Here is a 57,671-nt window from a genome sequence, read left to right as displayed (position 1 = left end):
CGGAATTGAATATATGAACGGTACGCCAGAGTGTGATAAAGTGAAAAACTTTTTGATCAGTGAAATGGGTGTGAAAAATATCCGTTTCCCCAAAACTACTTCTCTTGGTGTTAAGCCTGTTTCTGTAGAAGGAACAGAAAGACTGGTGAAAGGTGCGATTGAATATGCACTTTTCCATAAGCTGCCCTCTGTTACGCTGGTACATAAAGGTAACATCATGAAGTTTACCGAAGGTGCCTTCAAGCAATGGGGATACGACTTGGCTAAAAAAGAATATGGCGCTAAAGACTACGAAGGTGGACCCTGGCAGATTATTGAAAAAGACGGTCATAAAGTGATAATCAAAGATGTGATTGCTGATGCCTTCTTACAGCAAATCCTGTTGCGCCCTGCTGAGTATTCAGTAGTAGCTACTTTGAATCTGAACGGAGACTATATCTCTGATGCCTTGGCTGCTATCGTAGGAGGTATTGGTATTGCCCCTGGTGCAAATATCAACTACAATGAAGGCAGTGCAATCTTCGAGGCTACGCATGGTACAGCACCTAAATATGCTGGTCAGGATAAAGTAAACCCCGGTTCAGTGATTCTTTCCGGTGCTATGATGCTTGATTACATGGGCTGGACTGAAGCTGCTGACTTGATCAGAAAAGGACTGGAAGGTTCTATTGCAAATAAGAAAGTAACTTATGATTTTGAGCGCCTGATGGATGGAGCTACTTTACTTAAGTGTTCTGAGTTTGGCGACAGCATTATCAGCTATATGTAATGCGAAGAAAATAAAAAAGCAGGTGGCTCAAGCCACCTGCTCATATTAGTAAGTTTTCTTCATACCTTATCTTGACCAGATTCTTTGTACTTCCGCAACCATCGTTTCTACTAAGGACTTTTCAAGCCCCAATCTTTCCGCGATATTCAAACAGAGTTGATATTCGGTTTCCGCAATCTCACCGTCAATAATTGACATAAAAACAGCGTCATTCAGCTGTTCTTCACGCTCAATCTGGTTTAAAGGAACTATATACTGCAATTGATGAGCATCAATTAGTAGCCGATCAATTTCTTCAGCTTCCAGGCCAAATTCTTCTCCACGCTCCGACAGAAACTCTCGTTCCCTAAAATTCAGGTATCCGTCAGCGGCAGCTACGGCTACTAAGTTTTTAAAATGCTCTAATTTTATTTTTCTTTCCAGCATAAGAATATGGAATAATGAATAATCAAGTGTACAAGTATAATTAAGGGGGCTCAGATTGCCAATTTTGGCAGTTTTTGAGAATGTAATGTCAACTATTTGCCTAAGTATTTTTCTGCTTTTCGGCAAGTATTTGCTATTATGTTACGCTAAAAAGTTGTAAAGATTTGTTGACCATAAAAGGAATATTAATAGGCTTTAGGGCTGAAGTTTAACAGAAAGCTATATTTGAAGCGTTCCGAAAGTGAACAATCTTGTTCATTCACTGGATTATCACACTATCCACTACATATACAATGAAAATAATTTTCTCTCTTATGCTGCTTTCTTTGCTGATTGGTTTTGGGGCTTGCTCACCTAATACAGAGGCATTATTATTAAAAGGTAAAGCACTGCTTGAGGAGGAAAAATATGTCCAAGCGGTTACTTACCTAGATAGTGTGATCAAACAACAGCCCGGGTGGGGTTCGGCTTATCATATGAGGGCAGTAGCCTATTTTGAGCAGCAATCTTACGAACAGGCTATTGCGGACTTCAGCCGGGCTATACAGTTAGACAGTACTTCATACAAAAACTACTACTATCGGGGCAATGCTTATCAGGAAGTGGAAGCCTACCAAAATGCGCTGGCTGATTATGACATTGCCACCCGCTTAAATCCTCAACTCAAAGGGCCGTATATCAATCGTGGTGTGGTTTTTTATATGTTGGGCGCATACCAAGAGGCTTTGCAATCTTTAAATCAAGCCTATCAGTTAGATAGCAGCGATGAGCAGATATTGTTGAACCGGGCCAAGACAAATATTGCTTTGCAGAACGGACAGGCTGCATTAGAAGATCTACAGCTACTGGCAGCTACAAAACCGGAAAGTGCTGAAATATTTTATCTCCTGGGAATAGCTTATTTGCAAAATCAACAAAAAGACGAAGGCTGTAGCGTATGGCTGAAAGCTGAAAACCTGGGCAGTAAGCGAGCGCTGGAAGCTATGGAAAAATATTGTAAAGGCTAACTCAGCGGGCTCCAAGTACCAAGCCGTAGGCGATCACCATAATCCAGAATTTGTACTGCATCAGTCCGGGAATAATGACAACCCCAAATTGCATAAATACTGCGAGTAGGGCGAGGATTACTGAAATCAGCAAAATGAGATTACGAGATTTTTTGGTAGCCATCTACTATATTATTTTCAGGTGTATTGGGTTTTTACTTTTCTCCAGACAAAAGCCTTGCCATCATTGGGCAGTAAAAAAAACTAACATCTGAATCACAAAGAGCATAAATAAGATCACAATAAGGCCAATTTTATTGTCAGAAGTTTTAGGCCAGCGGAAATAGAGTGCTCCCAGAATGATGACCGCAGGAATCAGAAAAAAGAAAAAATTATACACACTGAAAATAGGCTCCAGTTTTATAGGGTGGGAGTTTAATACAATATTGGCACTTATCACTGTGCCAAAGATTGGAGTGGCATAGATGGTGGCATTGGGGCTTACTTCTTTCCATTCATCGGTAACTTCCCGATCCACCAGCATGGCGTAATGTTCAAAATGAATCACACTGTGGCGGTAGATAAGGTTTTGTCCGTATTGGTTGGCACTTTCGTATGAGCGGGTGACCCTGATTATTTTTTCTGCCCGTTGTACCGAAGGCAAAAGGTAATCTACCAAAAATAGTATATTTACAAATAAAAGTGCTCCTACCAAGTAGTCAGAATATTTGTAAAGCACAGATAGGGTACGTGACTTCTCCTCAGCCGCCTGCCTTTGTTTTTCTTTGGCATAAGCTCTGGCCTTCCTTCTGCGCTCCGCATATTCCCGAACGTAGGGGTCATAAGCATAATTTACCTGCTCTTCATTAGGCTTTGCACCTACCGCCAGTAGAAAATTATAGGCCTCAGTTATTTCTACAAACCTGCGTTGTGCATCCGGATCATCATTGATATCAGGATGGTAAAGCTTGGCAAGTCTACGGTATGCCCTTTTGATGTCGGCCTCCGTCACGCCAGGTTGCAGTCCCAAAGTGTCCAGGTACTGATTCATTACTGCAAATCTATCAATTACTTAACACATAATGTGGAATTCTTATTTTCAGTGATGAGTGCGTTGTAGATTGCTAAATTTAGAATTATTAACGTAAATTGGGAGTTATATTTCATCAAATGGCGCAAATAGGTAAAGATATAGTACAAGCCATCCATTATCTGCAGGACGATGGACTTGTGGCTATCCCCACAGAGACAGTGTATGGGCTGGCAGCGAATGCATTTAGTGCTAATGCGGTAAGCAAAATTTTTGCTGCCAAAAACCGTCCGTCATTTAACCCACTGATTACCCATACACATGATATTGAGCGGGTAGAAAGGTATGTGAAGCAGATACCTCGTATGGCTTTTCAGTTAGCTCATGCTTTCTGGCCAGGCCCTCTTACTTTGTTGTTGCCCAAAAAAGATATTATCCCCGATTTGGTTACTGCTGGCTCAGAACATGTGGCAGTCAGAATTCCCAATCATCCATTGACTTTAGCATTATTAGAAAAGCTGGATTTTCCACTTGCAGCTCCCAGTGCTAATCCTTTTGGCTACATTAGCCCTACCCGTCCTGCTCATGTGGAGGAACAATTAGGGGATAAAATTGACTACATTCTGGACGGTGGCGAATGTGCAGTGGGGATAGAATCTACCATCGTAGGCTTTGAGAATGAGCAACTTGTGATTTATCGTTTGGGAGGCACAAGCCAGGAGGCCATTGAAGAAATCGTAGGAAAGGCTAATGTGAGAATACATGCCAAATTAGAAGGCAACTTAGACCCCAAAGCTCCCGGCATGCTCAAGAGTCATTATGCACCAGGCAAAAAAGTGGTGGTAGGAAACCTTGGTGATCTTTTGGGTAAGTATAACAAGGAAGAAGTAGCTATCATCTCCCTGAAAGATTATTACCCCCAGGTTGCTAATGAACGTCAGGTAGCACTATCGGTAGTTGGTGACCTGAATGAGGCGGCACAGGGTCTTTTTTCAGCATTGCGGGAGTTGGATAAGCTGCCCGTCAAATACATATTGGCTGAGTATATGCCAGAATACGGCCTCGGCAAAGCCATCAACGACCGCCTCCAAAGAGCCGCCGCAGAGAAGGAGTAGAAGGTAGTGTTCATCTTAGAAAATAATGATAATGGATTTTATTGATTCTTAAATAATTTTTAATCTCATATCTTATAAAGACAATACCTTCCATAACACCATAACACCATAACACTCAGAACAATAACTTTTCTACCGCATATTAGGCGACTGCCTCGGAATGAGCATGAACTCCTTTTGTCGACCGTCAATGTAGCGCACTTCTCCATCTTTAAAGACAGCCGTTTCTTCCAGCATCATACGAATTTCTTTGTTGTTCCACTCCGGAATTTTTACTCGGGTGTTTAGCTCAATCGCATAGCAGGTATTATTGTATAATGGATGTTCTCCCGAAGGTACACCCTCCTGATTATCCCACATACCTACCGCCGGTCCGGCCGCATGCCCGTGATATCCTATAGGGTGACTGTAAATGCTGGGTACTAAACCCTCGTCTATCGCCTGCTGACGCGTAAGGCGTAGGGCTTCATTACCACTACGGCCTTCTTTGAAATGAGAAGTCAGTATATCCTGTAGCCGGTTTCCTTTTGCCAGGGCTTCTACCAGCCCCTGTGGAGGGGCAGTTTCTCCAGGCTTAAGTACATAAGCATTTTGCTGCATATCGGTATTCAGACGCAGATAGGTAATCCCGAAATCAATATGGATAAGGTCACCGGGCATGATTACTCCTTCATTGGGAGTAGTTTGGGCGGCAAATGAACGACTGGCCTCATCAGTTTCCGGATCAGCACGAATAATGTCTACCGAGGGGTGAAACCAGGCCTGGAGCTTAAGTTCAGCGATGCGTTCTCTATACCACCATTTTACATCTTCATTGGTAGTAACTCCCGGCTGAATCACTTTTTCAGACAATCCTTCTGCGATGATGGTATGAGCAATGCGGCAAATCTGCTCGTAAATAGCCAACTCGGTATCAGTACGGGTTTCCAGCCAGCGTACAGCCAACTGCTCGGCAGAAACTACCCTGTTTTGAAATTTTTTGGGCAAACTGTTCAAAAAAGCCTGATGTTCTGTACTGGTCAGCCCATCAGCATGATTGAAAACTTCGGAAGTGTTGATACCGATTTTTTGAGGATTTTTCTCAGCTATAATAGCTGCCAGCCTTTTCCACTGGTCAGGTTCTTCCTCAGGGTTCCATGCGCTGGCAAAGATGTTTCCTACATTGTAACGAGCTACTGCCTGCCCTTCTACAGTTTCGTTTCCGGGCTCATGATAAATAGCCAAAATAGTACGGCGGCGGGCAGACAACCAGGTAGAAGGTAGCATGGTCCTGATCACCGGGTCTTCATTGTACTCACGCGCAATGATAAGCCACATGTCAATACCTTCCTCTTCCATGATTTTGGGTAGAAGTGTATGAAAACGCTCCTCCAGTATTTGATCCATGGTACTTGCCCTTTCCTTCAAAGGAAGAATATACGGCAAATCAGCGGTTTGGGCATAGCCTAAGTAACCCGACAAACAAAGAAGGAAACTTAAAGTAAATCTGTACATATTTAGGAAGGTTGGTAAGTGCAAACCGCAAATATAATATTTACCCTGAATTTAGGGTAAAAGTCAGGGCAAGATAAATTGACAGTTTATACCAACTTTTTTGCATCAGAGTGCGTTATGTGGATGATTTTGTACACCATAGAATTTGAGTACATATATTCATCGTAATACCAATTTATTAGATATATTTGCAGTCCAACTTTTAATGTATAAATCTAACACGCTAGTCAAATGACGCAGGTTGTTATAACATCTATTATTGCTTTTACACTGATCATCCTGCTGTTGGTAATGTTGCTGCTCTATGCCCAGTCCAAACTGGTGCAGCAGGGCGATGTAAAGATCATTGTCAACGGAGATGAGAAAAACCCTATTGTCACTCAAGCAGGTAGTACCTTGCTCTCCACGCTTTCCGGTGAGAAAATTTTCTTGCCATCCGCCTGTGGCGGCGGTGGTACTTGTGCCATGTGCAAGTGTGCAATTGACGAAGGTGGTGGAGATGTGCTGCCCACAGAAGAAGGTCACCTTAGCCGTAAGGAAAAGCAGGAGAATGTACGCCTTTCTTGCCAGGTAAAGGTAAAAAATGATATGCGCATCCGCATTCCTGAAGAAATCTTCGGTATTAAGAAGTGGGAGTGTGAAGTGGTTTCTAACTATAACGTTTCTACCTTCATTAAAGAATTTGTAGTGAAACTGCCTGAGGGCGAAACGCTGGACTTTGAATCAGGAGGTTATATTCAAATTGATGTGCCTGAGATTGAGGTGGATTATAAAACAATGGATATTACACCCAAGCCGGAGCTTGAGCACCCTGAGGATGTATACCAGAGTGACTGGGATAAATTTAAGCTGTGGGATCTGAAGATGAAGAATCCAGAGGCGATCTTCCGTGCTTACTCCATGGCCAACCACCCCGCCGAAGGTAATATTATTATGTTGACGATCCGTATCGCGACGCCACCTTGGGACAGAGCCGCTGGCAAGTGGATGGATGTGAATCCAGGAATCTGCTCTTCGTATGTATTCTCCAGAAAGCCAGGTGATAAAGTAACGATTTCCGGACCTTATGGTGAGTTCTTCATTAACCCTACTGATCGCGAGATGGTCTACATCGGTGGTGGTGCAGGTATGGCTCCTTTGAGATCACATATTTTCCACCTGTTCCATACCGAGAAGACAGACCGCAAAGTATCTTATTGGTACGGTGGACGTTCTAAGCGTGAGCTTTTTTATACCAACCACTTCCGTAAGATTGAGGAAGAGTTTCCTAACTTTACCTACAATATTGCGCTTTCTGAGCCATTACCGGAAGATAACTGGAAAGGCTATACCGGATTTATTCACCAGGCACTGTATGACAATTATTTGAAAGATCACCCTGAGCCGGACGAAGTTGAGTTCTATCTCTGTGGTCCTCCTTTGATGAACGCTGCTGTTCTTAAAATGCTGGACGACATGGGTGTTCCCCCTGAGAATATCAGGTTTGACGACTTTGGAGGTTAATCCAAGCAGAATATTAGGTGACAGAAAAGGAGTGAGAGATCACTCCTTTTTTTGTATACGTTGCTTTGGAGAAAGACTTTATTTCCAACGGAGCAATTTGTAATTTGCCTCTTCCCAATGATTTAAGTGTATTATGAACCTAAGTATTTTCTTTAAGCCTCTTGAAGCAGATGTGTATAAAGAAGCTAGTGCTACCAATAGTTTTTTTCGTGCCATACAGATTTATACCGACATATTTCCAGATTATGAAGGTGCAGATATTGCCATTATCGGAATAACAGAGAATAGGGGAAATCATGAGAATGGTGGAACTGAGCGGGCTGCCAATAGTGTGAGAAAAGCATTATACCAACTCAAGAAAGGTAGTGGTGCTTATAAAATTGTGGACCTGGGCAATCTGAATAACGCTCATAGTTTGGAGGAGACATATCTCAGGATCAAAGAGGTATGCGAAACGCTGATTAACCATAATACTTTTCCGATACTGATAGGAGGCACACATGACCTGGATTATGGGCAGTACCAGGCTTATGAAAGTATGGAAAAACTGATTAACGTACTGAGCGTAGATGCTTTTATAGATATTGACCCTAACAATACTGAGGGAATAGAAGGGAATGAACATAGAAATCATCTGCACAAGATGTTGGTACATGACCCCAACTATCTGCTCAACTACAGCCATATTGGCTACCAAAGCTATCTGGTAGATAATTCTGTTCCTCTTCTTCTTGATAAATTTTACTTTGATACGTATCGTCTGGGGCTAGTCAACCAAAACCTCAATGCGATGGAGCCGGTTATTCGTGCGGCAGATATGCTGAGCTTTGACATTACTGCTATCAAAATGGATGATGCCCCCGGCAATCGTCATGCGCAGGCTTTTGGCCTTAGCGGACAGGAAGCCTGTCAATTGTGCTGGTATGCTGGACATAGCGAAAAGCTAACCTCAGCGGGTTTTTATGAGTATAACCCCGATTGGGACAATGAGCGCAAAAAGACAGCTTCGGTAGTAGCTACGATGGTCTGGTATGTAATAGAAGGCTATTATCACCGTACTTACGAAAGTAATTTTGAGAGTAATGATTTTATCAAATACATCGTGCCCATGCCTTCCAAACCCTCCGTACTTACTTTCTATAAAGCCAAAAGGAGTGAAAAATGGTGGATGGAAGTGCCCAATCCACAGGTAGAAGCTGTGAAGGAACGACAAAGTATCGTACCCTGCGATCCTTCAGACTACGAAATGGCTACCAAAGGCGAACTCCCCGATCGCTGGATACAAAACCACGCTAAGTATCTGTAAGATTAATCTTTTTAGTTTCTGGTAAATTTTTAAAACCTAATTATGGAATGATCGTTCTAGTATCTATGTATTAAAAAGGAACGATCGTTCCAAATAATTTCTATCCAACAAATTAATATTATGAGTAATCTAAACGGAAAGATAGCAGTAGTAACTGGAGGCAATAGTGGTATCGGTTATGCCACAGCACAGGAGTTAAAAGAAAAAGGAGCTAGGGTAATTATTACCGGCAGGTCTGAAGAGAAAGTTAGAAAGGCCGCACAAGAACTTGGCGTAAAAGGCTTGGTAGCAGATGTAAGTAACTTACCTGCTGTAGAGCAAGTGGTAGCACAGATCAAAGAAGAATTTCAAAAAGTAGATATCTTATTTGTGAATGCAGGTGTTTTCTTACCAGCTCCTGTCGGGCAAATTACAGAAGAAATGTTTGATCACCAGATGGGGATCAATTTTAAAGGAGCAGTTTTCACTATTGAGAAGTTTTTACCTATTCTGAATGAAGGTGCTTCCATCATTAATTTATCCTCAATCAATGCTTATACCGGAATGCCTAATACAGCGGTCTATGCAGCTTCAAAAGCAGCACTCAATTCTTATACCCGGACGGCTGCTAGCGAACTGGCTGCCAGAAAAATACGGATCAATGCGGTCAATCCGGGACCAATTTCTACCCCTATTTTCGGAAAATCGGGATTGCCCGAAGAACAGCTTAACGGTTTTGCCGCAGCCATGCAAGATCGTGTGCCTATGAAGCGTTTTGGTGAGACTAGTGAAGTAGCTAAGCTGGTTGCTTTCCTCGCTTCTGATGATGCTTCCTTCATCACGGGAAGCGAGTATAATGTTGATGGTGGAATCAATATCAATCCTGTATTGGCATAAAAAATTTTATCATTTTTTGGAACGGTCGTTCCATATGTGTTTGTTTTAAGGCTAAGCTATTTATCTTAGCCTTTTCTTATGCCCAGAGTAAAACTGTTTAAAGAAGAAGAAGTCCTTCAGAAAGCCATACAGCTTTTTTCAATGAAAGGCTATCATGCTACCTCAATGCAGGATCTGGTAGATGCACTAGGTATCAACCGGGCTAGCCTCTATGATACTTTCGGTAGTAAAGAAGCATTATTTGATAGGGCCTTTGCTCTTTACAAAAGAGAAAACAGGCAGCGGGTGTTACATTTTTTAGCACAGCAGTCTTCTATCAAAGAAGGCATATTCAGGCTTTTTGATTATGCTGTAGATGAATCAGTAGCTGATAAAGAGGCAAAAGGCTGCCTCGCAGTCAATACTACTACCGAACTGATACCAGGTGACCAGAAAATATGTTCACAGTTGTCAGAAAATAAAGCTGATTTTGAGAAGATTTTTTATGATTACCTTATGTCTGGTATAAAGAAGGGCGAAATCTCTCCTGATAAAGATGCCAAAGCACTGGCAGCTTTTCTGTTTACCTTATACAATGGTATCAAGGTAGTAGGTAAGATCAATCCTAATAAAGAAGAGTTAATGGCATCAGTCAAGGCAGGGTTGGCGGTATTGGATTAGCTTGTTGCTTAATCACTGGCTTTTTATGCTGAAAAAATTTATGCTTACGTGCATTGATTTATCCCCATACCTCATAGAAGTGCATTGATGAAACAAGAAACTCTATCTTCCAGTAAAATCAGCGTGATTTCAGCATGGCAGCAAGCTTAAAAGAATACAGTAAAGCACAACTGGCACTCCGAAACGGGCAGGATAAGGAAGAAATCTGGGTGGCTTATCAGGGAGTAATTTATGATGTAAGTACCTCCAGATTATGGCATAGAGGTAAACATTATGAACACTGGGCCGGGCAGGATCTCACCGATGAACTTCCGGATGCACCCCATACCGCTAAAGTTTTTGAAAGATTTAAGGCAGTTGGAAAGTTAAAAGTTACAGGTTAAAAATTTATGTTGTGTTCTTTAAACTTACAACCCTTAACCTATAACTTTAAATTTTTTCCGTTATGGACAGAAAATTTATTAAATGCATGATAATCATAAACTTATCAATCTTCAGTCTGAAATTGTTAATTTGAAATTAGTATTACTCAACAGCAATCATGGAGATTTCCAGATGTGCTCCTTTCGGCAAAGATGCCACGCCAACAGTAACCCTTGAAGGAGCCATATCACCAAAATAGCTTCCGTAGATTTCATTTACCTTTCCAAAATCGTTCAGGTCAGTCATGTAAATGGTAGTCTGGACAACATTATTCATATCCATGCCACCTTCTTTAAGCACTGCCTGAAGATTATTCATTACCTGCGTAGCTTCTTCTTCTATGCTGGATGTAACCATTTCTCCACTTTCAGGGTTAATACCGATCTGCCCTGCCAGGTATAGGGTATTTCCAGCCATGATGGCCTGATTATAAGGTCCTACCGGATTGGGAGCCATGTCTGTTTTGATGATCTTCTTGCTAGTAGCTTCAGTCTTTTCTGGCGCCACTTCTGTCGCTTCTTCTTCCTCTGCAGCAGGTTTACTTTGACTATTACAGGAGACAAGAAATACTGTTAAAGTAAATGTTAGGTAGTAAAGTGATTTGTACATGGTTTAGGTTTGGTTAAATAGTGTTATGGTATATTGGCTCAAACTATAAAACCATTACACCAAGAACTATAATATTAAATGGTTTAGATATTCTGATAGTATTGGTTTAGCTTATCTGTCAACTGACTATAGATAGGCTTGGTAAATTCTACAAAAAGGTCCTGAGGTAATGGAGGGCTCATTTCCAGGCTATTACATACTTTTGTTTGCTCTTCGCTCAGTGCTCTTTCATCACCTTTAAAAGTTCCCCATTCAGCGAACCACAAAAATTCGCCTGGCATCTCATCCCGATAAATTCGGGTCTTGTTGAAACCATCGTTAACCGTCATGCTCAAAATGCCTCCTGAGAGTACTTCCAAGCGTCGGGTGATCAATTTTGCTGAAACTGTACCCAAAACCGGCTTCTTAGTACCGTCTTCCAATTCTACTTCGCCCACTTTTACACTATCGCGCGTGATAGTTTCTTCTTTCTGAAAAGCTTTACTTTGCCCGACAGAAAAGTCTTCAAACTGTAGCTTAAGTACCTGGTCAGGAACAGTGATACCTGCTCTTTTGGCATCTTTCTCAGTATAAAAAGCGAGAAATTGATTCCGGCTCATAAGTGATCTTAAATGCTTATCCACCTGATCGTAAAAGAAATCTGCACTTACCTTAAAGTAACGGGAAGGTACTGGTACCGCCTCTACTACTACTACAAGGGTAGCTGCTTCCCGCGCCACTCTCAATTTACGGTCTACATCTTTGTAACTCGGCTGAAAGTCATTGGCATTCAGAAAATAATAGTAAGCTTCTTTAGCATCTTCGCGAGTACCTCTTTTGAGTGCTTTTTCGCCCTCAACGTATTGTTCTTCCGCCGCTTTTTCCTTTACCTGAGCATATTGCTTGTAATACTCCTGGGGGTTACGAATAATTTGTCTTGCTTTAGGCGAAGCATTAATAGCTTCGTACATATTATTCAGTGCCTGATACGAATCTGCAATATTAGTCCAGGGCATATGCATCGCATTACTTTTTGCTTTCTTGATCTCATTCAAGAACTTCTGCGTAGCTAAAGGGTAAGCTTTAAGCAGCGCCCTCTGAGATTTTTTGTTGTTGGGGCTTTTCTGCAATTTATCGACTGCTGCCATTACTGACTGATAGTATGCTCCTTTTTCCAGTAGTTTTTTACTGGAATTGCAGGAGGCCAGTACTGTAAATGCAAATAAAATAATGTATATATAACGAAGCTTTAGCATGATACTAAGATATTGTTGTACCTAAATATCATGCTAAAAGTGAGCCAAAATGCCTAAGCTTGTACCATATCAGTTCATTTTTAAGGACTGTTTGGATTGCTCATCAGCAAAAGTAAGTAATGCTTTTTCTAATCTGTCAAGATCACTGAGTTTGGTATAGACATGCGGTGTAATGCGTACACCATTGATCGCTTCCCATTTTACCGGCGTAGCATGTATCTTATATTCATTGAAAAGCCTATTGTTGATTTCCGGCGCATCTATGCCTTCTATACCAACATTACAGAGGGCACAAGAGAAATCTGCTGACAGTGGAGTGTTGATTTTTACCATAGGGTGATCTTTTACCTTATCTGCCCAATAGCGCTTGAGGTAGTGCAACCGAGCTCTTTTGCGCTCAGCGCCAATGGCATTATGAAAATCAATCGCCTGGCCAACTGCCTGCTCAGGAGCAAAGGAGCGGGTACCCAGACTCTCAAATTTACGAATATCATCACGCTCAGGCTCATGATCAGGAATGAGCGGCCATAAATCGGCTATATTTTTCTTTTTAACGTGTATCATGCCGGTGCCGAAAGGGGCACACAGCCACTTATGCAGACTAGTGCCAAAGTAGTCGCAATCCATAGCCGTGAGGTCAGAATCTATGTGAGCAAAAGCATGTGCCCCGTCTACAATGGTTTTAATCCCTCTTTTTTTCATCTCCGCACAAATTTTCCCGGCAGGTACGATCTGTCCGGACCAGTTGATCAACTGGGTGATGTGAGCCACTTTGGTTTTGGGCGTAAGGCCCTCCAGATAGCGCTGTACTATGGCATCTTCATCTTCCATTGCCAGGTCCAGCGTAATCCAGTTGAGCTTGATGCCTGTCCGTTTAGCACGGGTTTTCCAGGCATTGAACATGTTAGGGTAATCATATTTGCAGAGCAGCACTTCATCTCCTTTTTGCAGGTCCATGCCAAAGATAATGGTATCCAGGGCTTCAGTAGCATTTCGGTTGATGGCTACCTCTTCGGGAGAGCAGTGCGCTACATCGGCCAGCTTCATACGCAGAGATTCTCTTCCCTGATCTAATATGCGCCACATATAATAAGATGGGGCCTCATTAGAATAATGGTAATAACGATCTACAGCATCCTGCACGATTTTAGGCTGGGGACTTACACCCCCATTGTTAAGATTGATGATATTAGGAGAGACGGTGTAAGCCTGCTGGATACGGTGCCACAGTTCTTCATCCTGTGCCGCATCTTCAGGATTTAGTCGGTTGAGATGCACCAGAGCATCTTTGACATCTTCGGCCAGCACTTTGGTCATAAAAGGGCTTAGCGATAAGGCCCCGGATGCTCCGGCCAGTTTTTTGAGAAAGCTTCGTCTTAAGGTCATGATAGCGTTAAAGGTTTACCCCAAAGTAGTTGCCTATGAGCTTGTTTCAGGGACTAGTGTATAATATGAAATATAGACCCTGAAAAAATTCAGGGTGAACTTTTAACTAGGTGTACATCTGATCGGCTACATTCTTAATAGCCATTACCATCTTTTCGGTATCTTCTTTACTGGGGTTGGTATCCCAACTTCCCATATTATGCGTGCCGCCTACGATCATCCCATCTTTACGATTGATAGTATAAGCACCACGGGTATTGATGCGGTAGTCCACATAATTTTGTGGAATCAAAAAAGCCAGTTGGCCGGAGATAGGCGTCAAACATTCATCATTGGTAATTTGCTTAGCCCCGATACCAGTACAGTTGACCACACATTTTTCAGCTAAAGCATCAAAATCTTCCAGTGACTTAAATTCCTGAATTTTTACTTTTCCTCCAAATCTCAGAAAGTCATCTGTGTAGAGTTTCAGCAGTGAAGGAATGTTAAACACCATAGAAGTACTGCGGTAAACATAATCAGCTTTAAAAGGATGTTCGCCTTTTTTAAGGGCTACTGTCTGAGGTAATACATTCATGAAGGCATATTTTTCATCACTCTCATCCATATCATGATCACGTTCCAGACGAGGTTCATCACGCACGGAGTAGCTGTCTGTCCAGACAACATAGTCTCCCAGACCAAGAAGATTCTGGTAAGTACGGAAAGAGGTAGTATGCGCCCTTTTAAATTTTTCGTAAAACTCAGGCGTAATATTTTCCTTTTCAATCAGACGATGGGAAGGCGACCAGGTTCCGGTGGCTTTACTGGAAGTAATGTTAGGCGCCATTTCTTTGGTATAGATGGTAACATCGTAGCCCCTGAACTGTAGCATACGGGCGGTAGTAAGGCCAATGACTCCACAGCCTACCACTGCGATTTTCTTCTCTCCACTACTCGCCACCAGGTCGGCAGCAAGCTCAGCCGAACCCCAGGAAAGCGACCAGCCACTGCCCCCATGACCGTAATTGTGTACCAGAGTTTTACTGCCCAACTCCTCCTTTTCAATTCTTGGGCCGAGAGTCCGGTAAGGGCGTAAGCCTACGGTCTCCTTAATCACTCTGTCCATGGATATGCGCAACTTGGGCAGGTACTGCGATGAGTGAATGATATTGACCTGTTTTTTGGCAATGCGCATGGCACTTGGTGTACAGGCTGCAGCACCGGCAGCAAGGGTAGCCATTCCGGTATTTTTCAGAAACAGGCGTCGGTTCATGAGGAATATTATTTAGATTAGGTATATAATTTTGTAAATCTATTAAATATCAAAATAAATATTAAGTTATATGCAGAAAAATAAGTTGAATATTTGATTGATTTGTATTTTCACCGTAGGCTGGATAAACAGTTTGATTCTGTGTAAACTTGTACTTTTGAACCAACTCCTGAAGCGTGGCGAAAAAACAAGCTCTTTTTTCATTTGGCGTGATAGCTGATGCCCAGTACTGCGATTGTGATCCTGCCATCGGGCGTCATTACCGAAAATCTACCCAAAAACTTGCCGATTGCCTGCATACTCTTAATCAGCACGAACTAAGTTTTATCCTGGATGTAGGAGACTTGATTGACCGTGACTTCAGCAGTTTTGATAAGATTCTGGAAGTGTATGCTCAGTCCAAATTTCCGGTATACCGCACTTTAGGAAATCATGACTATGCGGTAGAAGAAGATAAAAAAGAAGAAGTAGCAGCTCGTTTGGGTATGCATGAATCTGCTTATTACGATTTTTCCTACCTGAGCTGGCGTTTTATCATTTTGAATGGTAATGAAATTTCTACTTTCGCTCACCCACAAGGAAGTGAGGCAACCAAAGAAGCGGAAGCAATGCTTAAGCAAATGGAGGAAAACAATGCCATCAATGCCAAAGCATGGAATGGAGGGATAAGCCGTAAGCAATTAGGATGGCTGCAAACGAAGCTGGAAGAAGCCGCTTCTCAGGGAGAAAAGATAATAGTCATGGGACATTATCCACTCTATCCCAAAGATGCTCATAACCTTTGGAATGATGAAGCAGTAGTAAAGCTGCTGACAAAATATCCGCAGGTGGTAGCATATTTTAATGGACATAACCACAAAGGTAATTATGGGCAGAAAGCGCAGGTGCATTTTCTCAACTTTAAAGGTATGGTAGAAACTGAGCAGGAGAATAGCTTTGCCATCGTAGAAGTTTTTCAGGATCGTCTGGTGGTCAAAGGTTTTGGCAGAGAAGAGAATCGTGAGCTGATGATAGGTTAAATGCCGTAGCTGATGCAAACCCTATTACAACAGGCACTGTCCGATTGGGAAGGTAAAAAGGTGGATAAGCTGAAAAGAATTTATCAGCAACAGCAGGATCAGCCTTCTTTTGTAGAAGAAATACTCTCATTACTTAAGTCAGAAGCAAACCAGAAAGCCGCGAGCTGGCTGCTCAAATATCATCTGGAGCAGGGTAACCTATTGACCGATGGGCAAATTATTACCATGACCAATAGTCTGGAAAAGGTATACAATTGGGAAAGCCGCCTGCACTTGCTACAAATTTTACCTTTAGTTGACATTCCCAAAGAGGCTCAACTTGCTGTTGAGGATTTTGTAAGAGAAAGCCTCTCCAGCGATAATAAATTCGTAAGAACCTGGGCACTACAGGGTATGTATGAGCTTTCACGCCAGCGGCCTGAACTGCAAAGAGAAGTCTATTTTCTGTGTGAAAAAGCCATGCAGACCGAAGCTGCATCCGTAAAAGCAAGAGTACGGAAAATCCTTGCTCAGCTAGAAAAGAAAGACAAGTAATAACAAATTCTGAGCAAAAAATAGAATATGAAAGGAAGCCAGTATTCTATATGCCTCCGGTCTAATGCTATATATTATATATTTAAGAAGCTGGAATGGAATAGTATTAGAGCAGTATGTCGAGAATATTAGATTGACTAGGCGGAGAAATATAAAAATTAATGAAACACATACTTATATATTTAATTTTATCATTTTTCTGGAGCTGTAATGGCTCTTGGTCAAATGAAATAGAAGTTTTTTTTGCTTCCAGAGATATGCATGTTTCAAATCCTCTTTCTTGTATGGCTTTAGAGGTAGAGTTTGGTGATGTTTTACAACATAAAACACTGGACAATGACACTTTACAAAGTGAGCTTTTTAAACGAGTTAAAATGCTTAAAAAGGCTGAAAAAGAGAGCATTTTTGATGCTAGAGCAATAATTCTTTTTCCAAATAATAATAAAATTGACACCTTATGTATAGGAGGACACTTTGGTATAATCTTAAATGGACAAGAAATGGAAGATGACCCTGAATTAGTGAAATTAATTTGGGCTGAAATAGAGTCCGTATCAAACTAATCCAGCTATTTTTCAAATTGAATTATCAATATTTTTTACATTCAAAAAGCCAGACAGGTCTTGACATTTTGAAAGGCTTGATCTATGGATAGAATAGATGTTCCATGCGGGGCTGGTAACTTAACTCACTGCTAGTCAAACATATACTCTTAGAGAGCTGTGATCCGGAAAATTGCTGATTGGGAAAATCGTTACCTTTATAAAAAATACCATCATGAGCAATACAGCAAAACTCAAAGATGATTTGCACCATATCATAGATCAAATAGACGATGAAGCGACTCTGGAGGCCGTACGTACGTTATTGACTCCTAAAGTTGAAGCAATATACAATGTAAAAGGTCAACAGCATGATCAGGATCAAATAGAAAATTTCTTGGAAGAAAGTGAAAAAGATATTGAAGCTGGACATACTGTTTCACACCAAGAACTTAAAGAACAAATCCAATCGTGGCGAAACGTGAAGTAGTCTGGACCAGATCAGCGCTAGCTGACTTAAAGGCCATCTATGAGTTCAACATTTCATTGCAAGGAGAAGAAAAAGACTATGAGCTCGTAGAGCTTATCTGACAGAAAGCAGATGTACTCCACCAACCCATCATCGGTAGTACACGTTTTGTGAGTCGTCGTCATCCGGAACGAAATTATCAAAAGTTAATTATTTAGCTCTATATCCTTATTTTCCGGCAGATCGGTCAGTTAGTTTTTGTCAATCTTATTTTTGATAGCCAACAAAACTCAGATAAGTTAAACTTGTAGAGCTTTGTTCCTTATCCTTGCTCAACTGGAAAAGAAATAAAACTAGTTGCTAGTAAGTTGCTCTGCCTCCCGAAATATCATACAAAAAGCCGGTAGAAAAACTGTTTTCTTCAGAGACGATAAAGCTTACCATAGCAGCCACCTCTTCCGGTTCTCCGAGCCGACTCATAGGAATTTTAGCAGTAAGATAAGCCAGTTGGTCGGGTGAAGTGTCGGCATTCATGGCAGTTCTGATCACCGCTGGAGCCAGTGCGTTGATGGTGATTCCGGCTGTTGCATACTCCTTACCTACCGATTTCACCAATCCGATAACGCCCGCTTTGGTTGTAGAATAGCCGATCATGCCGGGGTTCCCTTCCTTTCCGGCCATAGAGGCGATCAGCAGTATTCTGCCATATTTGCGGGCTTCCATTTTTTTGATCACATGCTTGGTCATCAGAAAGCTGCCCTTCAGGTTGATGGCGTAGATATTGTCAAAATCCTGGGTAGAGTAGTCGGTTATCTTGGTGCTGGTGGGGCCAACAATTCCGGCAGAGTGTACCAGTACATCAATTTTACCACACTCTTTTTCTACCTGCGCTATGCTCTTAATGACCTGTTCTTCATCCGAAACATCTACGGTATACGCTTGGGTAGGAAGATTCAGGTTGAGAAATTCTTCTTTGGTTTTTTGCAGCAATGCTTCATTGCGGTCAAAGAGCGCCAGAGAGGCTCCTTCCTCGCCTAGTCTTTGGGCAATGGCTTTGCCTAGTCCGCTGGCACCTCCGGTAATAAGTGCGACCTGGCCTTTGAACCTATCGGGAAAAAACGACATCATGTAAGTTTAGGTTGTTGGTTGTGTGATCTCCGAATATAAGGAGTTTTCTCAATTTAGTCTCTATTGATCAGAGAAGGCTGTTGATAGGGGATATAATTGGCTAACCAAAGGGCGGATAGTAAGTGTAGAATGAGATAAATCTTACCTTATGGATACGATTTAAAGCCTAAATCATTATTTTAAAGTTTTGAAAGAGAAAAAAGACGCTCTTAAACTGACAACTAACCAACGACCTAAAACTACATTATGCTGACATTACTATTCGTCTTGCTGGCTTTTGCCTTCATCATTGTTGCCATCATTAAGTTTGAGATACACCCTTTCCTGGCTCTTTTTGTAGGAGCCATTTTTTATGGGTTGATAGCAGGTATGCCAGCCGAACTGATCATTCAATCCATCTCTGAGGGTTTTGGGGGCGTATTGGGCAGTATAGGCTTGCTAATATTATTTGGAGTGATTATCGGTACTTTTTTGGAGAAAACCGGTGGCGCTTTTGTGATTGCTCAGAAAATACTCGCCTGGATTGGAGAAAAATCGGTTATGCTGGCGATGATGGTCACTGGCTATATACTGTCAATTCCGGTATTTGGAGACAGTACCTTTATCATGCTTAATCCAATCAGTAAATCTTTGTCTTTCAAAGGCAAAATACCCTACGCAGCCACGACAATTGCCATAACTTTAGGCGTGACAGCCAGCCATTCGTTGGTGCCGCCTACCCCCGGGCCTATTGCCGCGGCAGGTATCCTGGAAGCTGATCTTGGTATGGTGATCATGTGGGGCTTTATTGTAAGTTCATTGGCACTCGTGCCCTGTTTCTTTTTTGCCAAATACTATGCCTCTCGTATTGACCTGGTTCCAGAATTTGCTGAAGAAGAAAGGACTACAGAAGTCAAAAAATATCCTTCCCTGGTAAAATGTTTTTTGCCTATTGCAGTGCCTCTGCTCTTAATCGTACTGGCTTCTATTGCTAATTATCCTACCAGGCCTTTTGGCGAAAATACATTTACGTATGTCCTGTCATTTCTGGGAAGTCCGGTAATCGCCTTACTGTTGGGTACATTTTTATCTTTCGTCCTGCCAGCCAAATTTGACAAAAAGCTGCTATCATCTTCAGGCTGGTTTGGTGAGGCGCTACTCATTGCCGCTCCGGTCATCCTGATTACAGGTGCAGGCGGTGTGTTTGGCAAAATGCTGCAGAATTCAGGTTTAGGAGACATGGTCAGTGGCATAATTGAGCCCGGAAACTTAAGTCTTTTGTTGCCCTTCCTCTTGGCTTTTGCCCTAAAGAGTGCGCAAGGTTCTTCTACGGTGGCTTTGGTAACCACTGCCTCTATTGTAGCTCCTTTATTAGGTACACTGGGACTGGATTCTGAAATGTCTAAAGTATTTACTGTACTGGCGATTGGAGCCGGTGCTACAGCTATCTCTCATGCCAACGATAGCTTTTTCTGGGCGATGACACAGTTAACGGGCATGAATGTAAAGCAGGGCTATATGACGCACAGTATCGGTACTCTGATCATGGCCTCTACTGCGATTACATTGATTTTTATCATCAGCTCATTTTTCTAAATAACTTTCTAAAAAAACTCCGGGACAGCTATTATTTGCTATCCCGGAGATATGAGTGCTATTTTGGGATCTGAGTTTTTTGCATGAACATCATTTTGCTGTCCAGCCACCATCTACAGTGAGCATAGAACCCACCATGTAGGTAGCAGCGTCGCTGGATAGGTAAATGGCAGCGCCCTGAATTTCTTTCAGTTTTCCCCAGCGTCCGAGGGCGGTAGCGCCTACAATAAATTTCTTAGCCTCTTCGGTTTCAGCAATGGGGATATTCATTTCTGTCAGGAAAGGGCCGGGACAAATCGCATTCACATTGATATTGAAAGGTGCAAGTTCCAAAGCGAGTGCCCTGGTCATCTGCACTACTGCGCCTTTGCTAGCGGTATATGGGGTACGGTTGGCTAATCCTACCAGCCCGAGTGTACTTGCCAGGTTGATGATACTGCCTCTTTTCTTTTGCTTCATATAGGGTACAACTGCTTTGCTGCACAGCCAGGTGCCGTTCACATTAACATCCATCACCTGTTTAAAATCTTTGGAAGTCAATTCATCAATCGCTCCCCGGATGTTGATGCCAGCACTGTTGATCAGGATATCTATCTGCCCAAAAGCTTCCATCGCGGCCTTAGCCATAGCTTCCGTCTGCTGCTCATCGGTAATATCGGCGCTGAATGAGATGGCTCTGGTGCCATATTCTTCGCTGATAGCTTTGGCAGCATTCGCACCCTGTTCAGCATTCCGGTTGACCAACATCACGCTGGCCCCAGCAGAGGCCAGACCAGCGGCCATAGCTAAGCCTAATCCTTTAGAGCCTCCGGTAATGATGGCAGCTTTGCCGCTTAAGTCAAATAGTTTGATGCCTGGTAGTTTTTCTTCGCTCATAGAGAGTTAATGGTTAGTAGTTATTGTATTGGTTTAATAATTTCAAGATCAGCGTTCACAGTTGAAGGTGTGCAGCTAAAGTCAGGCAAAATATCCACTTCAAACTGTAAACCCTGAATTCTTAGCTTTTAGGCTCGTTCAAGATGATTTTTACTGTAGGCAAGGGAAGTAACTACGTTTTTTTCTTCCACTGCCAGTCGTTCTTCCGGCAGGAGTTGTGTTACTCTGGGGAGATCACCAGGGTATTTTTTATGCCTTACCATCCGGAGAGTACGAGCCAGCTCGCTGCCGGATACTCCCTCAAAAGTAGCCCAGTACGCATCCGTAAGACAGGGTACTTCCAGCGGATCACGGGTGATCATTTCCAGGTTGAAAGTGACCTGCGGGTTATGCTGCCGACAAAGCGAAACAATTTGCTGTAAATCCAGTATGCCTTCCCCCAGGGGCACTTCTGAAAGCAGGAAGCCATCCTCATATTCTTCTACGCCCATATCTTTCACATGCGTCGTAAAGACATAGGGTACCAGTGTTTGTACTACTTCCATGGGATCTTCCATCAGGGAGATGCTGTTGCCAAAGTCCAATGTGGCGCCTATCCATTCACTGTCTATCTGCTTGAGTAGACTAACCAGCTCATCGGCGCGCCAGTCTTTGTGGTTTTCTACTGCCAGTCTGATTTTATGTTTGCGAACTACTGGCTCAGCCCATTGCAGGGATTGTACAGATTGCTTTTTGAAATTCTTAAAATCTTCCAGCGTATGGAAGTTCTCATAACGACGGCCGCTCAGGCAAACAGTTCTCAATACCTGCACACCAGCTTCTTTGGCAGTTTTGACTTCCTGCTCAAATCCAGATACTTCATTCTCGGTTTTAGGTAAGCCAATAGAGCCTTCCAGATACAAGCCCATCTGCTCTCGTTTGTCGCGGATTTTTTTGGAAAAGTCGCTGCTCCAGTCGTGTACGCCTACTTGTACACCGCTTCCACCAAGTTCCTGACAATGCTCTAAAAGTTGAATAGCATCGTAAAAGCCAGGGTATTTCTGACTTTCATGTTTGGAATGCCATCGGCTGGCGTAGGAATGTACTACTATGCCCATAGGCACATCTTTCAGGAAGGAAGGAATGCTGAAGGATGGCAAGCTTAAAGTCATAGCTCCCAAACCAGCTTTTTGCAGGAAACTACGCCTATCTGCTGAATGATAGCTTTGCTCTTTTTTGATTAATTTCATCCGTTAGGTTGTTTAAATAGTAACTAGGAACAGGTTATAGGACTGAAGTTTCCTTTAAACTTGTAGCCTTTAACTTTCAACTTATTTCTCATTGCCCCGTCTGTTCCTCAGTATCTTTAATGTATTGATTGAGTTCTTCTACTTTCCAGGGCATTACTCTTCCCTGAGAAGTCAGTCTTGTTTTACCTACCAAGCCCCGGCTGACTGCTCCGGCATTATTGCCCCACTCATTGCGGATATAAGTCAGGATAGAAGCAATGGTGGCATCGTCCAGGGTAGAATGGGCGGGCATCACCGGCAGTATTTCCGGAGCATCGTAGATTTTACCGCCAACCTCAAGGGTGCCTTCCATGCCGTGCAATACGATGAGTGCAAGGCGTTTTTCATCGCCAATTACCCACTCAGAATCTACCAAGGGAGGGGCAAAGCGATTTAAGCCAGCTCCATCGGTACCGTGGCAACCGGCGCAGGTGGTAAGGTAATGTTGTCTACCCAGCGCAAACAGTTGCTGCTCTTCTTCGTTGAGCAGGCTTTGTTCTTCAACTGTACTCGTATCAGCCACATGGCCAGGCCATTCAAAAAGAGAAGCCAGCACTGCAAAGTTTGATGCTCCTGACTGTGCTTCCCGTTCTAAAACATGAGGAGCGGAAGCCAGCATGATCGGTTTCATTTTACCCTGCTTGCCCTGTATGGAGATACTGGTGAGTAGTGCTTTTTCCCGCCAGCTAAAAGCGTCTTCATTGACATCCAGCATACTTAGCAAGGCAGTTAGCTCGGCAGGTTCCCTTTTACGTATCACTGAAGTCGCCAGCATTTCCAGAAAAATAGCTTTGGAAGGCTCCTGTTCTTTCCACTGGGGAGATTGCCAGAGGGTTTGTAAAAAGCGAAATTCCTGATCTTCCAGGCTGCTGATTACGGCATCCCTGATCAGGGGGGAACTTCCGCTTCGCTCCGCAATGCCTGCCAGTAGTGGATAGGCTGCCTGGGTATTGAGCACTTCGGCGGATAAGGCCATTTGTAAAGTAAGTTCTTCAGGAGCGTCTTCAGCTATCTGAAGTAGTTTTTCACCAAGCTTTTTTTGTAACTGCTGATCATCCGCAGCCATAGGCTCCAGTAGTCGCAAGGCATTGGCGCTGATGAGGGGGCTGGCGTCAGTGAGCAGGTCAAGAAGCAGTTCTGGCTGGAGCATATCCATGCCTTCCAGCGTCCATAAAGCATGGAAACGGGCAAGGGTATTTTCTTCATTTTTAACCAATTCGTTTAGCGGAGCCTTAGTGTCTGGGTCATGACGCTCAATGAGCAGGCGCTGCGCTATGTCTCTGTGCCATCCGTTAGGGCTTGACAGTTGTGCAATCAACTCCTGAGAGGAAGCCTTGGATAGCTGCTGTGGCTTTTGGGGTTCCCAGTCTTCGGGTACCACTCGCCAGATACGTCCCCGGTTGATGGGAAGCACCAGTTTACGTTCTAATGTTTTTTCTTTCAGATAGGGCGTAATGTATTTGCCATGCTGCACCAGACCGCGGTACATATCAGCGATGTACAATGCCCCATCCGGTCCGGAAGCGATAGCTACCGGGCGAAAACGCTCATCGGTTGAGGCCAGAAATTCAGTGCCAGGATTGGGGTCATGGGCATTCAGTTGGAGGCCTCTTTCTACTACCACATTGCGTTTGACCAGATTGCCGGAAGGTTCGCAGACGAATACATTACCGTAGAAAGGGTCTGGCAGGGCGGTTCCCCGGTAGTAAAAAGGGGAACAGGCAGAGGTAAATTCCAGCAGTTTGCCTTCTTCATCCAGCGTACCGGGTATATAGCCGCGATTGATTGCCGGGTTAGATCGTATGGGGTAGATTCTTCTGTCTACGGTAAGGCCGTGGTCAATACCGGTGGTAGGCGTGTGATGCGCGTTTCTGGAAAGGTAATTGGGCGGTACCAGATCGGCATGCAGCTGCGACCAGTTGTAGTTGTAGTAGAGCCTGCCCTCATCATCCTGACTGATGCCCCACTGCCCTCTGAATTCGGTGCTGTCCCGCTGCCATTCGCCATCTACCAGACGATAGCGGAAGCGAGATTTGGCATTATAGTACCAGTTGTCTACCGCGCGTAATAAGCCATTACCAGAATGCTCCGGCAAAGGGCTGCCGGCATAGTCAGGGTCAATAAGCGTTTTAATATCGGCGATGAGGTCGCCATCAAGGTCCTTGGTAAGCCATAGGGCCTCGTTCTCAGCTACCAGCGCACCGCTGTCAATCAGGGCGAGAGCTCGGGGCATGATGAGACTATCCAGATAGATAGTGCTTTTGTCCATTTTTCCGTCAAAGTCGGTGTCTTCCAGCACAGAAATACGGCCTACCGGTTCGTTCTCTCCTTCGCCTTCAATGGTGGGCATGAAGCCCCGCATCTCCACTACCCACAGCCTTCCGTCGGCATCAAAGCGCATCACTACTGGCTCCTGCACCATAGGTTCAGCGGCCACCAGTTGTATTTTGAGTCCGGGTTCCAGTTGAAAGGTGCTGAGTTCTTCTTCAGGAGTTTTGGCCGGGGAAGGACCTTCGTCTGTTTTATTTTCAAAATTACCAGTACAGCTTGCTATACTTAAGAGAAGAGTGCCAATCAGGTAGGCGTAGGAGTTAGATCTGACCATAAGTCATGCTACAGCTTTTGCGTAATAGGTTGTTGTAAAGGAATAATATACTACAAATTAGGAAATTGGCAAAGTGCGCGTGTAGCATATAAGCTCAGTTCAATTATCTGAGCTAAGGTAGTTTGTTTCTCTCCTGAGAAACAGAAAGCATGCAGGCGCATATAAAGACAAGATAAGTTTTTATCCTAAAAGCAGAAGGCCGTCAGCATACATTAGTCTGTCATATCCAAAGCTTTGGTAAGGCATAAGATGAATAGGGGTAAATAGTACTTTTCCTATAAATTGCCTATATGCTGCTTTCGTTATGCCTCCATTGATCCTTCGTTTTTTCTCCAGTACAGCTCCATTTTTTGTTTTTGCACTTTTTAGGGATGGTAGGCCTGGTGGCCGCCTAAAAAAGGAGCATCTTCCTTTCCGATAAATATGTGAGTTGGCAGGAGAACGTTTATCTTGCTCCTCAAACATGATTGAACTCAAATATATGATGCCTGGATCAGTAAGACTTCTGTTCCTACTTGCCCTCACGGTGCTTGTAGCCTGTAGTAAAAGCCCGGAAGCACAGTTTAAAAGTATGGAATGTGCTCAGACGCCCATGCCCGAGTATGATGGTCAGTATGTTTCCCTGTTGGATGATGAAACCGGAGAAGTATTGAGAGATACTTTGGTAAAGAAAATTGAAAACACCAGAAATGTATTTAAGCCCTGCAGGCAGTACATCTACAGTGCTATTTATAAGGATAAAAACGGAGCGCTGATTTCGGACAGCAGGGTTTGGATGATGGCTACCGGAAATCGGTGGGAGTATCAGCCGAAAATGCAGGATGAGGTAGTGTTTCAGTATGCGTTCTCCGAAGAGCAGTTTGCAGAGATAAAGGAGTTTGCGGTGAACAAAGCGCTTTCACAGCATCAGCAATTTGTTCCTGAAAGTACAACAGGAATCATTGAAAATGTAGACGTGGTTTGGATGCACCCCTTCAGGAGCAATCAGTATCATTTTACGGAAGTAGCTGCTTTTCCCTACGTGAGACTTCCTCTGGAAATAGGTAAGTCGTGGACCGATAGGCTGCAAATAGGGGAAGGCTGGGGCGATTGGGAAAATACAAACGTTTACAGTGAGTATGAAATTGCCGATCGGGCAACTGTGAGTACGCCCTATCGGGAGTTTGCAAACTGCTGGTACATAGAAACCACAAGCTCCGCCTCTTTTGGAAATTCGCAGCATAACTTCTGGTTTGATGAAAATTATGGATTCGTAAAGATGGAATACGTAAATTATGAAGGACAAAGCCTCGTTTTTGAACTGATTGAGGTGATAGAATCCTGAGAGGCTTACAGGCTTGAATTTTTATTCCAAATAGTATGAACATTGAACCGGCTACCGAAGCCTGCCTTAAAGTGCTGACTGAACTGGCGCTAGCCCTGTGGCCGGACTGTGTTTTTGAGGAAGAGTATGAGTACTACAAAAAGCTGCCTGGCTCGGAGACGGAAATCTGCTTTCTGGCAAAGGAGAAAGAAGCGTATATTGCTTTTATCCACCTGTCATTGCGTAGCGATCATGTAGAAGGGACTTCCAGTTCGCCGGTTGGCTATGTGGAAGGCATCTATGTGAAGCCTGAATACCGCAAGCTTGGGATCGGCAGGCAACTCATTGCAGCAGGAGAAGGCTGGGCCAGGCAAAAAGGCTGTGTAGAGTTTGCTTCTGATACGGAATTGTCCAACGAGGAGAGCATAGACTTTCATAAGAAAGCAGGTTTTACTGAAGTAAACCGCATTGTCTGTTTTGCGAAAAGGTTGGAATAAAGATTTTGCCGTAAATTGGCAGCATCTTTTTATATGAAGCTTTATTGATGGAACCTGTATTTTTTGCAACGCCCGATGAATTCAGAGCATGGCTGGAAGATAATCATGAGCAGGCCACTGAGTTGCTAGTGGGTTACTACAAAGTGAGTTGCGAGAAGCCCAGCATGAGTTGGTCGGAGTCAGTAGATCAGGCGCTTTGTTTCGGCTGGATTGATGGTATTCGTAAGTCCATTGATAGTGAAAGTTATTGTATTCGTTTTACACCGCGCAAACCTAAGAGCAACTGGAGTGCGGTGAATATCGGGAAAGTAGAAGAACTGAAGGCCAAAGGCCTGATGCATAGCGCAGGTTTGGAGAAGTACAGCCAGCGCGAAGAGGGCAAATCACGAGTGTATGCCTATGAGAAAGAGCCTGAGAAGCTGGATAAAGCTTTGGAAACTCAGTTTAAGAATGATGAAAAAGCCTGGGTGTTTTTTCAAGCGCAGCCCCCTTATTACCGAAGGCAGATGATATATTGGGTGATGAGCGCCAAGCAGGAAGTTACCCGTGTAAGAAGGCTTGAAAAGCTAATGGAAGCATGTAAAAGAGAAGAAAGAATTTAACCAATATACTGTCAGATGAGTGTTTCTTTTGTACTTGCCCAGGCGGAAGACCTGAAAGATGTACTCCATATGATGGAGGACTTCTACACCATAGATGATTATCCTTTTGACAAGATACTGACCGCTGATAACCTGAAAAAGTTTGAGGCAAATCCTGAATTAGGAAGACTTTGGGTGATCATCTCAGAAGGAGAAATCATAGGTTATATTGTACTGACATTTGGCTTTAGCTTTGAGTTCAAAGGCAGGGATGCCTTTCTGGATGAGTTTTACCTGAAAGAAGCTTACCGGAGCCGGGGTATAGGAAGCCAGGCGGTGGATTTTGTGCTGAAGCAGGCTGAGGAATTGGGTATCAAAGCCGTACATCTGGAAGTGGAGCGACACAATGAAAAAGGAACAAAGCTGTATAGGAGTAAAGGCTTTGAAGAACACAAACGAGCGTTGATGACGAAGTGGTTGATATAGTTTATCTTTAATAAGCCTGATTGACAGAAATAAAGCGTAGAATTTAGTATTTTGAAAAGAGGCTTGGCTCCTGATTTTTTCATTATACGCTAACGATATGATACGGCTCTTTTTCTTTTTGCTTTTTTTGTCAGCTTATACGCTTCACGATGCTAATGCACAGGCTGAAAAGCGGAAAGTGTGGGGGCAGATCAGCGATGCACAACGTTACGAGGCTATCCCCATTGCTAATATCAGTACTTCCGGGCAAGGGACTTTTACCGATCTGGACGGTCATTTTTCATTGACAATTGGTATGGATGATACCCTGCGTATATCGCATATCAGCTACTATCCTTATGAAGTAGTGATGCAGGAAATGGAACAGGATACACTAAAAGTGCTTCTGATCCCGCGCGTCAATACCATGCAGGAAGTTGTGATACAGGGCTTGCCTTCGGAAGAGAAATTTAAACAGGATATGATAAGGCTGGAGGCAAAGCCCAGTATAGAAGAACAGCAGGCGCAGTCAAACGTAAATTTTGCCCGCTATTATTTTCTTTCCGGCTATGTACCCCAGATGAACAGCGACGACAATCACGACTGGTATGTGGCCGGTCCTCAGGATGTTACTTTTTTCTCCAGCGGCCCCTCCGGCGGACTGATCAGAGCGTTCAGAAATGTAAACCGTAGTCAAGGTTTGTTTAGGCCGGTGAGGACGAACTCTTCCATGCCTGACTCTCTCTGGCAAAATGTACAGCGACAGGTTAAGGTAGCCAGCGATTCTGTAACTCAGGATAGTTTGCTTAGTAAGGAGAAGGAGTAGGAAGCGGGGAGTCAGGAGACGGAAGATGGAAGAAGGAAGTGGGAAGTGGGAAGTTAGGAGTTGGAAGGTTGAAGAATCAAGTTGTGAGCTTAGTAATAAAAAAAAACTTCCTGCTTCGTGCTTCCAACTTCCCACACATTAATAATCATCACAAAATAACCCCCAACACATTTAACCTACACTATCTATGAAAAAGTCTGCTAAGAAAGTAAGCGGTATCGGAGGCATATTTTTCAAAACCAAAGACCCCGCCAAGATGAAAGATTGGTACAGTCAGCATCTGGGATTAGTGACCAATGAATACGGTTCTGTCTTTGAGTTTATTCAATCTGACAAACCTGATCAGAAAGGCTATCTGCAATGGAGTCCTTTTGACGAAAAAACCGAATACTTCAAGCCTTCGGAAAAAGAGTTTATGATCAACTACCGGGTAGAAAATATTGAGGAACTGGTGGAAGAACTCAAAGCCAGCGGCGTAACTGTACTGGATGAAATAGAAAGCTATGAGTATGGAAAGTTTGTGCATATCCTTGATCCTGAAAACAATAAAATAGAGCTTTGGGAACCGGTGGACAGAGTTTTTACCAAACTTTATGAAGGCAAGACTACCAAATAAAGGCTTATTTTTTTATCATTCTATTATTTCAATCTCATATACATTTTTTATGCGAACATTGAACTTCTTTTGTGGTCTGATATTTATTTTTGGCATAATAGCATGCAGTAGTACAGAAACTCAGGAACAAGATTCCTCAGCGGTTTCTGAAACGAATACCGTAACAGAAGTAACACGTGATGGAGTAGACATCGCTTATGAGCGTTGTGGTACTCAGGATACTACTTTACTTTTTGTACATGGCTGGTGCATTGATCAGACTTACTGGACTTCTCAGGTAGATGCTTTTTGTGGAGACTATACCGTGGTGACTATGGACCTCCCTGGTTTTGGGATGTCAGGAAAAAACCGGGAGAGTTGGAGAGTAGAAGATTTCGGGCGGGACGTTGCTGCTGTGATCGGTCAGCTGGATTTGCAAAACGTGGTGCTGATCGGGCATTCTATGGGAGGTGATGTGATTCTGGAAGCTGCCCTGGCTGAGCCTGAAGCGGTGATCGCGCTGATTGGTATAGATAATTTTAAAGAGGTAGGCGTGGAAATTACCGGAGAGGTGCAGACTGAAATAGATTCTTTTATGACGATGATAGAGCAGGATTTTGATAGTACCGCTACCGCTTATGCGTATCAAGCGCTGTTTCATCCTACTACTGATAGTGCGGTAGTCAAAAGAGTAACTGAGGATATTGGTACTGCTGATTCGGTAGTAGCCACTGCCAGTCTGAAATCACTCATGGATTACGGCCCTAAGGAGAAAGAGCAGCTTTCTAACTGGGATAAAAAGTTATACCTGATCAACAGTGACGCTACACCTACTGCCATAGAGGGACTGGAAGAAACTGGTGTGGATTACGATCTGATAGACATCCATGATAGCGGACATTATCCGATGATAGAGCAATCAGAGGAACTCAACCGCTTACTTCGTCAGGTTTTGGATAAGGTTTAAAAAGGTATTCTACTTAACAGGCTCATTTAAATATATGGCTATCATCACTTCTGAACAGGTAAGTTTTTTTGAAGAAGAGGGTTACTTAAAGATTCCTCAATTACTTACCGCTGACCAGCTCACTTATTACCGTGAGCTATATGAAGACTTCCTGGAGAATAAAATTGATGCTTCCCGCTATCGCTCCGATCTGGGAGGACATGTGGAAGAGGAAAAAACAGTAGGTGTTAAAGAACGGATTACCCAAATTATGGTGCCCAGCAGACTGGTCCCTGATTTGCTGAATAAGCCTTTGCATCAGCAAAGTTTAGCAATAGCACAAGCCCTGTTGGGAGATGACATGGCGCTGGATTTTGATATGCTGATTGACAAAGCCCCTTTTTCCAATACTCCTACCCCCTGGCATCAGGACTGTGCCTACTGGATTGACATGCCCGATCTGCGGGCAGTGAGTTGCTGGGTGGCGTTGGATAATGCTACCGTTGATAATGGCTGTATGTGGTATGTGCCTCAATCTCATCAGTTTCCTATGCGCCCTCATCGTCCGGCAGGTAAAGGAGGGGGAGCTTTAGAATGTGACGCTTCTGAAGAAGAGGGGGTAGCCGTTGAGCTTCAGGCGGGAGATGGTGTGCTGCATCAGGGAGGCACATTGCACTACAGTAGGGGCAATACCACCGCCCATAGGCGCAGAGCATTCATCACCAACTTCAGGCCGCAGCAAATGATTGCATTAGAGCGAGAGCAGGGCTACGACCATACCGGAGAAAGGGAGGTAAGGAGGAAGTGAAATTATATATTAATAAAGCTTATCAGCTTAAGTGCCATGTTTATTTAAATAAGCTCTCATATTTTTGTGAGTTGACATTAAATGTTCTACAATCACTTGTACTAACAGTATTATACTGGTCTGTCAGACTCTGGTAGAATTTATAATCAAAATCAACTTTGCTAGATATTTTCATACTTCCATCTTTAATTGTAGTAATAGGAATTACCATATCGTTACTGTCTGTATCAATTTTCTTGTACTCTGAAATTTCATTTCCTATTATTAAATATTGATTGTCAAAGTCAAAGATTGCTGTACAACTTCCTTGAGTATATTGATTGATAAAAATGGTGTCCTTTTGCAGTTTTCCTTTAACTATTGAATCGACTACGAACAAGACGTTAGAACCTTGATTCTTAGAATCAAAAAACTGTGCGGTTTCTGGTTGGTGATGAATGTTTTTAATCGCCCTACCAATAACTACAAAATCGGCTTCTTTTATCAACGCATTTACATCATGCTTTTCCAACTTATCACAAACACAGGCATAAATAATAGCCGGATTTAATAGCATCATAAATAGTATGACTTTTTTCATTATGCTTGGTTCAATAAACTATCAATATTTGAATTCAACTTATATGAATACTAAATTAACATTAAAACTGGATAAAGCGATTATAGAGCGTGCTAAGCAGTATGCAAAATCTCATCATACCAGTGTATCCAAAATGGTGGAGGATTATTTGCACATGCTCACAGCAGAGGATAGATCATCTATTGAAGTTACTCCTTTGGTAGAAAGCCTAACAGGGATAATTGATACTCAGGAAAAGGATTATAAAAGGGAGTACGCAGATTATTTATCTAAAAAATATCAGCAGAAGTAAAGAGTCATACCCAGAAACTTGAAAGACTTTAAAGCTGCAAAGTTACCGGTAATGACGGCTAAAGATTATCTGATACGTTTTCAAAGCAGAGAGTAGTCTGTTATCGCTTTTTCTTTACACAAATTTTTATACCTTGCATACATCATTGGGGTGCTGGACGAAAGTCTGGCTGAGATTACACCCATGACCTGATCTGGATAATACCAGCGTAGGAAATGACCTTATTAGCTAATCACTGACTAATTGCCATTGCCTGTCTGTATGATCCGGGTTGTGGCATTTTTTATTTTTTAAAAGATTAGCTATGAGTACAGAGATAGAACAGAAGAAATTTGACCTTGTCACCCAGGAACTACGGCAGTGGCAGGGACGCGAAGAATGGTTCTTCAACCGCGAACATACCGACACCTACGAACTTTGGTACGAGGGACGCTACAAGCGTGCCGAGATCTGGCAGAAAAAAGTCATCGGCCAACTCATTAAGAAAGATGAGCGAGTGAAAACGCTGCTGGAGTTTGGCTGCGGTACTACCCGCTTTACCCGCTGGTGGCACGAGATAGGCATTGAGGCCAGCGGCGGCGACATCTCTCCTTTTATGCTGGGACAGGGCGCCCACCTCTTTGACGGTGATCTGGTGCTGGCCGATTCTCACCACATGCCCTTTAAAGACCATACTTTTGACGCCCTGGCGTTCATCACTACTTTTGAATACTATAAAGATCCGGTAAAAGTGATTCGCGAAGCCGTGCGGGTAGGCAAATACGGTATTGTGTTTGGCATGATGAACCGCAACTCTCCCAAAGTAGCCCGCAGGAGAATACAGGAGATGTTCGGCAAAAATCCTTTCTACGTCACCGCTACTTTCTATACGCCTAAAAAGTTGATGGCAATCATTGAAGAAGCTTTGAAAGGCAGAGATTATACGATTGAGTGGACGACTACCGGACTGCCCAAATGGTTTCCGGTGCAGCAATGGGGCTTGCCTTATGGAGATTTCTTTGGACTGCATGTACGCCTAAACGATGTGGAATGAGTGCCTTTGAAGACAATTCCGGCAAAATCAATAGTGCCTCTTTCAAGGAGATACTGCTGCCCTATAATGGCTATTCCAGAAATGAAGTGCTGGTCGGACCGAAATATGGCGTGGATACTTCCGTGATTGATCTGGGCAACGGCCTGGGCATGGCGGTGTCCAGCGATCCGCTTTCGCTCATCCCGTCGCTGGGATTGAAAGAGTCGGCCTGGCTGTCGGTACATCTGCTGGCCAATGATATGGCGACTACCGGCTTTGCGCCTATGTATGCACAGTTTGTGCTGAATCTGCCGACCAGCCTCTCGAAGCAGGCTTTTCAGGAATACTGGCAGCACATCCATTTGTTTTGTGAGCAGATCGGTGTGCATATTACTGGCGGCCATACGGGGCAGATTGAAGGGCAGAACTCCACCATTTCTGGAGGAGGCACCATGTTTTTGACGGCTCCGCTGGACAAAATCATCAACAGCCATCAGGCGCAGCCGGGTGATGTGATCGTGGTGACCAAAGAAACGGCGCTGAATTCTTCTGCCATTCTGGCCATGAGTTTTCCAGAAACGGTGAAAAGCAAACTGGGTAAAGAAATCTACGAAACTGCCTGCGAGAACTTCTACCAGACCTCTTCTTTACCCGATGCCCTGGCTGCTGTGGAAATCCTACAGCCCAACACCGAACTCAAAGCCATGCATGATGTAACCGAAGGTGGGGTGGTGGGTGCCATCTGCGAAATGGCTGGGGCTTCCGGTTGTGGTTTTATTTTGCACAATGATAAGCTTCCCATAGGCGAAGCACCTGATCAGATTACGCAATTGTTTGACATTGACCATCGCTACTGCATAGGCGCTGGCTCCATGATCATGGCAGTGAAACAAGGAAAGGAGCAGGGTTTAGTGAATCATCTGGCATCCAAAAATATCAGAGCCACTATTGTAGGTGAAATGACAGAAGCGGAGCAGGGTTTCAGGATGATAGAAAAGGAGGAAGAGAAAATAATTTCTTTTGACGGAAATGACCCTTACTGGGGTGCATTTTTTAAAGCATTGAAAAACGGGTTGAAATAGTGTTATAGTTCTGGGTGTTATAGTGTTATAGTTTTTCTAATAGAACACTATCAACCATAACACTCTAACACTGCCGCACCCTAACAATTAAGAAAAGATGGAAATAAAAATAAAAGGAGGGGTTTATCTGGTTATTGATCCGGCGATGGATGAACAAGTGCTGCTGGAAAAGGTAGCGCAGGCTTTGGAAGGCGGTGTGCAGGTGCTGCAAATCTGGAATCACTGGCCGGAGCACTTTGCATTAGCAGATAAAAAGAAATTGATAGAAGCCATTCTAAAAATCAGCACCCAGTATCATGTACCTACTTTGATCAATGAAGAATGGGAATTGCTAAAGCACACAGCTTTAGAGGGTGTTCATTTTGACAGCATTCCTGAAAATTACCAGGCTATCAAAAAGGAGATTGGCAGAATATTCCTTGGTGGGATTACCTGTAGCAATGACCTGGCAGTGATTGAGTGGGCTGAACGAAATGATTTTGATTATGTCTCTTTCTGTTCCATGTTTCCTTCCAGTTCGGTAGACAGCTGCGAGATTGTGCGGCCGGAAACAGTCCGGAAGGCCCGAGCCATCACACAAATGCCCCTCTTTCTTTCGGGAGGCATCACTACAGCAAATCTTGCGACTTTCAAAGAACTGGATTTCAATGGCGTGGCAGTGATATCAGGAATTCTGAGTGCTGATTCTCCTAAACATTCGGCTACTGCTTACCAAAACGCATTACAAACGATTAAATAACACAAACTTATGAATACATCATTGTTGAAGAAACTTTGCTGCCCAATAGACAAATCAGATCTTAATCTACAGGTCTTTCTGAAAGATGAGAACGGAGAGATCATTGAGGGTTTACTGACTTGCCCGGATTGCCAGCGATATTATCCAATTGTCTATGGCATTCCTATCATGACACCGGATGAGTATCGGGAGAAATCATTGGAAGCACCTATACTGGAAAGGTGGGGCATGAAACTGGAAGAGGGCAGTGCCAAAATGTTGTTATTGAAAGAGTAAGCATTTTTTTAGCATTTCGTAACAAAGAATTCACATATAAGTCTACCAAACCCGCAAAAAAAGGCTTAGCTTTGTGTCATTATGAAGTTAAGACTCACCATATAGTCAGGGAGCAACGTCTCCCCCTTTCTCTAAACTGGCAATGCTGATACTTATCCTCAACGGATAAGGCTATTGCTGATCGTTTGATTTTTCCCTGTACTTTCTTCAGAAGGTTTTACCAAGGTTTTTTCTTAGCTCAATTGAGCTTTTGTTGACTTATGTTTTTGCATACATATGCGGGTTACAAAATTACTATATCATTTCAGACATGCCCTGGAGGGCGATTACGATAACTATACTTCCGGAAGTATCAGGAAGGCAATTTTCTATCTGGCAGTACCCATGATTCTGGAGATGATCATGGAGTCTTTGTTTGCCATTGTAGACATCTTTTTTGTGGGAAGGTTAGGCGTCAATGCAGTAGCCACTGTAGGATTGACCGAGTCGGTGGTGACCATTGTGTACTCCATCGGTATAGGCTTCAGTATGGCAGCTACTGCGGTGATTTCGCGTAGAGTGGGTGAGAAGCGTTTTGGCAAAGCCTCATCAGCAGCTTTCCAGGTAATTTTGCTAGGTGCAGCCTTTTCTTTACTCATAAGTATTTCAGGATATATTTACGGAGCTGAGGTGCTGAAATTGATGGGAGCCAGCGAGGGAATACTGCTTGAAGGCACGAGATATACGCAGATTATCTTTGCCGGTAATATCAGCATCATGCTGCTTTTTATCATCAATGGAGCCTTCCGTGGAGCAGGCAATGCCGCCATTGCCATGCGTACCCTCTGGATTGCCAACGGTATTAATATCTTTCTGGACCCCTTGCTGATCTTTGGCTTGTGGATCATCCCAGGAATGGGCATTGAGGGGGCAGCCTGGGCCACTACCATTGGTAGGAGCATAGGTGTATTGTACCAGCTATACCATCTGTTGAAAGGAAGTACACGCATCAGACTGGACAGGCAGTCCGTCAAATTAAGATGGAAGACTGTGCTTAATATCATCAAGGTATCCTCCGGAGGGATGGGACAGTTTCTGATAGATTCTGCCAGTTGGATATTCCTGACACGCATCGTTTCGGAGTTTGGCAGTGTTGCGCTGGCAGGGTATACCATTGCTTTTAGAGTGGTAATGTTTACTCTTTTACCTGCCTGGGGGTTGTCCAATGCGGCAGCGACTATGGTAGGGCAAAATCTGGGCGCAAAATTTCCCGACAGAGCGGAGAAATCTGTCTGGTATACGGCTAAATATAACGTCTATTTTTTAGGTGTTGTCTCCGTGTTATTCCTATTCACCGCTGATATTTTTGTAGGCTGGTTTTCTCCTGAAGCAGAAGTGGTAAAGGCTGGCGCTACTGCTTTGAAAATCTTTTGTCTGGGATACATCTTTTTCGCTTTCGGCATGGTAGTCGTGCAGGCTTTTAACGGAGCCGGTGACACCCGTACACCTACTTTTATCAACCTGGGTGTGCTGTGGGTGCTACAACTGCCTCTGGCTTATCTGCTGGCTATATATTTTGATCTGGGCGCCTTGGGCGTATACATTACTATTGCCATCAGCCACTCCCTGCATGCACTGGTTAGCCTGTGGATTTTCAAGAAAGGCAAATGGAAGGAGATGAAGGTATAAATGCTTGAGTTATTATACAACTGAGTAGAACATATGAGTTATAAAGATCTCATTCATGATATTCTACTCAGTTTTTTTATCAAAACTTTCCCACCTCACCAAATCCCAGCGGAGAAAGTAAAACATGCTGGGAGGCAGTGTGCAAATCCCGCCAGCTACGGTTGAGATCAGTTTCGGGATTGAGCACACTCATTCCGGCCAGAGGGTAAATCATTTCAGCAGCACTGCGGGCAGCCTGAGCAGCATGCTTGGCAGATAAACTGATTTTTCTAAGCAACTCTTCAGGAATTGTTTTATTGTTTTCACAAGCTTGCCATGCTTCATGAACCAGCGAATACAGCCAGTTTCGTGAAGATTCCAGTTGGGCTTCCGCTTGTGCTAATGTATCCTTTACTTTACCATTATCTCTCAGGGTTTCTCCCTGCATTCCTTTTTTGTGCGTCAGCAATGCGCTGACTTCATCAAAGAAATGGCAGGCCATTCCCGTCAGTTGCAGGCAGGTGGTTACTTCGGCAAATTGCATAAAAGGAAAACGATAAAGTGGCCCCTGCTCATAAGGAGAAGGCTTGAGTAAGCTGAAAATTCTTTCTTCAGGTACGTGTACATGATCAATCTCAAAATCATGGCTGGAAGTAGCCTGTAAGCCGTAAGAATCCCAGGTATCTTTGATACGCACTTCCTCAGGAAAGAAGACGAAAGAGTAAAAGTCAGGGGTATCATTTGTGCTATCCGTTTTCAGCTTGAAATTGGCAGTAAAAGCGGTTGCATGGCGGGAGGCGCTGCCATATTTCCAACTCCCTTTTACTTCATAGCCTCCCTTCACTTGCGTAGCAATGCCGGAAAGCGCTCCGCTACCTGCTGTACAAGCCTTAGGATCAGTATAAATACGCTCGCTCAAAGTGGGCTGAATATAGGCGGCAAAGAGGTTTGCACCCGCTGCCAGGTTAACCGTCCAGCCCAGACTTCCATCGGCATAGGCCAAAGCTTCCAGTATCTGTAAAGCCTCCGGTAATGACATTTCCAGCCCCTGATACCTTTTGGGAATAAACAGCCGAAGCCATTCTTCCTGATATATCAGCGAAAGTTGCTCCTGCGTAAGCTTTTTTTGTTGCTCAGCTTGTGGAGCAAGCTTTCTAATTTCTTCAATAATAGCAGCAGACAATAGCGCTGTGGGGTGCTGTAAAAAATTCATATAAGGCAAAAGTTTAAAACTCTTATCAAGCTTGCTCCTAAATGATTCAGACAGCAAATAAACAATCAATGCGTTGAATTACGAGGATATGAGTTGATTTTGTTGAAGAGCAATCATAAGAAAAACAGATAGGTAGCAATGAATGTTCACTTCGTGTCCTCAAGTTCCTCCAGGTTTTTATTCAGCGTATGTAGCCATTTGAAATAGGTCTTTTTGTAATATAGATGATTGCCTAAGAGAGAAATTACAGCCATAACCCCGCTGATACTTACTTCTGTGAGCAGGGAGAGTTCTACCTGAAACAGTTGCAGCACAACCTTAACGACTATATAATAAATCAGCGGAAAGACAATCACATAGATCAGCGTGGTGAGTAGGTACCATCTTTTAAAACGTCCCATGGTACTCTTTAAAGCTGCTTTGATATTCGCAGCATCCGCAATATCAAATATCTTCACCTGTTCATAATAGGCCCACAAGGTAACGAGCCCAAACAAGGCCACCATGCCAAAAACCGGAAGCGCATGCTCCAGGTTTTGAAACCTTTCCGGGAAAATGAAAAAGAGTACTACATTCAACAGGAGACAAGCAAACAAAAGTATAATGGAAACCTTAGTAAGTTTCCACCAATAGAGGGTCGTACTACTCAGTTTGGATAATGCGTTGGATACATTCATGTTTTTTTCATTAAAATGTTCTGATAAAGGCCGGGCATGCTCTTTCTCTTGACTGAGATGAGCCTGCCATGTATTTCTTAGGTCATCAAGCTCCATCGTGAATTTTTTGTATGGTGTTTTTCAGCTTACTCTTAATCCGGTTGATTTTATAGCCTACATTGGATTCGGATATCCCCATCACCTGTGCGATTTCTTTATAGCTCTGCTCTTCCAGATACAGAAGCGTGATGGCTTTTTCCACATCCGAAAGCCTGTCAATGGCCTGCATCATGCTACTGAACAGCTCTTCCTCTACCGATAAGTCCGGTGAGGGTATTTGCAGAATATCCTGGTCAATGTCCTGAGGAAGTGGTTTTTTGGTTTCTTTGCGCAGACGGGTAATTGCTGTATTCAGCGCGATACGATACATCCAGGTGGATAGTCTGGCCTCTTTTCTGAACTTAGGAAAGGCCTTCCATAACTGTAGTACGATGTCCTGAAACAAATCCTGACGATCCTCACTGCTATGGCAATACATCTTACATACTTTGTAAATGATAGCTTCATGCGCAGTGATTTTGTCGATAAATTCTTCCTTCAATGGATTCAGCTTTATCTATTAGTCGTGGACAGATGTAAAAACTTAGGGGAAGGAAGAAATTTTTTATCCTACAGGCTTATCTACCTTTCAGTTTGACTAACCTAGCTGTGGACTGAATGGCTGTGTTGGCTCACCTAATTGTTGCTAAAAGTACCATTCTGATACCTGATGGTTGCATCTTTAGACTGGGAATTTGGGTCCAGCTGAAGTAAAAACTGGTTTAGGTTATGCTCTTTGTCCAGTCCCAGTTTTTTACGCAGGCGGTAACGTGCCGTCTTTACACTTTCGGGTGAGATACCCAAAATGCGGGCTGATTCTTTCAGGTTCATGTTGAGCCTGATCAGAGTACAGAGTTTGAGATCATTGGAAGTAATCTCAGGGAATTTTTGCTTCAGGAGATCAAAAAAGCTCTGGTGTACTTTCTCAAAATGTACACGAAAATCCTCCCATTCCCGGTCAATCTGAAAGTTAGTATTGAGCATCTTTTGAATTTGATCCAGCTTGCTGCGGGTAGTCTGGTCAGAGCTCTTTTTGAGCAGTTGAATAGATTCTTTAATGTCATTTACCAGTTCGTTCTTTTGGATGAAGTTGAGTGAGTAACTGGTAAGCTCTTTATGTTTATGCTCTAGTTCCTGTGTCAGTTCTTCTTCTTTGAGGCGGGTGTTCTCAAGTTCAAATTCTGCAAGCCTTCGTTGTTTTTCCAGCAGTGCACGTTTTTTTTCATTTTTTATCTGCTGCAGGCGGAATAGTAAAAATACCAAGCCTCCGGCCAGGATAATACCGATAACCAACAAGTAAACCCACAACACTTTAATTTTACTTTCTTGTTTTAAGAGGGCAATTTTCTGGTCCTGTATGGTAAGTTGCTGTTCCTTCTTCTCCAGTTCGTGCTGATGTTCTATCCGGGCCAGTTCGCGGGCTTTTTGGGTATTCAGTACACTATCCTGCATGGCAGCATAAGCTTCAAAATAAGCGAGCGACTGCTGGTATTTCCCCTGGGCAGCATAAATTTCTTTTAGTTTTAAATAAATATCGCTCAGAATCATTTTAGAACTCACAATATGTGCCCACTCTTTACTCAGATGAAGTTTTTCTTCCGCCAGTTTATAGTCGTTCATGTCAGCGTATACCGTGCCTATGGAGAGCATATTATGGGCAGCCCCTTCCCAATCATCTATTTTTTTCTGAATTTTCAGAGATTTTTCATAATACGCCAGAGCCGTATCTAGCTGTTGTTGCTTATGGCTGAGGGTTCCCAGATTATGGTAAGAGTCTGCCAGCCCGTAAAAAAAGTTGATTTCCTGACTAAGCGTGAATGCTTCATTAAAATATTGTCTGGCTTTTTCGTACTGTCCAATGCGGTAATAGGCTTTCCCTAAGTGGTTATCTGTGTTAATCAGGCGGTCTTTTCTACCCAACTTCTTGAAGACATCATAAGCGAGAAAAAAGCGGGGAAAAGCATTGTCGTAGTCTTCCTGATCTCTGTACACCAGCGCCAGGTTCATGGTAGCATTAGCTATTCCCAAAGTATCATTTAATGACTGATAAAGTGTAAGTGCATCTAATACATATTTTAGGCCGCTATCATGATTTCCCCGGGCCCAATGACTCACACCTACTACCCGGTTAGCATAAGCCATCCCCTCAGGATACTGGAGGGCAGTAGACAAATCTAAAGCTTGCATGCCATATACTTCAGAGCTATCTGGGCAGCTGATCCAGTAATTTCTGCTGATCTTGGCCAGAAGATCTGCCCGATCCTTACCGGGTTCAGGAAATATGTTGAGCAGAGATTTTAGAGAGTCTATTTCATAAGTTTCTACCTGCCCAAAAGTGGGATCTATAGATAGGAGGAAAATCAGGAGATAAATCAGCTTTTTCATAAGCATGTAATAGGTGTGGGCAAATACCCAAGAGGGTAAAGGAAGCGATAAGATACACCTTTTTGGTATACCATTCCACCCGAGCAGGTAGACAAAAGGTGAACATATACTTAAACCTTGTTATAGTATATTTATGACAAGTGAAGTAGCTTGATGCTTAAGTTCTTTTATATTGGAGAAGCATCTTAATACATTCCATGTCTTTAAAATTACTATGACACAAGCTAAACTTCTCCTGGCCTCACTCTTTTTTGCTGTTTTATTTATGGCTTGTGATTCAGCCAGTGAAGATAAAAATGAACACCTTCCTAATATTATCTACATCAACGTTGACGATCTGGGCTGGAAAGATCCGGCCTGGACAGGCATGGGGTTTATGGGGAGTGAATTTTATGAAACGCCAAATCTGAATAAGCTGGCATCTCGCTCTATGCTTTTTACGCAAGCTTATGCCGGAGCGGCCAACTGCGCCCCTAGTCGGGCCTGTCTACTTTCCGGAATGAACACGCCCCGCCATCAAATTTATACGGTAGCCAACTCTGACAGAGGAGATGAAAGAACGCGCAGAATTATTCCTGTTCCTAACACAGAAACACTGGCCGATTCGGTCTACACACTGGCGGAGATGCTTCACGACCAAGGCTATGTGACGGGAACTTTTGGTAAATGGCATCTGGGCGAAGACCCCAGAACACAAGGCTTTGATGTAAATGTGGGGGGCAGCCGTAACGGTAATCCCGGAAGAAACGGCTATTTCAGCCCTTACAATGTAAAATATCTTAGCGATGGGCCGGAAGGCGAATACCTCACTGACCGACTTAGCAGGGAAGCTATGAGTTTTGTAGAGCAGTATCAGGATTCCACTTTTTTTCTTTACTTGCCTTTTTACACAGTACATACGCCCATTATGGGCAAAGAGGAGTTCATAGCAAGGTTTGCAAATAAAGAGGGTGCGGAAGGACAAGATCGTGCGGATTATGCCGCCATGGTGGCTTCTATGGATGAAAATGTGGGACGACTATTGAATCAACTGGATAGTCTGGGGCTAACAGAAAATACGCTGATTATCTTCACTTCAGATAATGGTGGGATTCGCTCTATTTCCAGCCAGCAACCCCTGAGAGCCGGGAAAGGATCTTACTACGAAGGAGGCATCAGGGTTCCTCTGCTGGTATCATGGCCAGGAAACATTAAAGCCGGAAGCCAGTGTAGTGTACCAGTAACTAATCTGGATATTTATCCTACGATACAAAATATCGTAGGCGCAGAACAGCAAAATAAATTGTTGGATGGCAATGATATTTCTTCTCTGTTTTACGGAGACAGTATTGCGGAGCGCCCTTTATTCTGGCATTTTCCTATCTACCTGCAAGCCTATGATATGCAGGAGGATGATGGCCGTGACCCTTTGTTTCGTACCCGTCCCGGCTCGGTCATTCGTATGGGCGACTGGAAACTGCATGAGTACTTTGAGGACGGAGGTCTTGAACTCTATAATCTGGCTGAAGATATCGGTGAAAGGCAAAATCTGGTAGAGGAGTATCCTGAGAAAGCAGAGGAACTATACCAAATACTGCAAGACTGGCGGCAGCAAACCCATGCGCCTGTGCCTACAGAAAAAAATCCGGCTTACGATGCTGCCTATGAACAGCAGCTTATTAGTGAGGTAGGAGAGTGATTTTGTCAATCCTGATAAAATAATGGTTTAAGCCAGCACATCATGAATTACATGTCCGTGCACATCGGTCAGGCGGATATCCCTACCACTAAAATGGAAAGTTAGCTTTTCATGGTTTACACCCAGTAGGTGCAGCATGGTAGCATGCAGATCGTGGATGCTGACTCTGTTTTCCTCTACCCGGTAGCCATACTCATCGGTACGCCCAAAAATGGTTCCTCCCTTGATACCTGCACCCGCCATCCACATACTGAAGGCAGAAGGGTTATGGTCGCGCCCGTTGGTGCCCTGAGCAAAAGGTGTTCTGCCAAACTCTCCTGTCCAGACGACCAGGGTTTCATCCAGCAGCCCCCGGCCTTTGAGGTCTTTGAGCAGACCGGCAATGGGCTGGTCTACCGCATGGGCATTGCGCTCGTGCCCATCTCTGAGGTCATCATGTTGATCCCAGCGGTCGGCTTCCACACTGGGACAGGTAAGTTCAATAAAACGTACGCCTCTTTCTACCAAGCGCCGGGCCAGCAGGCACTGTGCGGCATAACCCCGGGTATGCGGATCGTCAGACTCAAAGCCATAGAGTTTTTTGGTAGCCTTACTTTCTGAATCAAACTCAGTGAGTTCGGGTACAGAGGCCTGCATACGATAAGCCAGTTCATAATTGGAAATCGCTGACTCTACAGCATCGGCATGCCCCAGCTTACCCATCAGGCTCTGATCCATTTGTTTGATATAATTCAGTTTAGCATCCTGTATACCTTTGTTTTCCAAAGGCTGGATGTTGGCCAGGGGTACGGCCTGCCCTTTGAGTACCGAAGCCTGGTATGAAGCGGGTAGGAAACCGCTATTGAAGTTATCCAGTCCACCGGGAGGCACCAGCCCTCCATCCAGTACCACATAGCCGGGCAGGTTGTCGTTTTCGCTGCCCAAACCGTAAGTCACCCAGGCGCCCATGCTGGGGCGTCCCTGCAAGCCGCTGCCAGTATGCAGAAAATAGTTGGCATTGGTGTGCTCGGGAAAGTCGGAAGTCATGGAGCGGATCAGGGCGAGGTCATCTACGCAGGTGGCGATGTGGGGAAACAAATCACTGACTGGCATGCCGCATTCACCGTACTGCTTAAAGCTCCAGGGGCTTTTGAGAATTTTGCCAATATTGTCAAACTGGGTGTTATCTACTTTAAATTTCTTGTAAGGATCTTCACCATTTTCTTTGGCTAGCCGTGGCTTGGGGTCAAAAGAATCTACCTGAGATACGCCACCATCCATGTATAGAAATATCACATGCTTGGCTTTAGGAATATAATGAGGCGAGACTCTTGCTTGGGCCGTTGCCAGAGAAAGTCTTTCCACTTCCGTGCAGGCTGCTCCCAGGCCGCCAAAGAGGCTGGCAAAAGCCAGTGAGCCAAAACCACTACCGCAGGTAGCCAGCATTTCACGGCGGCTGAGGGGACGGTGGATGATATGTTTATTATTTCCCATAACTCAGATCAGATAGATAAACTCTTTCATGTTAAAAATGGTGTGACAGTAGTCTTGCCAGACTTCTATCGACTGCATAAGATTTTCCTGAGATACCTCATGTGTTTTTGCCTGCTGCTGTAAAAAGGCTTTAGCCTGATTCACTTCTTCGGCTTTGGCATTACGTGCAAATGACCACTGATAAATCCACTGGATACGTTCTTCCAGGCTTAGTTTTTCCTGAGTAAGGACTCTTCTGGCCATCACTTCCGCCTGCTCGGCTACGAAAGGATCATTCATCAGCATCAGCGATTGGGCCGGTACGTTGGTAGCATTGCGTTTGCCGAAAGTAGAGAAGGGGATAGGGCGATCAAAAGTTAGCATCATGGGTGACAGGAAGTTTCTTCTGACTTCTACATAAATACTGCGTCGGCCATTGCCATCCAGCGGACCGGAATTCCGTGGTCGTCCCCGCCCCTGCATAAATTCTGTGAGGTGGACAGGAACGGAAGGTCCGTACATGCTGGAGTCCAGCCGGCCGGATGCAGTGAGCATACCGTCGCGAATGGCTTCAGCTTCCAGCCGACGCAATGGAAAGCCGGACAGCAGAAGGTTTTCTGAGTCACTTTTTGGTAAAGCCGCTCCGGTGATTACTTCTCTTCGGAAGGTTTTTGACATGACAATCATCTTCACCATTTTTTTCAGCGACCAGCCTTCTTCCTGAAATTGGATAGCCAGGTAATCCAGTAGAGCCGGATGCGTGGGCAGTTTTCCCTGCAAGCCAAAATTATCCACAGTCTCCACAATGCCTCTGCCAAAAAGGTAGTGCCAGATCCGGTTGACCATCACCCGGGAGGTGAGTGGGTTATCAGGACTGGCAATGGCTTCGGCCAGTTCCATTCTTCCACTTCCTGAAGATCTGAAAACAGAATCTTTTGTGGGAATACTGCTAAGAAAGCGATGCGGTACTTTTTCTTCAGAAGGGGTCTTAGGATTACCTCTGACAAAGACCGGGCTGTTGATGCTAAAGCCATCGGTAATCCCTGCAAAAAAGGCAGTGTCTCTGAAGTTAAGCGCTAATTGTTGTTTCAACTGATAGAGTTGCTGAATTTCAGCAGAAAGGTTTTTCAGAGGTTTTTGTCGTAGTGACTGATTCAAGAACTTTATTTCCTCAGAACTGCTCTGTCCTTTGACCCACTGTTGTACTAACTGGTATAGGTTCAGGTTTTGAGGAGCTTGCACTGCAGGCATATCAGGCCATTCCTCATCATAAGCCAGGGCGTAAGACACTTCTACAAATGCATCGGGAGGAAGTTTATAATAATGCCTGTCAAAATAACCGGGAATCACTTCTATATAAGCTTGCTGCCCTTGCCAGGGAGAGACATCCACGGTATAGTTATGCCACTTATCCTGATCTACCCGCATTTCCAGCTCGCCATAAATAGGATCCTGGATGAGCTGAAAATTGTCTATGATGATGCGGATGGAAGATTGCTTACCCAAAGTGCGGATGCCGATAAAATCCTTGGTGATGGTAAAGTCGGGTGAGCGTAAAGCGCCGACTACACCGGTATTGATAGTTCGACTGGAAGCTTTTCCTTCTGAAAGACGAATGAGCTGGGTAGCATTTGTGTTGAAGACAGGTTCTCCCAGTGTGGTTTGACCGCCAAAAGCCTTACCAATGCTTTGCCAGCCATCTAAATCCTGCCCTCTGAAGTCTCCAATCACTTCATAGGCAGCTTCAACCCTTTTTTCTTCATTTGATTCATGTAAAGCAGCCTTTTGTACCGGCAACACTTCATTCCCCATCCAGGATTCAGCTACCAAAGCCTTGATATTTTCTTTGACTTTTTGGAGCTTTTCCAGATCCTTTACTTCTTCCAGTTTTAAGTCAGCATCGTGTATGCTGAATCGGCTACTTTTGATCACTCCATAGAGTGCATAATAGTCAGTGGTAGGGATGGGATCAAACTTATGGTCATGGCAGCGGGCACAGGCAACGGTGAGCGCCTGAAAAGTCTTGCTCGTCACATCTATGATGTTGTCTACCCTTTCGGACTCATCAATTACCAGGTCTACGGGGCTGTGTTTCCCTTCCGTTAAGGTGAAAAAAGTAGTGCCCAGTACCGACTCATTACGTCCTGTTTCCGCATGCCAGCGAGGAGATTCCAGCAGGTCACCCGCTAGATGTTCTTTGATGAGTTGTGGATAGGGCAGATCTTCATTGAAAGCCCGGATCAGGTAATCTCTGTACTGCCAGGCGCCCTGTACCGGATAATCAAACTCATGGCCTTTGGTTTCCGCGTAGCGCACTAGGTCCATCCAGTGTCTGGCCCAGCGTTCGCCAAACTGTGGGGAGTTCAGGTATTGATCCACAATTTTTTCATAAGCAGCGGGACTTTCATCTGCCAGGAATTTCTGCACATCAGCCGGATGGGGAGGCAAACCAGTCAATAGGTAGGCCAATCGGCGGATTAGTGTTTGCTTAGATGCCAGTGGAGCCGGAGCAATTTGCTGATCTTCAAGTTTATCCAAAATAAATGCATCTATTTCATTGTCTGGCTGCTCCTCATTTATTACCCGGGGAATATCGGTTTTTTCAGGAGGGATAAACGCCCAATGGGGTTTCCATTCTGCGCCCTGGGCAATCCACTTTTCCAGCAGCGCCTTCTCCTGCTCACTCAGGCTCAGGTTGCTTTCAGGGGGAGGCATTACCTCATTAGGATCATCGGCATGAATGCGTCTGATCACTTCGCTCTTTTGGGGATGGCCGGGCAATACAGCATAAGTATCTCCTTCTCTCAGCGCGGTAGCCCCTTCAAAAGTATCCAGCCGTAGCTCTGCCTCACGGCTGCTGGAGTCGGGACCATGGCAGAGGTAGCAGTTTTTGACCAGGATAGGGCGGATATGAAAATTAAAGTCTACGGTTTCAGGCAGATTCGCTGAGGGCTTCTCAGCGCACTGGTTGAAAATCGCTGCTGCCAGGAAGAGCAGCATAGCGGGTAATAAAAATCTGATATCCGTAGCTTTCATACAAAAAGCATTGTTCGCTGACAGTAAGCGGTAAGATTCCTCAAGACCAGGTTCCGCTGACTATCTAGCATAGGTTGTTGTAAATTTTATCTATCAATATACTGATAACAGCATTTCTCTACAAATCTAAGTTTGGCTTCTGACTGGAAGTTTATTTCTGGAAAACGGATAGGCTCATACAAAGTAAAACCAACCATACTTCACATTTGAGTTAAAGAAGGTTGCCTTTTTTGAGTAAAAATCACCCGCGTTTGAACAGGGCCTTTATGCCAAAGTCTGCTACTGTATTTCCAGCTAATTTAGTCAGTTGAAAAAATTTAACCTTATACTGATAAAGTGGATAAAGACACACTGGAAGCACTGGAAAATGCTCTGAAGGCTTCTCCTGATAATGTTCTGCTGCGAAAGCAGGTGGGCAAAGCATTGTTCAAAAATGCTGAATATGAGCGGGCAAAAGATCATTTTAACATTATTCTGCAAACCGAAGCAGATGATGAAATCAAGCTCTACCTGGCTCAGTGTTATGCTTATCTGAAAAATTTCAGCCCTGCGCTGATTATCTGTGAAGAGTTGCTCAAAAATACATTGAGTGAGAAGCTGGTGGAAGTTTATCTGCAGATTCTGATCAATGACGGACAGTTACAGGAGGCAATTGACCAATACCAATCTTTTCAGATCAGGCTAACGGGATGGAAAAATGAAGAGATTGAAGCCCAGCTAAAATTGCCTGCCCAGCCTCATGTTTATGAAAGTGATGCGTCGGAGGAAGATGCTTACAATCCCTTTCTTGAAAAGCCGGATATAGATTTCTCCAAAGTGGGTGGTATGGAGGAAGTTAAGGATGAGATCAGAATGAAGATCATTCAGCCGCTGAAGAACCCTGAACTTTTTAAAGCTTATGGTAAGAAAGCAGGAGGCGGAATTCTGATGTACGGTCCTCCCGGTTGTGGCAAAACCTACCTTTCCCGGGCTACTGCCGGTGAAATTGACTCACGTTTTCTCTCGGTGGGTATAGAAGAAGTGATGGATATGTGGCTGGGCAGCAGTGAAAAGAACCTTCATCAGAAATTTGAACTGGCCCGGAAAAATACGCCCTGCGTGGTGTTTTTTGATGAAATTGATGCGCTGGGCAGTAAGCGAAATGACCTGAAGCAGTCGGCCGGTAGAAATATCATCAACCAGTTTCTCAAAGAACTGGATGGAGTCAATGCCAATAATGATGGTGTTCTCATACTCGGAGCTACCAACTCTCCCTGGCATATGGATTCCGCTTTCCTGAGGCCGGGCAGGTTTGATAAAATCATCTTTGTACCCCCACCGGATAAAGACGCTCGTGAGAAAATCATTACGCTATTGCTGGAAGGTAAACCTATCCAAAAGATAGACCATGCTAAAATTGCGGCTAAGTCAGAAGGCTTTAGTGGCGCTGATCTTAAACTGCTGGTAGATATGGCGATAGAAGAAAAACTAAGGCGCTCCATGAAAAGCGGCAAAGTAGAAGCTATTGAGACCAGCGATCTGCTGGCCCAGTGCAAAAAAGTACGTCCCAGTACCAAAGACTGGTTCAATACCGCCAAAAACTATGCGCTCTATGCCAATGTCTCCGGTATTTATGATGATATCATTTCCTATCTAAAATTGTAAGCATGCTCGCCGAACATATTTCCAGAATTCACCTGCTTATTGAAAGAGATAAGCTGGACATTGCCCAGCAAAAAATAGCCGAAACACTGGCCGAGTTTCCCGACTCAGATGACCTGCATATTTTGCAGGCAGAGCTTTATCTTAAAAAAGACGAGTACAAAAATGCACTTGAAGCTGCTGAGAGAGCCATCGGTCTCAATCCGGAAAATGAAGAAGCTTATGGCATTCAGGCGAGGGTGTATCTGGCAAGAGAAGAATATAAGAAAGCGCATACTGCCATTGACAGGGCTTTAGCATTGAATCCTTATGCATCAGGATATTATGCGATAAAAGCTGTGATCTTTTTGGATACTCAGAAACATACTGAGGCTATTGCATATGCCAAAAAAGGTCTGGAAATTTATCCTGATGACCTTTTATGTAACAATGTGCTTTCTCTGGCACAAAATAAAGCAGGACACTCGGAAGAGGCTTTTGAGCGATTGGAATATATGCTCGCTGAAGACCCGGAGAATAGTTTTACTCAGGCGAATATGGGTTATCACTATCTGAGAAAAGGCGAGGTAAAAAAAGCCAAAGAGCATTTCTCAGTGGCTTTGCAGAAAGATCCTACCAATGAATTTACCAAAGCCGGTATGATGCAGGCAATCAAATCTACCAACTGGTTTTACCGCAAGTTTTTGCAGTACTCCATGTGGATAGAAAAGATTGGAAGGAAGAATAAATTTGCGCTGTATATCGGGGTGATCATCCTTGTAAAAGTACTTCCTTTACTACTGCCTTTTTATTTGCTACTGATCCTGTGGAGCTGGTTTGCCGGTCCGCTAAGCGACATCATTCTCTATTTTGACCGCTACGGCAGCTACCTGATGACCAAAGAAAACTATCAGCTGACCAAAATCAACATCTGTATACTTTTGGTGGCTGCCTTTTGTCTCATACTCTCACTGCTGGTAGACAGTAGCTTTTTCGGACTGGCATTTGCCCTTGGCTTATCTATCGTACCTATTTATCTTATTGATTCCAGTATCAGGCCCAGAAAGCGTATTACGATGGGCGTATTTGCCTGTTCGTTTATTGGGGTAGGGCTTTGGGGCGTGTACACCTCTTACTTTATGGGGGAAAGCGCTTGGGCAGCCTGGGGAATTCTGCTATTCGGTGCGGTGGCTTTTTCATGGGTAGCTTCCCTGATGGAGTAGTAGATAGGTTTGGCTTGCTATCAGGTGTAGCAGTTAAAGTAGACCATAAGCTGCAGGGTTGATACTTTATTTGCAAAAAGATAAAATATATTTACTGAACTTCTTAGTCCATTTTTTTATTAGTATTATAGTATGTTTTTGTTAAACAATTGTGGTACGATATTACTTATTAATAAGTAAGGTGTTGCGATGTTAGCATATAAGCCATCTTAATTGAATGATATTCAGCAGGCTTTTTGGTAGGTTTCTCTACATTTTTTTGCATAACATCCCATATTCCGCATACCATTAACCCACATAAAGTTTTACCGATTGCTGCGCGCATTTTTCGATAGATGAATAGGCGTGTACGTTGACATTGAAGTTAAATTGACTTATATTTATATTTTTTATAACTATTGAGGTAAGTTTTTAACTATAATTGTAGATGTTTTTGGCCCTTTCATTCATTATTTAGTAACAAGGATGCTAAAAAAACTGCCGCCAAAAAGCTTACTTCTGCCCTGATTTCTAACTGATTAACTGAATAATAAGAGATAAATGGAGATTATTAATTTGGAGGACAAGTATCATCTTATCACTTCTGATATAGTTAATAATCAATATATAGTATGTAATTTTTTACGTGTTTTTCTTTTGTCGACCTGGTTAAAAAAGACACAAATACATACTACTATCAGTTGGGCAAGAAGCCCTCAGGCTTTTAAACTTCAGTTCAATTTGTTTCGGCTTAACCCTTTCTAAGCGCTTCGGCTTCATCGCCACCGATTTAAGGTTTACTGATTTTCGGCACTTTTGCCCAGCTATGTTTAGTCATTAATTTCACTATTAAAATATTTTTCATGAATATTAAAATAAATCTATTTCACCTACTCTTACCTTTTTCGGTAGTGTTCTTTGCTTCCTGTAATGAAAGCGCACAGAATGCAGAACAGAAAGGAGAAATGCAGAGCCTTCCTGTGACGGAGATAATGGTGAAAGACACCGTACTACATCATAGCTATGTAGCAGACGTACAGGCAGTACAGAATGTAGAGCTGCGTGCACGAGTACAAGGTTTTCTCGAAAGAATTTATGTAGATGAAGGCCAGGAAGTAAAAAAGGGTCAGTTGCTCTTCAAAATCAATGATGAGGAATACAAGGCAGAACTGGCAAAAGCCAAGGCTAATCTGAAAAGTGCAATTGCCGAGGCCAAGGCATCGGAACTGGAAGTAAATAGATTGAAAGTATTGGTTGATAAAAATGTGATCTCCAATACTGAATTGGAAGTGGCACAGGCTAAGCTAGATGCTATGAATGCCCGCATTGAAGAGGCCCGCTCAGCTGAGTCCAACGCCGCGATGCGCCTCTCGTATACCAGTATCCGCGCTCCCTTTGATGGCATACTTGACCGTATTCCTCTTAAAAGAGGAAGCTTAATAGATCATGGAACCCTCCTCACTACCGCATCCGATATCAGTTCGGTTTATGTGTACTTCAATGTCTCTGAAGGAGAATACCTGGAGTATGTAAAAAGTAAAGCCAATGATCCTACCGAGCAGAATGATGCCGTTACCCTTACCCTGGCGGATGGAAGCAGTTATCCTTATCCGGGTAGCATAGAAACAATGGAAGGTGAATTCAAAGCTAGTACTGGTTCAATTGCTTTCCGGGCGAACTTTCCCAATCCTGACAAAATATTAAAACATGGAGCCACCGGTAGAGTAAGCTTATATAATACGATCAATAATGCCCTGATGGTCCCCCAGAAAGCTGTATTTGAGATTCAGGACAAAAATTTTGTGTTTGTAGTAGACGCTAACAATCAGGTAAGGATGAGGAGCTTCGTTCCCAAGCTTCGTTTCTCCCATTATTATATCGTAGAGTCTGGGCTCCAGGCTGGTGACAAAATTGTGTACGAAGGGATTCAAAATATCAGTGAAGGGATGAAAATTACCCCCCAGCCGGTAGAAATGGATAGTTTGATTGCACAGAATCCATGATCAGCTGTACACAAATGTATAATTCTCTAACCCTAAGCCCTGATAGAAAAAATGTTTGATATCTTTATCAAGAGACCTGTACTCTCCCTGGTGATTTCTCTGCTCATTACGCTGCTGGGAGTACTTTCATTCTTTACTCTACCCATAGCACTCTTTCCTGATATTGCCCCACCTTCGGTTAAAGTAAGAGCTAAATACAGAGGTGCCAACGCGGAAGTAGGCGCCAGTACCGTAGCCACTCAGCTGGAAAAAGTAATCAACGGTGTACCCGGGATGACCTACATGACTTCAGTATCCAGTAACCGGGGTACTAATGTGATCAAAGTATTTTTTGAAGTTGGCACGGACCCTAATATGGCAGCAGTAGAAGTGCAGAACCGTGTGTCTACGGTTGTTAATAACTTACCGGAAGAAGTTGTCAAAGCTGGAGTTTCTACCGAAAAAGAGGTAGAAGGACTGCTCATGTACATCAATGTGATGAGCGAGGATACCTCGCTGGACGAAAAGTTTATCTACAATTTTGCTGACCTCAATGTGCTTCAGGAGCTAAGAAGAGTACCAGGGGTAGGCTATGCGGAAATGATGAGTACCAAAGACTACTCCATGAGGGTATGGCTCAAGCCTGACCGTATGACAGCCTATGAGGTCTCTACTGATGAGGTAATCGGGGCTATTCAGGATCAGAATATTGAAGCTGCACCGGGAATTGTAGGTATCAGTAATGACAAACTCCCGCAGATGCTCCAATATGTACTACGCTATACCGGGAAGTTTGATGAACCTAAACAGTATGAAAATCTGGTAATAAGAGCAGATAATGATGGGTCAATTCTCAGGCTCAAAGATGTAGCTGATGTGGAATTAGGTAATCTGAACTATGGTAGGATCTCAAGGACAGACGGAAGACCTGCAGCCTCTATCATGATCATCCAGCAGCCAGGCTCCAATGCCCGAGCAGTGATTCAGAGGGTGAAAGAACGTATGACCGATCTGAAAGCCAGCTCTTTCCCTCCCGGTATGGATTATAAGATCAGTTATGATGTGTCAGAATTTTTAGATGCCTCTATTCATGAAGTGGTCAAAACTCTGGTGGAAGCCTACATTCTGGTATTTCTGGTGGTATTCATCTTCCTGCAGGACTTTAGGTCAACGCTCATTCCTGCGTTGGCAGTTCCGGTTGCTCTCATTGGTACCTTGTTCTTTATGGAGCTTATGGGCTTCTCTATCAACCTGCTGACTTTATTTGCTTTGGTATTGGCTATTGGTATTGTAGTGGATAATGCAATTGTGGTGGTAGAAGCAGTACATGCGAAAATGGAAGAAACCGGAATGTCTCCGCGTAAAGCGACTTTTGCTGCCATGCACGAAATCAACGGTGCGATTATCGCCATTACTCTGGTCATGTCTGCAGTATTTGTTCCGGTAGCTTTTCTCTCGGGTCCGGTAGGTATCTTTTATCGCCAGTTTTCGCTTACGCTGGCAGTAGCTATTGTTATCTCGGGGGTCAATGCACTCACGTTAACGCCTGCTCTCTGTGCACTTTTTCTTAAAAATACCCATCACGCTGAGAAGAGAAAAGGCTTGTTGCAGCGTTTCTTCCACAAGTTCAATCAGGGGTATTTCGCTTTTGCCAATGGTTACAAACACAGTGTTTCATATTTGGCAGGCAGGAGAGTAGTTACCGTATTGTTGCTGCTGGCCTTTTTTGCCGGTACCTGGGGTGTCAACCGCATACTTCCAACGGGCTTTATCCCTACTGAAGACCAGAGTATGATCTATGTAGATGTGGCCGCTCCGGCGGGAGCGACAGTAGAGCGTACCAAAAAAGTGCTGGATGAAATTCAGGAGGCAGCAGGAGAGGTTGGTGCAGTGGAATCCTTTACTTCTCTGGCAGGCTACAGTATTACCAATGGTTTGTCAGGAGCTGCTTACGGCATGGGCATGGTAAATCTCAAAAACTGGGAAGAACGTGAGGAAAGCATAGAGGAAGTTATCCGTCAGCTTGAAGAAAAAACGGAGTACATCAGTGATGCCCGCATCAAATTTTTTCTTCCACCGACGGTTCCTGGTTTTGGTAACTCCAGTGGATTTCAGATGAAGGTACTGGACCGCACCGGAAGTGGTAACCTGGAAAGAACAGCTCAGGTTACAAATGACTTCATTGCTGCTTTAACCAAGGCTCCTGAAATTAATAATGCCTTTACTGATTTTGATCCCGGTTTTCCCCAGTACATGATACACGTAGACCAGGATATGGCCGCTAAGAAAGGAGTATCTATCACCTCTGCGATGAAAACGCTCCAGACCTTGGTGGGAGGTTTGTATACTTCAGATTTTGTCAGGTTCGGGCAAATGTATGATGTGATGATACAGGCCGCTCCTGAGTACCGCGCTAAACCGGAAGACGTATTGAGTCTGCATGTAAAAAATGATAAAGGAGAAATGGTGCCCTACTCTACCTTCGTAACCATGGAAAGAGTATACGGCCCGGAGCAGCTTACTCGTTTCAATATGTATACTTCTGCCACGGTTAAGGGTAGTCCTGCGCCGGGATATAGTAGTGGAGATGCTATTGCTGCAATACAGAGAGTGGCCAAAGAAGAATTGCCCCGAGGATACAGTTACGATTGGTATGGTATGACGAGAGAAGAGGTGCAGTCAGGAAACCAGGCGATTTACATCTTTATCATCTGTCTGGTATTTGTGTACCTGCTTCTGGCTGCCCAGTATGAAAGTTTCCTTCTGCCCTTGCCTGTAATACTTTCCCTGCCAGCGGGTGTTTTTGGTTCTTTCCTGGCTTTGCACCTGTTCGGTCTTCAGAACAATATTTATGCGCAGGTGGCCTTAATCATGCTGATCGGCCTTCTCGGTAAAAATGCCATTCTCATCGTGGAGTTTGCGATACTGAGAAGAGAAGAAGGAGCCTCTGTATTGAAAGCAGCTATTGAGGGAGCAGTATCCAGGTTAAGACCTGTATTGATGACTTCCTTTGCCTTTATTGCCGGTCTTATTCCTCTATGTCTGGCTACCGGTGCCGGTGCGATAGGAAACAGGTCTATCGGTACGGCAGCAGCAGGTGGTATGTTGATAGGGACCATAGCGGGATTGATCCTCATACCAGGGCTGTATGTACTTTTCGCTAAAGTTACTGAGAAGAAGGATGATCAAGTTTCTCAATCCGAAGATTCTCAAAAAGTGAAAGTTTCTCTCTCAAGTAATTAAGTGAAATATAGTTATGCGTTTGAACAAGATAATCAATACATCTTTATATATTCTATGTTTTGTGGGGTTGGTCAGCAGTTGTAAAATAGCAGAACCACCCCAGATGCCCCGTACTACTCAACTCCCTTCTACCTTTACAGGAAGTACTGATACCATCAGTATGGGAGACCTGATTTGGGAAGATTTTTTCAATGACCCTCAGCTGGTGCAGCTTATTGAGGTTGCCCTTAATAACAATCTGGATTTGCTCACCGCGGTACAGAGAATTGAAGTGGCCAAAGCTAACTTCCAGATCAGAAAAGGAGCTTTACAGCCTACTTTAGATGTGAGGTTTAGGGCCAGAACGGGAAATGTTAAAGAAAACCTGTTAGACAATACAATCAACGGGGATAATGTAGCTAATCAGACTCAAAACTACTTTCTGGGTTTGCAAAGCTCATGGGAAATAGATGTCTGGGGAAAATTGAGAAGCAAAAAGGAAGCGGCTTATGCCCGCTACCTGGCTACTGAAAAAGGAAAACATCTGATCACTACTTCACTGGTAGCTGAAGTAGCCCGTATGTATTACGAATTGCTGGGGCTGGACAATGAACTCCAGACTTTAGAGAAAAACATAGAGTTTCAGGAGATAGCGCTTGAGATGATACAAATTCAAAAAGTGGGTGGACGGGCCACTGAACTTGCTGTGCAGCAATTCAAAGCACAGTTGCTCAGAACCAAAAGCCTGAGATTTGAAAAGCAGCAGCGGATTATAGAAGTAGAGAATGAATTGAATCTTTTGCTGGGAAGGTATCCTCAGCCTATTGAAAGAGGAGAGTCTATTCTCAAGCAGCGTTTACCCGAAGTAGTTAGGGCAGGGATACCTTCCGATATGCTTTTGCGGAGGCCCGATATTCAACAGGCAGAGTTGAGGTTAGCAGCAGCAGAGGCTGACGTAGAAGCAGCCAGAGCAGAGTTTTTGCCTTCCTTTGAAATTACGCCCTATGCAGGCTTCAATACAGCCAGCCTGCCCTCTCTGATGAACATGCCCGAAGCACTAACCCTGGGAATGATAGGAGGAATAACCGCTCCTTTGCTAAATCAAAACCGTATCAGGGCCGGGTATGATCAGTCGGTGGCCCGCAATCTGGAAGAATTCTATACTTACCAGCAAAAAGTATTGAGGGGTTATCAGGAAGTAGTCTCCTGTTTAAATAGGGTTGATAACTTTACCAAGGTATTTGAACTTAGGGAACAGGAAGTTGAGGTACTTACCAATTCAATAAGTACTTCTAATGATCTTTTTGCAGCCGGATATGCAACTTACCTGGAAGTCATCACGGCTCAGGGCAGGGCACTGGAAGCTGAACTAAGCATGACCAATACTCGGAAAGAAATCTTTGTTTCTCTGATTGATCTTTACCGGGCGTTAGGAGGTGGCTGGAAATAGCTGAAAATTAGTTTGGCATTTACTCTCACTGACAGCAGGCTATCTCAATATTTTCTGAGATAGCCTGTTTTTTTATCTATCATCAGGGTTTGTGGATAATATAAGTTACCAGACCCCATACCATAAACTGATGCTCTTCGGTAATTGTGATTGCTTTATAAGCAGGATTTTCGGGCCTGAGTATAACCTGTTTGCCACTAAAGCAAATCCTTTTTACTGTAAACTCACCGTTAATGATACATACAGCAATATCATTATTTTGCACTTCTTTTGACCGGTCTACAATCAGAATGTCTCCTTCGTGTATGCCGGCGTCTTCCATACTATGTCCTTTTACCTTGGCAAAAAATGTAGCACTTTGGTTGCGAACCAGATGCTTGTTGAGGTCCAGTTCTGATTCCATATAGTCGTCTGCCGGAGAAGGAAAACCCGCTGGTAACAGTGATTGGTGAAGAGGGAGGGCTAAAGAGGTTTCCAGCTTAGGATGATAAATGGTAAGCTGGACGTTAATGGTTGAACTTCTAAATCTGGTCATGATATATGGTTAGTTATAAGTTATTAATATACTTAATTAAAGTATTTATTGTTCTCAAATTAAGTATATTTTGTATAATAAAACACAAATTTTCAGGAGAAAGTCGCTCTATTTGGTACCGAACTCATATATTATGCATGCCTTTGCGGTAGAGAGATTAGAAAAGCAGATTGACTATTGTGGCGGGCAAATCACAAAAGATTTTATTACCATAGGCTCATAAATCATCCGTACATCATAATCTCAACTTATTTTTATAGCTATTGAAATGAAAGAAAGTGTAAAGTACAATCAAACATATCTGTGGCTTATTAGCATGACAGCTGCCATGGGAGGTTTCCTTTTCGGTTACGACTGGGTAGTGATCGGGGGAGCTAAACCCTACTACGAGCCTTTTTTTAAT

Annotated in this window: 54 protein-coding genes and 1 riboswitch (2 of these 55 only partly in view); of the genes, 34 read left to right on the top strand and 20 right to left on the bottom strand. The window is 43.7% G+C overall.

The genetic code is table 11. The features are described 5' to 3' along the window. A protein-coding gene (icd, locus tag WJR50_RS08455) for an NADP-dependent isocitrate dehydrogenase (protein ID WP_341292816.1) crosses the window boundary here: on the top strand, positions 1 to 769 show its 3' portion. 452 nt of this gene lie to the left of the window's left edge; 769 of the gene's 1,221 nt are visible here — the last part of the coding sequence; its start codon lies off the left edge, out of view; it ends in the stop codon at positions 767 to 769. A 66-nt stretch (positions 770 to 835) separates the two neighbouring features. Here icd and WJR50_RS08450 read toward each other — a convergent pair whose 3' ends face one another. Further along, positions 836 to 1,195, bottom strand: coding sequence for a hypothetical protein (locus WJR50_RS08450; protein ID WP_341292815.1), 360 nt, complete (start codon positions 1,193 to 1,195; stop codon positions 836 to 838). A gap of 293 nt (positions 1,196 to 1,488) precedes the next feature. On the opposite strand from WJR50_RS08450, the gene WJR50_RS08445 reads away from it, so the two are divergent. Then, positions 1,489 to 2,202, top strand: a complete 714-nt coding sequence (locus WJR50_RS08445) for a tetratricopeptide repeat protein (protein ID WP_341292814.1) — start codon at positions 1,489 to 1,491, stop codon at positions 2,200 to 2,202. A gap of 1 nt (position 2,203) precedes the next feature. On the opposite strand, the gene WJR50_RS08440 is transcribed toward WJR50_RS08445, so the two are convergent. Continuing rightward, positions 2,204 to 2,365: a hypothetical protein gene (locus tag WJR50_RS08440; RefSeq protein WP_341292813.1), complete on the bottom strand. Its 162-nt coding sequence runs from the start codon at positions 2,363 to 2,365 to the stop codon at positions 2,204 to 2,206. A gap of 60 nt (positions 2,366 to 2,425) precedes the next feature. Further along, positions 2,426 to 3,232, bottom strand: a complete 807-nt coding sequence (locus WJR50_RS08435) for a J domain-containing protein (RefSeq protein WP_341292812.1) — start codon at positions 3,230 to 3,232, stop codon at positions 2,426 to 2,428. 119 nt (positions 3,233 to 3,351) lie between these two features. On the opposite strand from WJR50_RS08435, the gene WJR50_RS08430 reads away from it, so the two are divergent. Further along, complete coding sequence (locus WJR50_RS08430; protein WP_341292811.1) at positions 3,352 to 4,326, top strand: L-threonylcarbamoyladenylate synthase; 975 nt, start codon at positions 3,352 to 3,354, stop codon at positions 4,324 to 4,326. Between the two features lie 132 nt (positions 4,327 to 4,458). Here WJR50_RS08430 and WJR50_RS08425 read toward each other — a convergent pair whose 3' ends face one another. Continuing rightward, entirely contained in the window at positions 4,459 to 5,820 is a 1,362-nt protein-coding gene (locus WJR50_RS08425; protein ID WP_341292810.1) for a M24 family metallopeptidase, read from the bottom strand. Between the two features lie 231 nt (positions 5,821 to 6,051). Between WJR50_RS08425 and nqrF the strand changes: the two genes are divergently transcribed. The 5 genes from nqrF (at position 6,052) to WJR50_RS08400 (ending at position 10,548) form a co-directional block, all read left to right on the top strand. After that, a complete protein-coding gene (gene nqrF / locus WJR50_RS08420) occupies positions 6,052 to 7,323 on the top strand; it encodes an NADH:ubiquinone reductase (Na(+)-transporting) subunit F (RefSeq protein WP_341292809.1) in 1,272 nt (423 codons plus the stop codon). A 133-nt stretch (positions 7,324 to 7,456) separates the two neighbouring features. Continuing rightward, positions 7,457 to 8,629: a formimidoylglutamase gene (locus WJR50_RS08415; RefSeq protein WP_341292808.1), complete on the top strand. Its 1,173-nt coding sequence runs from the start codon at positions 7,457 to 7,459 to the stop codon at positions 8,627 to 8,629. Positions 8,630 to 8,749: 120 nt separating this feature from the next. Next, the gene (locus WJR50_RS08410; protein ID WP_341292807.1) at positions 8,750 to 9,505 is read left to right on the top strand and encodes an SDR family oxidoreductase; all 756 of its coding nucleotides are present in this window, start codon (positions 8,750 to 8,752) and stop codon (positions 9,503 to 9,505) included. Positions 9,506 to 9,583: 78 nt separating this feature from the next. Further along, positions 9,584 to 10,165 (top strand): TetR/AcrR family transcriptional regulator, encoded by a 582-nt coding sequence (locus tag WJR50_RS08405; protein ID WP_341292806.1) that lies wholly within the window; start codon positions 9,584 to 9,586, stop codon positions 10,163 to 10,165. A 134-nt stretch (positions 10,166 to 10,299) separates the two neighbouring features. After that, positions 10,300 to 10,548 (top strand): cytochrome b5 domain-containing protein, encoded by a 249-nt coding sequence (locus tag WJR50_RS08400; RefSeq protein WP_341292805.1) that lies wholly within the window; start codon positions 10,300 to 10,302, stop codon positions 10,546 to 10,548. Between the two features lie 142 nt (positions 10,549 to 10,690). Here WJR50_RS08400 and WJR50_RS08395 read toward each other — a convergent pair whose 3' ends face one another. The 4 genes from WJR50_RS08395 to WJR50_RS08380 form a co-directional block, all read right to left on the bottom strand. Beyond that, positions 10,691 to 11,197 (bottom strand): RidA family protein, encoded by a 507-nt coding sequence (locus tag WJR50_RS08395; RefSeq protein WP_341292804.1) that lies wholly within the window; start codon positions 11,195 to 11,197, stop codon positions 10,691 to 10,693. 83 nt (positions 11,198 to 11,280) lie between these two features. Beyond that, entirely contained in the window at positions 11,281 to 12,432 is a 1,152-nt protein-coding gene (locus WJR50_RS08390) for a hypothetical protein (protein WP_341292803.1), read from the bottom strand. 69 nt (positions 12,433 to 12,501) lie between these two features. After that, the gene (locus WJR50_RS08385; protein ID WP_341292802.1) at positions 12,502 to 13,818 is read right to left on the bottom strand and encodes an aminotransferase class V-fold PLP-dependent enzyme; all 1,317 of its coding nucleotides are present in this window, start codon (positions 13,816 to 13,818) and stop codon (positions 12,502 to 12,504) included. A gap of 106 nt (positions 13,819 to 13,924) precedes the next feature. Next, positions 13,925 to 15,073, bottom strand: coding sequence for an FAD-dependent oxidoreductase (locus tag WJR50_RS08380; protein WP_341292801.1), 1,149 nt, complete (start codon positions 15,071 to 15,073; stop codon positions 13,925 to 13,927). Positions 15,074 to 15,249: 176 nt separating this feature from the next. On the opposite strand from WJR50_RS08380, the gene WJR50_RS08375 reads away from it, so the two are divergent. The 4 genes from WJR50_RS08375 to WJR50_RS08360 all read left to right on the top strand — a co-directional run bounded on the left by WJR50_RS08375 (position 15,250) and on the right by WJR50_RS08360 (position 17,658). Next, positions 15,250 to 16,092: a metallophosphoesterase gene (locus WJR50_RS08375; RefSeq protein WP_341292800.1), complete on the top strand. Its 843-nt coding sequence runs from the start codon at positions 15,250 to 15,252 to the stop codon at positions 16,090 to 16,092. A 12-nt stretch (positions 16,093 to 16,104) separates the two neighbouring features. Then, on the top strand, positions 16,105 to 16,626 hold the full coding sequence (locus tag WJR50_RS08370) for a hypothetical protein (RefSeq protein ID WP_341292799.1): 522 nt from the start codon (positions 16,105 to 16,107) through the stop codon (positions 16,624 to 16,626). A gap of 161 nt (positions 16,627 to 16,787) precedes the next feature. Next, positions 16,788 to 17,189 (top strand): hypothetical protein, encoded by a 402-nt coding sequence (locus WJR50_RS08365; RefSeq protein ID WP_341292798.1) that lies wholly within the window; start codon positions 16,788 to 16,790, stop codon positions 17,187 to 17,189. Between the two features lie 214 nt (positions 17,190 to 17,403). Further along, the gene (locus WJR50_RS08360; protein ID WP_341292797.1) at positions 17,404 to 17,658 is read left to right on the top strand and encodes a hypothetical protein; all 255 of its coding nucleotides are present in this window, start codon (positions 17,404 to 17,406) and stop codon (positions 17,656 to 17,658) included. Between the two features lie 339 nt (positions 17,659 to 17,997). On the opposite strand, the gene WJR50_RS08355 is transcribed toward WJR50_RS08360, so the two are convergent. Then, entirely contained in the window at positions 17,998 to 18,765 is a 768-nt protein-coding gene (locus WJR50_RS08355) for an SDR family NAD(P)-dependent oxidoreductase (RefSeq protein ID WP_341292796.1), read from the bottom strand. 246 nt (positions 18,766 to 19,011) lie between these two features. Between WJR50_RS08355 and WJR50_RS08350 the strand changes: the two genes are divergently transcribed. After that, positions 19,012 to 20,340 carry a GntP family permease gene (locus tag WJR50_RS08350; protein WP_341292795.1) on the top strand — a complete coding sequence of 443 codons (1,329 nt, stop codon included), beginning with the start codon at positions 19,012 to 19,014 and terminating at the stop codon, positions 20,338 to 20,340. Positions 20,341 to 20,430: 90 nt separating this feature from the next. Here WJR50_RS08350 and WJR50_RS08345 read toward each other — a convergent pair whose 3' ends face one another. The 3 genes from WJR50_RS08345 to WJR50_RS08335 all read right to left on the bottom strand — a co-directional run bounded on the left by WJR50_RS08345 (position 20,431) and on the right by WJR50_RS08335 (position 25,089). After that, positions 20,431 to 21,216 carry an SDR family NAD(P)-dependent oxidoreductase gene (locus WJR50_RS08345; protein ID WP_341292794.1) on the bottom strand — a complete coding sequence of 262 codons (786 nt, stop codon included), beginning with the start codon at positions 21,214 to 21,216 and terminating at the stop codon, positions 20,431 to 20,433. 128 nt (positions 21,217 to 21,344) lie between these two features. Further along, the gene (locus tag WJR50_RS08340; protein WP_341292793.1) at positions 21,345 to 22,445 is read right to left on the bottom strand and encodes a sugar phosphate isomerase/epimerase family protein; all 1,101 of its coding nucleotides are present in this window, start codon (positions 22,443 to 22,445) and stop codon (positions 21,345 to 21,347) included. Positions 22,446 to 22,533: 88 nt separating this feature from the next. Next, entirely contained in the window at positions 22,534 to 25,089 is a 2,556-nt protein-coding gene (locus WJR50_RS08335; protein WP_341292792.1) for a DUF7133 domain-containing protein, read from the bottom strand. A 463-nt stretch (positions 25,090 to 25,552) separates the two neighbouring features. Between WJR50_RS08335 and WJR50_RS08330 the strand changes: the two genes are divergently transcribed. The 8 genes from WJR50_RS08330 to WJR50_RS08295 all read left to right on the top strand — a co-directional run bounded on the left by WJR50_RS08330 (position 25,553) and on the right by WJR50_RS08295 (position 31,110). Further along, positions 25,553 to 26,413 carry a hypothetical protein gene (locus tag WJR50_RS08330; RefSeq protein WP_341292791.1) on the top strand — a complete coding sequence of 287 codons (861 nt, stop codon included), beginning with the start codon at positions 25,553 to 25,555 and terminating at the stop codon, positions 26,411 to 26,413. A 35-nt stretch (positions 26,414 to 26,448) separates the two neighbouring features. Next, complete coding sequence (aac(6'), locus tag WJR50_RS08325; protein ID WP_341292790.1) at positions 26,449 to 26,889, top strand: aminoglycoside 6'-N-acetyltransferase; 441 nt, start codon at positions 26,449 to 26,451, stop codon at positions 26,887 to 26,889. Positions 26,890 to 26,936: 47 nt separating this feature from the next. Further along, positions 26,937 to 27,491, top strand: coding sequence for a YdeI/OmpD-associated family protein (locus WJR50_RS08320; RefSeq protein ID WP_341292789.1), 555 nt, complete (start codon positions 26,937 to 26,939; stop codon positions 27,489 to 27,491). A gap of 15 nt (positions 27,492 to 27,506) precedes the next feature. Next, complete coding sequence (locus tag WJR50_RS08315) at positions 27,507 to 27,956, top strand: GNAT family N-acetyltransferase (RefSeq protein ID WP_341292788.1); 450 nt, start codon at positions 27,507 to 27,509, stop codon at positions 27,954 to 27,956. 97 nt (positions 27,957 to 28,053) lie between these two features. Next, entirely contained in the window at positions 28,054 to 28,761 is a 708-nt protein-coding gene (locus WJR50_RS08310; RefSeq protein ID WP_341292787.1) for a carboxypeptidase-like regulatory domain-containing protein, read from the top strand. Between the two features lie 187 nt (positions 28,762 to 28,948). Beyond that, the gene (locus WJR50_RS08305) at positions 28,949 to 29,377 is read left to right on the top strand and encodes a VOC family protein (RefSeq protein WP_341292786.1); all 429 of its coding nucleotides are present in this window, start codon (positions 28,949 to 28,951) and stop codon (positions 29,375 to 29,377) included. A 49-nt stretch (positions 29,378 to 29,426) separates the two neighbouring features. After that, positions 29,427 to 30,323: an alpha/beta fold hydrolase gene (locus WJR50_RS08300; protein WP_341292785.1), complete on the top strand. Its 897-nt coding sequence runs from the start codon at positions 29,427 to 29,429 to the stop codon at positions 30,321 to 30,323. A 34-nt stretch (positions 30,324 to 30,357) separates the two neighbouring features. Next, on the top strand, positions 30,358 to 31,110 hold the full coding sequence (locus WJR50_RS08295; protein WP_341292784.1) for a phytanoyl-CoA dioxygenase family protein: 753 nt from the start codon (positions 30,358 to 30,360) through the stop codon (positions 31,108 to 31,110). 40 nt (positions 31,111 to 31,150) lie between these two features. Here the strand turns inward: WJR50_RS08295 and WJR50_RS08290 are convergent, their stop codons facing one another. Next, a complete protein-coding gene (locus tag WJR50_RS08290; RefSeq protein ID WP_341292783.1) occupies positions 31,151 to 31,690 on the bottom strand; it encodes a hypothetical protein in 540 nt (179 codons plus the stop codon). Between the two features lie 43 nt (positions 31,691 to 31,733). Between WJR50_RS08290 and WJR50_RS08285 the strand changes: the two genes are divergently transcribed. The 6 genes from WJR50_RS08285 (at position 31,734) to WJR50_RS08260 (ending at position 36,759) form a co-directional block, all read left to right on the top strand. Continuing rightward, the gene (locus tag WJR50_RS08285) at positions 31,734 to 31,982 is read left to right on the top strand and encodes a DUF6364 family protein (protein WP_341292782.1); all 249 of its coding nucleotides are present in this window, start codon (positions 31,734 to 31,736) and stop codon (positions 31,980 to 31,982) included. Between the two features lie 136 nt (positions 31,983 to 32,118). After that, positions 32,119 to 32,214, top strand: a riboswitch (TPP riboswitch). A 72-nt stretch (positions 32,215 to 32,286) separates the two neighbouring features. Then, positions 32,287 to 33,015: a class I SAM-dependent methyltransferase gene (locus tag WJR50_RS08280; protein ID WP_341292781.1), complete on the top strand. Its 729-nt coding sequence runs from the start codon at positions 32,287 to 32,289 to the stop codon at positions 33,013 to 33,015. Then, the gene (locus tag WJR50_RS08275; RefSeq protein ID WP_341292780.1) at positions 33,012 to 34,076 is read left to right on the top strand and encodes an AIR synthase-related protein; all 1,065 of its coding nucleotides are present in this window, start codon (positions 33,012 to 33,014) and stop codon (positions 34,074 to 34,076) included. The genes WJR50_RS08280 and WJR50_RS08275 overlap by 4 nt, the downstream gene beginning before the upstream one ends. Before the next feature lie 97 nt (positions 34,077 to 34,173). After that, positions 34,174 to 34,815 (top strand): thiamine phosphate synthase, encoded by a 642-nt coding sequence (locus tag WJR50_RS08270; RefSeq protein WP_341292779.1) that lies wholly within the window; start codon positions 34,174 to 34,176, stop codon positions 34,813 to 34,815. Between the two features lie 9 nt (positions 34,816 to 34,824). Beyond that, positions 34,825 to 35,091, top strand: coding sequence for a Trm112 family protein (locus tag WJR50_RS08265; protein WP_341292778.1), 267 nt, complete (start codon positions 34,825 to 34,827; stop codon positions 35,089 to 35,091). Between the two features lie 276 nt (positions 35,092 to 35,367). Beyond that, on the top strand, positions 35,368 to 36,759 hold the full coding sequence (locus WJR50_RS08260) for an MATE family efflux transporter (protein WP_341292777.1): 1,392 nt from the start codon (positions 35,368 to 35,370) through the stop codon (positions 36,757 to 36,759). A gap of 79 nt (positions 36,760 to 36,838) precedes the next feature. Here WJR50_RS08260 and WJR50_RS08255 read toward each other — a convergent pair whose 3' ends face one another. The 4 genes from WJR50_RS08255 to WJR50_RS08240 form a co-directional block, all read right to left on the bottom strand. Beyond that, positions 36,839 to 37,951 (bottom strand): acyl-CoA dehydrogenase family protein, encoded by a 1,113-nt coding sequence (locus WJR50_RS08255; RefSeq protein ID WP_341292776.1) that lies wholly within the window; start codon positions 37,949 to 37,951, stop codon positions 36,839 to 36,841. 146 nt (positions 37,952 to 38,097) lie between these two features. After that, positions 38,098 to 38,724 (bottom strand): hypothetical protein, encoded by a 627-nt coding sequence (locus WJR50_RS08250; protein WP_341292775.1) that lies wholly within the window; start codon positions 38,722 to 38,724, stop codon positions 38,098 to 38,100. Continuing rightward, positions 38,714 to 39,208 carry an RNA polymerase sigma factor gene (locus tag WJR50_RS08245; protein WP_341292774.1) on the bottom strand — a complete coding sequence of 165 codons (495 nt, stop codon included), beginning with the start codon at positions 39,206 to 39,208 and terminating at the stop codon, positions 38,714 to 38,716. The genes WJR50_RS08250 and WJR50_RS08245 overlap by 11 nt, the downstream gene beginning before the upstream one ends. Positions 39,209 to 39,342: 134 nt before the next feature. Continuing rightward, positions 39,343 to 41,091 (bottom strand): tetratricopeptide repeat protein, encoded by a 1,749-nt coding sequence (locus WJR50_RS08240; protein ID WP_341292773.1) that lies wholly within the window; start codon positions 41,089 to 41,091, stop codon positions 39,343 to 39,345. Positions 41,092 to 41,305: 214 nt separating this feature from the next. On the opposite strand from WJR50_RS08240, the gene WJR50_RS08235 reads away from it, so the two are divergent. Continuing rightward, positions 41,306 to 42,769: a sulfatase gene (locus WJR50_RS08235; RefSeq protein WP_341292772.1), complete on the top strand. Its 1,464-nt coding sequence runs from the start codon at positions 41,306 to 41,308 to the stop codon at positions 42,767 to 42,769. Between the two features lie 27 nt (positions 42,770 to 42,796). Here the strand turns inward: WJR50_RS08235 and WJR50_RS08230 are convergent, their stop codons facing one another. Together WJR50_RS08230 and WJR50_RS08225 are read right to left on the bottom strand one after the other, a co-directional pair. Next, positions 42,797 to 44,242 carry a DUF1501 domain-containing protein gene (locus WJR50_RS08230; RefSeq protein WP_341292771.1) on the bottom strand — a complete coding sequence of 482 codons (1,446 nt, stop codon included), beginning with the start codon at positions 44,240 to 44,242 and terminating at the stop codon, positions 42,797 to 42,799. Positions 44,243 to 44,245: 3 nt separating this feature from the next. After that, positions 44,246 to 47,257, bottom strand: a complete 3,012-nt coding sequence (locus tag WJR50_RS08225; RefSeq protein WP_341292770.1) for a PSD1 and planctomycete cytochrome C domain-containing protein — start codon at positions 47,255 to 47,257, stop codon at positions 44,246 to 44,248. A gap of 336 nt (positions 47,258 to 47,593) precedes the next feature. Here WJR50_RS08225 and WJR50_RS08220 point away from each other — a divergent pair, with 336 nt between their 5' ends. From WJR50_RS08220 to WJR50_RS08200, 5 genes are all read left to right on the top strand, one after another. Beyond that, complete coding sequence (locus tag WJR50_RS08220) at positions 47,594 to 48,901, top strand: AAA family ATPase (RefSeq protein ID WP_341292769.1); 1,308 nt, start codon at positions 47,594 to 47,596, stop codon at positions 48,899 to 48,901. A gap of 2 nt (positions 48,902 to 48,903) precedes the next feature. After that, a complete protein-coding gene (locus WJR50_RS08215; RefSeq protein ID WP_341292768.1) occupies positions 48,904 to 50,100 on the top strand; it encodes a tetratricopeptide repeat protein in 1,197 nt (398 codons plus the stop codon). Positions 50,101 to 50,942: 842 nt separating this feature from the next. Then, a complete protein-coding gene (locus tag WJR50_RS08210; RefSeq protein ID WP_341292767.1) occupies positions 50,943 to 52,082 on the top strand; it encodes an efflux RND transporter periplasmic adaptor subunit in 1,140 nt (379 codons plus the stop codon). A gap of 51 nt (positions 52,083 to 52,133) precedes the next feature. After that, complete coding sequence (locus tag WJR50_RS08205) at positions 52,134 to 55,304, top strand: efflux RND transporter permease subunit (protein WP_341292766.1); 3,171 nt, start codon at positions 52,134 to 52,136, stop codon at positions 55,302 to 55,304. 103 nt (positions 55,305 to 55,407) lie between these two features. Further along, positions 55,408 to 56,733 (top strand): TolC family protein, encoded by a 1,326-nt coding sequence (locus tag WJR50_RS08200; RefSeq protein WP_341292765.1) that lies wholly within the window; start codon positions 55,408 to 55,410, stop codon positions 56,731 to 56,733. Between the two features lie 82 nt (positions 56,734 to 56,815). Here WJR50_RS08200 and WJR50_RS08195 read toward each other — a convergent pair whose 3' ends face one another. Next, positions 56,816 to 57,268, bottom strand: a complete 453-nt coding sequence (locus WJR50_RS08195) for a LexA family protein (protein WP_341292764.1) — start codon at positions 57,266 to 57,268, stop codon at positions 56,816 to 56,818. A 268-nt stretch (positions 57,269 to 57,536) separates the two neighbouring features. Here WJR50_RS08195 and WJR50_RS08190 point away from each other — a divergent pair, with 268 nt between their 5' ends. Continuing rightward, a protein-coding gene (locus tag WJR50_RS08190; RefSeq protein WP_341292763.1) for a sugar porter family MFS transporter crosses the window boundary here: on the top strand, positions 57,537 to 57,671 show its beginning. Its footprint extends 1,314 nt past the window's final position; only the first 135 of its 1,449 coding nucleotides appear in the window; the start codon lies at positions 57,537 to 57,539; its stop codon lies off the right edge, out of view.

Source organism: Catalinimonas locisalis (assembly GCF_038039535.1).
Lineage (GTDB): Bacteria > Bacteroidota > Bacteroidia > Cytophagales > Cyclobacteriaceae > Catalinimonas.
Note: the sequence above shows the minus strand (reverse complement) of the source record. Positions and strands in the feature narration are given on the sequence as shown.

Excerpts from the sequence above, each read along its gene's own strand:
- WJR50_RS08230 (WP_341292771.1), bottom strand. The coding sequence starts at position 44,242 with ATGGGAAATAATAAACATATCATCCACCGTCCCCTCAGCCGCCGTGAA.
- WJR50_RS08450 (WP_341292815.1), bottom strand. The coding sequence starts at position 1,195 with ATGCTGGAAAGAAAAATAAAATTAGAGCATTTTAAAAACTTAGTAGCC.
- WJR50_RS08205 (WP_341292766.1), top strand. The coding sequence starts at position 52,134 with ATGTTTGATATCTTTATCAAGAGACCTGTACTCTCCCTGGTGATTTCT.
- WJR50_RS08380 (WP_341292801.1), bottom strand. The coding sequence starts at position 15,073 with ATGAACCGACGCCTGTTTCTGAAAAATACCGGAATGGCTACCCTTGCT.
- WJR50_RS08285 (WP_341292782.1), top strand. The coding sequence starts at position 31,734 with ATGAATACTAAATTAACATTAAAACTGGATAAAGCGATTATAGAGCGT.
- WJR50_RS08215 (WP_341292768.1), top strand. The coding sequence starts at position 48,904 with ATGCTCGCCGAACATATTTCCAGAATTCACCTGCTTATTGAAAGAGAT.
- WJR50_RS08250 (WP_341292775.1), bottom strand. The coding sequence starts at position 38,724 with ATGGAGCTTGATGACCTAAGAAATACATGGCAGGCTCATCTCAGTCAA.
- WJR50_RS08195 (WP_341292764.1), bottom strand. The coding sequence starts at position 57,268 with ATGACCAGATTTAGAAGTTCAACCATTAACGTCCAGCTTACCATTTAT.
- WJR50_RS08240 (WP_341292773.1), bottom strand. The coding sequence starts at position 41,091 with ATGAAAAAGCTGATTTATCTCCTGATTTTCCTCCTATCTATAGATCCC.
- WJR50_RS08290 (WP_341292783.1), bottom strand. The coding sequence starts at position 31,690 with ATGAAAAAAGTCATACTATTTATGATGCTATTAAATCCGGCTATTATT.
- WJR50_RS08315 (WP_341292788.1), top strand. The coding sequence starts at position 27,507 with ATGAGTGTTTCTTTTGTACTTGCCCAGGCGGAAGACCTGAAAGATGTA.
- WJR50_RS08405 (WP_341292806.1), top strand. The coding sequence starts at position 9,584 with ATGCCCAGAGTAAAACTGTTTAAAGAAGAAGAAGTCCTTCAGAAAGCC.
- WJR50_RS08320 (WP_341292789.1), top strand. The coding sequence starts at position 26,937 with ATGGAACCTGTATTTTTTGCAACGCCCGATGAATTCAGAGCATGGCTG.
- WJR50_RS08360 (WP_341292797.1), top strand. The coding sequence starts at position 17,404 with ATGAGCAATACAGCAAAACTCAAAGATGATTTGCACCATATCATAGAT.
- WJR50_RS08300 (WP_341292785.1), top strand. The coding sequence starts at position 29,427 with ATGCGAACATTGAACTTCTTTTGTGGTCTGATATTTATTTTTGGCATA.
- WJR50_RS08200 (WP_341292765.1), top strand. The coding sequence starts at position 55,408 with ATGCCCCGTACTACTCAACTCCCTTCTACCTTTACAGGAAGTACTGAT.
- WJR50_RS08310 (WP_341292787.1), top strand. The coding sequence starts at position 28,054 with ATGATACGGCTCTTTTTCTTTTTGCTTTTTTTGTCAGCTTATACGCTT.
- WJR50_RS08440 (WP_341292813.1), bottom strand. The coding sequence starts at position 2,365 with ATGGCTACCAAAAAATCTCGTAATCTCATTTTGCTGATTTCAGTAATC.
- WJR50_RS08350 (WP_341292795.1), top strand. The coding sequence starts at position 19,012 with ATGCTGACATTACTATTCGTCTTGCTGGCTTTTGCCTTCATCATTGTT.
- WJR50_RS08235 (WP_341292772.1), top strand. The coding sequence starts at position 41,306 with ATGACACAAGCTAAACTTCTCCTGGCCTCACTCTTTTTTGCTGTTTTA.
- WJR50_RS08385 (WP_341292802.1), bottom strand. The coding sequence starts at position 13,818 with ATGACCTTAAGACGAAGCTTTCTCAAAAAACTGGCCGGAGCATCCGGG.
- WJR50_RS08395 (WP_341292804.1), bottom strand. The coding sequence starts at position 11,197 with ATGTACAAATCACTTTACTACCTAACATTTACTTTAACAGTATTTCTT.
- WJR50_RS08445 (WP_341292814.1), top strand. The coding sequence starts at position 1,489 with ATGAAAATAATTTTCTCTCTTATGCTGCTTTCTTTGCTGATTGGTTTT.
- WJR50_RS08355 (WP_341292796.1), bottom strand. The coding sequence starts at position 18,765 with ATGATGTCGTTTTTTCCCGATAGGTTCAAAGGCCAGGTCGCACTTATT.
- WJR50_RS08365 (WP_341292798.1), top strand. The coding sequence starts at position 16,788 with ATGAAACACATACTTATATATTTAATTTTATCATTTTTCTGGAGCTGT.
- WJR50_RS08225 (WP_341292770.1), bottom strand. The coding sequence starts at position 47,257 with ATGAAAGCTACGGATATCAGATTTTTATTACCCGCTATGCTGCTCTTC.
- WJR50_RS08270 (WP_341292779.1), top strand. The coding sequence starts at position 34,174 with ATGGAAATAAAAATAAAAGGAGGGGTTTATCTGGTTATTGATCCGGCG.
- WJR50_RS08260 (WP_341292777.1), top strand. The coding sequence starts at position 35,368 with ATGCGGGTTACAAAATTACTATATCATTTCAGACATGCCCTGGAGGGC.
- WJR50_RS08210 (WP_341292767.1), top strand. The coding sequence starts at position 50,943 with ATGAATATTAAAATAAATCTATTTCACCTACTCTTACCTTTTTCGGTA.
- WJR50_RS08435 (WP_341292812.1), bottom strand. The coding sequence starts at position 3,232 with ATGAATCAGTACCTGGACACTTTGGGACTGCAACCTGGCGTGACGGAG.
- WJR50_RS08415 (WP_341292808.1), top strand. The coding sequence starts at position 7,457 with ATGAACCTAAGTATTTTCTTTAAGCCTCTTGAAGCAGATGTGTATAAA.
- WJR50_RS08295 (WP_341292784.1), top strand. The coding sequence starts at position 30,358 with ATGGCTATCATCACTTCTGAACAGGTAAGTTTTTTTGAAGAAGAGGGT.
- WJR50_RS08305 (WP_341292786.1), top strand. The coding sequence starts at position 28,949 with ATGAAAAAGTCTGCTAAGAAAGTAAGCGGTATCGGAGGCATATTTTTC.
- WJR50_RS08425 (WP_341292810.1), bottom strand. The coding sequence starts at position 5,820 with ATGTACAGATTTACTTTAAGTTTCCTTCTTTGTTTGTCGGGTTACTTA.
- WJR50_RS08430 (WP_341292811.1), top strand. The coding sequence starts at position 3,352 with ATGGCGCAAATAGGTAAAGATATAGTACAAGCCATCCATTATCTGCAG.
- WJR50_RS08400 (WP_341292805.1), top strand. The coding sequence starts at position 10,300 with ATGGCAGCAAGCTTAAAAGAATACAGTAAAGCACAACTGGCACTCCGA.
- WJR50_RS08275 (WP_341292780.1), top strand. The coding sequence starts at position 33,012 with ATGAGTGCCTTTGAAGACAATTCCGGCAAAATCAATAGTGCCTCTTTC.
- WJR50_RS08335 (WP_341292792.1), bottom strand. The coding sequence starts at position 25,089 with ATGGTCAGATCTAACTCCTACGCCTACCTGATTGGCACTCTTCTCTTA.
- WJR50_RS08265 (WP_341292778.1), top strand. The coding sequence starts at position 34,825 with ATGAATACATCATTGTTGAAGAAACTTTGCTGCCCAATAGACAAATCA.
- WJR50_RS08410 (WP_341292807.1), top strand. The coding sequence starts at position 8,750 with ATGAGTAATCTAAACGGAAAGATAGCAGTAGTAACTGGAGGCAATAGT.
- WJR50_RS08345 (WP_341292794.1), bottom strand. The coding sequence starts at position 21,216 with ATGAGCGAAGAAAAACTACCAGGCATCAAACTATTTGACTTAAGCGGC.
- WJR50_RS08330 (WP_341292791.1), top strand. The coding sequence starts at position 25,553 with ATGATTGAACTCAAATATATGATGCCTGGATCAGTAAGACTTCTGTTC.
- WJR50_RS08255 (WP_341292776.1), bottom strand. The coding sequence starts at position 37,951 with ATGAATTTTTTACAGCACCCCACAGCGCTATTGTCTGCTGCTATTATT.
- WJR50_RS08280 (WP_341292781.1), top strand. The coding sequence starts at position 32,287 with ATGAGTACAGAGATAGAACAGAAGAAATTTGACCTTGTCACCCAGGAA.
- nqrF (WP_341292809.1), top strand. The coding sequence starts at position 6,052 with ATGACGCAGGTTGTTATAACATCTATTATTGCTTTTACACTGATCATC.
- WJR50_RS08390 (WP_341292803.1), bottom strand. The coding sequence starts at position 12,432 with ATGCTAAAGCTTCGTTATATATACATTATTTTATTTGCATTTACAGTA.
- WJR50_RS08370 (WP_341292799.1), top strand. The coding sequence starts at position 16,105 with ATGCAAACCCTATTACAACAGGCACTGTCCGATTGGGAAGGTAAAAAG.
- WJR50_RS08340 (WP_341292793.1), bottom strand. The coding sequence starts at position 22,445 with ATGAAATTAATCAAAAAAGAGCAAAGCTATCATTCAGCAGATAGGCGT.